Here is a 57325-nt window from a genome sequence, read left to right on the forward strand (position 1 = left end):
CCTCAATACATGAACCGCCACAGAAGTAGATACTCATGAGAGAACGGATGATTTCGCTGTACTGATAACCGAACGATCTACACCTTAGACCGAGGGTTGAGTCGATGACAGATGATAATGTGGAGTCAAATTGCTCCATGATTGAAAATAATCCCCCAAAAGGAGTGAGTCTCTCAGATTTAATTTGTATCTTCGCCATGTCTATCGTTGGATTCTCTTGTTTTTTTTTGCAACACTAAGATAAGTGAAAATTCTGACATGGCAAAATCCTGAGCAACTTTTTGTTGCTCAGGTACTTAAAAAGTTTAATTTATAATAGTGTTGCGGAATTAAGGTCTCACCTCGTCGCGGTCGTGGACTTTGATTTCGATGGAACCGTCGAAGATACCGTCGCCGCCGCTGATGGTGAGCTTCTGGATGTTGATGTCCAGCTTGTCGGATATGATTTTGGCCACGTCGGACAAGAGTCCCTTGCGGTCAATGCCCTTGATTTCGATGGTGGCATTGAAGAACAGCTGCTTGTGCATGTCCCATTTGGCGTCGAGGATGCGGTTGCCGAAGCTCGACTTCAGCCTGCCGGCAACGGGACAGACGCGCTTGTGGATTTCGATGCGGTTCTTGTTGTCGATATATCCCAGGATGTCGTCGCCCGGAATGGGGTGGCAGCAGCCGCGGAAGATGAACGAGTGGATGTTGTCTTCGGTGATGATGACGGGCTTCTTCTTGTTGAAATCCTTGTCGACGACGTAGTATTCCGCTTTCATCGGTTCGTTGTCGCGCTCTTTCTTCTTGTCTTTGCCAAGGAAAGGAACGTACTTGCGCCAGCCCATCGCCGTCTGTGAAGCGTTGCCGCCCTTGCCCTGCAGCTCGTCGAGGTCTTTCTCTCCCAGGATGATCGACTTCTTGCCCAGTGCGAAGAAGAAGCTCTCGTGCTTCTGCAGGTCGTGCAATTCGCATAGCTTGTCGAGCACGGCCGTGGTCATCTCGATGTCGTTCTTGCCCAGCCAGTCGTTGAGCACCTGCTCGCCCTGCTTCTGCACCTCGCGGTTGTCCCTGCGGAGGATGGCCTGTATCTTTGCTTTGGCCTTGGCCGTGTAGACAAAGTTGATCCACGACTCTTGCACATGCTGCGACTTGCTGGTGAGAATCTCGACCTGGTCTCCGCTCTGCAGCTTGTGGCTGAGGGGCACCAGCTTGTGGTTTACCTTGGCTCCAATGCAGTGGCTGCCGATGAACGTGTGGATTTGGAACGCGAAGTCGAGAGCCGTGCAGCCTGCGGGCATGGTCTTGATTTCGCCTTTGGGCGTGAAGACGAATATCTCGGAAGCGAAGAGGTTGAGCTTGATGGCGTCGAGAAAGTCCATGGCGTCGGGCTGCGGGTCGTCGAGAATCTCCTTGATTGTGCCGAGCCAGTCGTTCAATTCGGTCTCGTCCTCGGAGTATTCGCTGTTCTCTTTGTATTTCCAATGGGCCGCGAAGCCTTGTTCGGCCACCTCGTCCATGTGGTCGGAACGTATCTGCACTTCGATCCACTGCCCCTGTTTGCTCATCAAAGTCACGTGCAATGCCTGATAGCCGTTGGCCTTCGGATGGTTCAACCAGTCGCGCAGACGGTCGGGATGGCTCTTGTATATCTTGCTGATGGCCACGTAAATGTTGAAGCATTCATTGATTTCATCTTCACGTTTCTGGGGCGTGAAGATGATTCTGACGGCAAGAATGTCGTAGATTTCGTCAAAGGTGACGTGCTTGTTCTGCATCTTGCTCCAAATGGAATAAGGGCTTTTGACACGTGCCTTGATTTCGTATTGAATGCCCATGCGGTCCAATGAGGCACGGATGGGGCGGGTGAAATCGTCGAAGAGTTTGTCGCGTTCCTCCTTGGTGAACGACAACTTGTTTTTGATACTGGCGTATTCCTCGGGGTGTTCGTAGCTGAAGCTCAGGTCTTCAAGCTCCGTCTTGATTTTGTTGAGTCCCAGCCGGTTGGCCAGCGGCGCATAGATGTAGAGCGTTTCGCCGGCTATCTTGTATTGCTTGTTGGCCGGTTGTGAAGCCAAGGTGCGCATGTTGTGCAGGCGGTCGCATATCTTGATGAGGATGACCCGTATGTCGTCGCTCATCGTGAGGAGCAGTTTCTTGAAGTTCTCGGCCTGCGCCGAGGCGTGCTCGCCGAAGATTCCGCCACTGATCTTGGTCAGTCCGTCGACGATTTTGGCTATCTTCTGGCCGAAGATGTTCTCTATATCTTCGACCGTATAGTCGGTGTCTTCAACAACATCATGGAGCAATGCGGAACAGATACTGGTCGAACCGAGTCCCATCTCTTCGCAGGCAATCTGCGCCACCGCGATGGGGTGCATGATATAAGGCTCCCCCGAGAGGCGTCTCACGCCCTTGTGGGCCTGGCGCGCGAAGTTGAATGCCTTGGTGATGATGTCGACTTTCTTTCTATGTCGCGAGGCCAGATAGGTGTCGAGCAGGTGTTCGAAGGCGTCGTTGATGAGCTTCTCTTCGGTCTGCTCTTTGGTATTGTTCATGTCGGAATGATCCATAAGGTTGTTGCTGTTATTTCACTTTGATTTTCTTTCCTGCCCTGATGTTGCTGCCCGATATGCCGTTGAGGCGTTTCAACTTGCTGACGGTGGTGTGGTTGCGCTGCGCAATCTCCGAAAGCGTGTCGCCCTCACGGATGGTGACGCTCTTTCCACCAGCGGATTTCTTGCGCGACTTGTGCTTCTCACGCCGGCTTCGCTTGCTCTTGGACGCCGTGTAGGTGGAGCGCGAATAGCTTGTCTCGGCCCTGTCGTTGACCTCCACCTCGTCTCTCTTGGTGAGCATGTCGTCTATGTTGTAGGCGTAGATGTCGTCTTGGCGGTCGATGAAGTTGGTGACCATCATCGCCGGCAGGCGAAGTGCCGACGGACGGTTGTTGCCGTTGACGATGTTGCGGCGGTATTGCGGGTTCAATTCCTTCAATTGGTCAATGCCAATGCCGAGGACGCGGGCTATCTGTTCGAAATGGATGTCGCGGTCGACGAGTATCGTGTCGGTCTTGGCGGGGAGGTCGGTCACCATCGGGCAGATGTTGTGGTCGCAATAGTAGTTCATGATGTAGTTGGCCGCGATGAAAGCGGGCACATAACCGCGGGTCTCCTGGGGCAGGTAGGGGTAGATCTGCCAATAGTCAACCTTCTTGGAGCGGTGGATGGCCTTGTTGATCTTGTCCGGTCCGCAGTTGTAAGCTGCGATTACGAGGTTCCAGTCGCCGAAAATCTTATAGAGGTCGCTAAGGTAGTGGGCTGCCGCATAGGACGCCTTGACAGGGTCGCGACGCTCGTCGACCAACGTATTGACCTCCAGTCCGTAACGTTTGCCGGTCGTGAGCATGAACTGCCACAGGCCCGTTGCGCCCACACGGGATACGGCTTGGGGGTTCAACGCTGACTCGATGACGGGCAGGTACTTCAGTTCAAGCGGGAGACCATAGGCCTCAAGCGCCTCTTCAAAGATGGGCATATAGAAGTTTTGTGCCCCCAGCATGTAGCTGACGGAGCGGCGCAACCTTCCGCTATAGCGTTCGATGAACTTCTGAACCACATCGTTGTAAGGCATTTCGATGATGGTCGGGAGCCTTTTCAGCCTGTCCATATAAACATCTTTCTCATAGACCGGGTTGATGTCGGGCATGTTGCAGCCCGCGTCCGGTTTGAGATAAGTGCGGGCATTGTATTGATGGAGCAGACTGTCCAGCTCGTCTGTCATGGCTTCGGGCAATTCGATGTTTTCCTTTTGGCCCTTGTCGTTGGTGACAGTGATGACTTCCTGTGCCTTGTTGGTGTTCTGCGCATGAAGCAGACAGCTGCCGTTCAACATGAGTGCAGCGAGTATGAAATGGATCTTTCTCATTCTTTTATATCGATATTCTTTGTATTTTTGCTTAGAAAGTCAAGCTGCAGTTGACTCCAAATGAGCTTGATTTGACAGGATTGGGTGAAAATTTGTTGTTGAAGACCGTTGGTTGCACACGCAAACTGAGGTCGTTGGAGATGTCGAACTCCGACAGGGAAGCGTCGACGTAGGCATCGATGACGGAAAGCGCGTAGACACCGACGAGTACGAAGAAGCTCATGTCCCGCCAACGGCGGTATCGGTCTTTCCTGTTCTTGAAGAGCGTTTGATATTGTTTGATGTTGCTGGAGTCTATCTTAGCCCCCAAGTGCAGGAATTGATTGTAGCTTTGGGTGTTGGGGTCGTCGTCCATGATGTCCATGTAGGCCTGAGAATAGTCGTGAAACATTTGGTTGTTCCAGCTCATGGCATAGGCACAACCGACCATTCCGCCATAGACGATGGGGAGTTTCCAATATTTCCTATTGTAAATCTGGCCGGCACCGGGAAGCACCAGTGCGAGCCACAGCGCCCGTTTGGGGGAGGGGCGCCATGTAGTCCAGTCTCGTTTTGCCTTGGAAAGTGCGCCGTTGCCGTTGAGTTGTTTCACTTGCAGGCTGTCTTTCGGCGTCAACACAGGCCCTTTCGTGGTGTATGCACTGTCTGACAAAACATTTTTCTCAGGCGCATTGATGGTCGGTGTTTGCGAAAAAGAGGCCATGGGCCACAGGAAAACGAGAACCAAAGGAAATATAAAGGATGGAATCTTCACGTTCTTATTGTTCCTTCAATTTGTCGAAAACATTCATGATGCGCTCAAGTTCCTCCTCGTTGGCAAATGGAATGCTGATCTTTCCCTTGCCTTTCGGTGAGCAAGTCATCTGCACTTTGGTGTCCAGAAACTTGGAAAGACGGTTCTTCAGCAGCGTGAACTCTTCAGGGAGCGCATTGCGGCTGGCTATCTTCTTCTTTCCACTTTCTATGTTTTCACCGCTTTTGAGTTGCTGAACCATCTCCTCAACCTTGCGTACCGACCAGCTTTCCTTTTGTATTTCCTTGAACAATTTGATTTGTAGTGACGGACTGTCGATGGCCAACAATGTCCGGGCATGCCCCATGTCAATCTCCTTTTTTTGTAATGCCATCTGCACTTGGGCCGGCAGTTTGAGCAGGCGCAGATAGTTGGTGATGGCTGTACGGCTCTTGCCCACGCGTTCCGACACTTTCTCCTGCGTCATGCCGCTGGTTTCGAGCAGGTGTTCGTAGGCCAGCGCAATCTCGATGGCGTTGAGATCTTCGCGCTGGATGTTCTCCACGAGCGCCATTTCCATAACACTCTCGTCACTGATGGTGCGGATGTAGGCGGGAATCGCTTTGAGTCCGGCTATTTGCGAGGCACGCCATCGGCGTTCTCCGGCTATTATCTGGAAGCGGTTGTCGGCAACCTGCCGGAGCGTGATGGGCTGGATGATACCAATCTCACGAATGCTGGAGGCCAATTCCTGCAAGGCCGCTTCGTCGAACTCCCGGCGTGGCTGGTTGGGATTGGCCTCTATCTCTTCAATGGCAATCTCATTGATCGTGCTGCTGCCTTGCGTGCGCACCGTTTCGGTAGAGATCAGCGCGTCAAGTCCCCTTCCGAGGGCGTTGCTTTTCTGTGAACTGTTGTATTTCTTGTGTACAGCCATTGTGATTCCTGAAACAAAATAGGTGAGAATTATGAGTTCCTGTTGATGATTTCCTTGGCCAAGGCCAGGTGGTTCTTTGCCCCCGTAGAGTCGGCATCGTACAGAATGACGGGCAAACCATGGCTCGGACTCTCGCTGAGTTTGACGTTACGCTGTATGACGGTCTTGAAAACAAGCTCCTGGAAATGGCGTTTCACCTCGTCGTAGATTTGGTTGGCCAGACGAAGGCGGCTGTCGTACATGGTCAGCAGGAAGCCTTCTATTTCCAATTTGGGATTCAGTTTGCTCTTGATGATCTTGATGGTGTTCAACAGTTTGCTGATACCCTCCAGGGCAAAGTACTCACATTGCACGGGGATGATGACCGAATCGGCCGCCGTCAGCGAGTTGACGGTAATCAAACCGAGCGACGGGCTGCAGTCTATGAGTATGTAATCGTATTCCGAACGAATGGGATCCAGCAGCGTCTTGAGCACTTTCTCCCGACTCTGAAGGTTCAACATCTCTATTTCGGCACCCACTAAATCAATGTGGCTTGGTATGATGTCCAGGCCGTCGATGTCCGTGGTATAAATAGCGTCGCGCACATCGGCGTGGTCGATGATACATTCGTATAGCGAACAGTCCACTTCCTTGATGTCCACGCCCAATCCGCTGGAGGCATTGGCCTGCGGGTCAGCGTCTACAACGAGCACGGATTTTTCCAATGTAGCCAACGATGCAGCCAGATTGATGGTTGTCGTCGTTTTTCCCACGCCGCCTTTTTGGTTGGCGAGAGCTATTATTTTTCCCATTATCGTAGACTTTAGTATTTCTGTTAGATTGCAAAGTTACATATTTTGTGCGACAAACGGCGGCTTTCTTCCTTTTTTTAGTACTTTTGCAGTGAAATCAAAGGAAAAATAATGAATATTAATAGGCCGTTAATACTTATTTCAAATGACGACGGATATCATGCCAACGGTATCAAGTTTCTTGTATCTTTCCTAAAGGAAAAAGCCGATTTGATCGTCTGTGCACCGGAGTCGGCACGCTCCGGCTTCTCTTGTGCTTTTTCGGCGACAACGCCTTTGCGCTTGAAGCGTCGCCACAATATGGGCGAAGTCGAAGTATGGTCGTGCAACGGCACCCCTGTGGACTGCGTGAAGCTGGCTTTGAGCGAGCTGTGCGGCGACCGCAAGCCCGACTTGATACTTGGCGGTATCAATCATGGTGACAATTCAACCGTCAACAACCATTATTCCGGAACCATGGGAGTGGCCATGGAGGGTTGCATGAAGTACATTCCTTCCGTCGCTTTCTCCAGTTGCGACTATGATACCGAAGCCGACTACTCCTATCTTCGTGATGACGTCTGCAAGATTGTAGACCGAGTCTTGACCGAGGGACTGCCCAAGGGAATCTGCCTGAACGTCAATTTCCCGGCGCGCCCGCCGTTCAAGGGCGTGAAAGTCTGCCGAATGACGTTTGGACGTTGGGTCAATGAAGTCGTGAAAGAGCGTCATCCTCGTGGTTATGACTATTTCTGGATGTTGGGACACTTCCATAATGACGAGCCCGAGGCCACCGATTCCGACCAGTGGGCACTCAATCATGGGTATATAGCCATCACGCCTACCAAGATGGATGTCACCGCCTATGAGTTTATGGACCATCTGAACGACTGGAAACTGTAGCCTATGCGTTACTATCTGATTGTGGGGGAGGCCAGCGGCGACCTGCACGCGTCGCGCTTGATGCAGGCTTTAGCGTCGAAAGACCCCGCTGCCGAGTTCCGTTTCTTCGGCGGCGACTTGATGTCGGCTGTGGGTGGAACACGCGTGAAGCATTACAGTGAACTGGCATACATGGGTTTTGTCCCCGTATTGCTCCATCTGCCGACCATCCTCCGCAACATGTCGTCATGCAAGAAAGATATCGTTGCTTGGCAACCGGATGTCGTTATTCTGGTGGATTATCCAGGTTTCAACCTCGACATAGCCAAGTATGTCCATGCCCACACGGATATTCCCGTCTACTATTACATCTCTCCGAAGACATGGGCATGGAAGGAATGGCGCATCAAAAGTATCAAGCGGGATGTCGACGAGATGTTTTCCATCCTGCCGTTCGAGGTCTCTTTCTATGAACGGAAACACCAATACCCCATCCATTATGTAGGTAATCCCACGGTGGAAGAGGTTCAGCACTTCAAGAACGGTTATCATGAAAGCGTAAGCGACTTCTGCCTGCGCAATGGCTTGTCGATTGACAAGCCCATCATCGCTCTGTTGGCCGGTAGCCGGAAGCAGGAAATCAAGGACAACCTGCCCGCCATGATCGAGGCTTGCCGTCCCTTTGTCGACCGATATCAGCTGGTTTTAGCGGGCGCACCGGCCATTTCCGAGGCTTATTATTCCCAAGTCATGCGCCGTTGCGCAACCGATATTCTTGTGCGGCGGGTTGACAATGAAACCTATGCCCTGCTTTCCCATGCCGTCGCAGCCTTGGTGACGAGCGGAACGGCAACGTTGGAAACCGCCTTGTTCGATGTTCCGCAGGTTGTCTGCTACAAAACGCCCGTACCTCATCTCATCCGTTTCGCCTTCAACCACGTCATTCAGTGCCGATACATATCCTTGGTCAACCTGATTGCCGACCGCGAAATCGTGCCGGAACTTTTTGCCGACCGTTTCTCCGTGGCCCAGATACGTCGTGAATTGACTGCCATTCTGCCAAACGGGACGGCCCGTGAATCCATATTGGCAGACTATCGGGAAGTCCATCGTCGGCTTGGAGACGACATAGCTCCTGATAACGCGGCCGCATTGATGACCCGTCTGCTGGATAATGTGAAATGAGGAATGTGAAGTGTGAAATGAGGAATGGGCAATGAGGAATTAGTGATTTCCGTTCGTTGGTTCACCCTCCCTTTGGGAGGGCCGGGGTAGGTTGTTTACACCAAACTAATCGTATAAAGATAGATGACTGCGGCGGGCATAGCCATGAGGCTGGAGTCAAAGCGGTCGAGCATGCCACCATGACCAGGCAGGATGTTACCGCTGTCCTTCACGCCTATGGTGCGCTTGAAGAGGCTTTCCACCAGGTCGCCCCAGGTTCCGAAGACGACAACGACGAGCCCCAGTCCCATCCACTGCGGGATGGTGAGCGCGGTGACATGCTCCATCGAGTCGTGGAGGTTGAGGTAACCCACGGCCGCTGCTGCGGCGAGCACGAGCAGGCCACCACCAATGCTGCCCTCCCAACTCTTGCCCGGACTCACGCGAGGGAAGAGTTTGTGACGGCCCAAGAGCGAACCGCTGCAATAGGCGCCCGTGTCGTTGATCCATAGAAAGGCAAATATGCTCATCGGCAGCAGCCAATCGTAGGCAGGAGTCATCGTGCCGTCGCCATGAAAGCCCAGCAGGTTGATCATCGCCAGGGGCAGGGCGATGTACATTTGGCTGAACATCGTATAAGCCCAGTTGTGCAAGGGGTTCTTCTTCTTGAGATATAGTTCGCTGATGAAGAGGTAGACGATTGTGACCAGGTAGGGGATGAACACCGCAGAAGGCATCAGCCCGCTACAGAAGCCGGCCATCGCCAGGAAGAAATACACGCCCGCCACCGTCGTGATGAAGCGGTTGATGTCTACATCCTCCGTGGCGTTGACCAGTCCGCCGAACTCCCAGATGGCCATTCCCGTGATGAAGGCGAACAATCCCACCATCACGTCGCCTCGATAACAAATGCCAACAATCATGATGGCTACAAAAGCAATACCGGTGATGGTACGCGTTATCAGGTTCTTCATAAGCTTTTATTCTTTTGAACGGTTGTATTATCGGTTCTCTTCAGGGGTGGCGGTTTGCTGCTGTGCCATCTTGGCCTCATGTTCGGCCTGTGCCTGCTTCACTTCCTCGGGCATGTCTTCGAGCTTGGGCGCGTTCTTGGCGTTCTCCTCGATGATTTCCTCGGCACGACTCACCCACGGACGCTTGCCAAAGATGGCTTCCACGTCCTCGGCATAGATGACCTCGCGGCTCAAGAGCAGTTCGGCCAGCTGGTTGTGGCCTTCCTTGTGCTCTTCCAAAAGGCCCTTGGCACGGGCATACTGGTCGTTGATCATCTTCAACACTTCGTCGTCCATGATCTTCGCCGTGGTCTCGGAATACGGCCGGGTGAACTGATATTCCTGGTTGTTGTAGTAGCAGATGTTGGGCAATTTGTCGCTCATGCCGGCGTAGGCCACCATTCCGTAGGCACTCTTCGTGGCCCGTTCCAGGTCGTTCATGGCACCTGTGGAGATGTGGCCGATGAAGAGTTCCTCGGCCGCGCGGCCACCCAGCAGGGCGCACATCTCGTCGAGCATTTGCTCCTTGGTCGTTATCTGTCGCTCTTCGGGCAAGTACCAGGCGGCACCCAGGGCCTGACCACGCGGCACAATGCTCACCTTGACCAGCGGATTGGCATGCTCGCAGAACCAGCTCACCGTGGCGTGGCCGGCCTCATGCAGCGCGATGGCGCGCTTTTCGGCCGCCGTCATCACCTTGGTCTTCTTCTCCAGTCCTCCTACGATGCGGTCTACGGCGTCGAGGAAGTCCTGCTTCTCCACTTTCTTCTTGTTGCTGCGGGCCGCGATGAGGGCCGCCTCGTTGCACACGTTGGCGATGTCGGCACCCGAGAAGCCCGGCGTCTGGCGTGCCAGGAAGTCGATATCGAGGCTCTTGTCGGTCTTCAGCGGGCGCAGATGCACGTTGAAGATGGCCTTGCGTTCGGTCAGGTCGGGCAAGTCCACATTGATCTGGCGGTCGAAGCGGCCCGCACGGAGCAACGCCTTGTCGAGCATGTCGGCACGGTTGGTGGCCGCCAGCACGATGACACCGCTGTTGGTGCCGAAGCCGTCCATCTCGGTGAGCAGGGCGTTGAGCGTATTCTCTCGTTCGTCGTTGCCCCCCATGGCCGGATTCTTGCTGCGGGCACGGCCCACGGCGTCGATCTCGTCGATGAAGATGATGCAGGGCGCTTTCTCCTTGGCCAGGCGGAACGCGTCGCGCACACGGCTGGCGCCCACGCCGACGAACATCTCCACGAAGTCGGAACCGCTCATTGAGAAGAACGGAACGCCGGCCTCACCGGCCACGGCCTTGGCCAACAGCGTCTTGCCCGTGCCCGGAGGGCCCACGAGCAACGCTCCCTTGGGAATCTTTCCGCCCAGTTCGGTATATTTCTTCGGGTTCTTCAAGAACTCCACAATCTCCTGTACTTCCTGCTTGGCGCCTTCCTGGCCGGCCACATCCTTGAAGGTGACGCCCACTTCGTTGGCCTTTTCATACAGTCTGGCTTTGCTCTTGCCCACGCTGAAAATGCCACCGCCGCCACCGCCGTTGGCTCCACCGCCCATACGGCGCATCATCCACACCCAGAAAACCACGAGCAATGCCAGCGGCAGTATGCTGGAGAGGAACATGTTGAGCAGCGGGTTCGACTTGTCGTTCTCATAGCTGAACTCAGCTATCTTGCCCGCCTTCTGCTCGGCGGACAGATATGTGTCCACATTCTCCACCGAACCGAAGTCGACGCTCACGTAAGGATTCTGTCCCACTTGCTTGGCACTCATCCGGAACACGTCCTGGATGTTCTGTGGCTTGACATACATCTTCAGGTTTCTTTCACTTGAATTGACCACAACGTTCTTGGCGTAGCCTTTCTGCACGTATTCCTTGAACTTGGTGTATGTGGCTTCCTGGCTGGCGCCGCTGTTGCTGAGCAGTCTGCTGCCCGTGTTGGTGAAGAGCAACATGGCGGTTGCGACAATAACGAGGATGTATAGCCAGTTCATGTTGAACTTCGGCATTTTGGGGTCGTTATTGTTTTCAGGATTGAAGGGGTTGTTCTTGTTGTCCATAATCAATGAATGCTTGGTTATATATCGTTGGCGACCGACAAATAGCGTGCCAACATCAGTCCAAATCGGGCACTTGGGCCAAATTGGCGTCCTCCCACAGGTTCTCCAAGTCATAGAAGCTGCGTGGCTCGGGCTGGAAGATATGCACCATCACGTCGCTGTAGTCGATGGCCACCCATTGGTTGTTGCCCAGTCCGACGACGTTGCCGGGCTTCTCGTGGAGCTGCTCCCGCACCGTGTCGCCCACGCTTCCCGCAATGGCCTCCACCTGTGTGGGCGAATTTCCCTGGCAGATGATGAAGTAATTGGCTATGGCTCCGTCAATGCGGCTGAGGTCTACGATGGTGATGGCTTCTCCCTTTTTCTCCTGAATGCCCGCTACGATGGTGTCTACGAGGTTTTTTGTCTGATTCATCTATGATTTTTCGTTTATATATAATAATGTATTGGTTTGCAAAGATACGCCGAATATGCCGTTTGACAAAACAAATGGTAATGAAAGTGGCACGGAACGGGAGCGGGGGCGCCCATCTACCAGCGTTCTCTTGCCTCCAGCTTCACGTGTTTGGCCTTTCCGTCCAGCCCCCTGATGTCCAAGGTCTGGTGAGGAACATCGCCAATGTTCTCCTCTTCGTCCCACGTGAAATCCTTGGCTGGCTTTCCGTTCACGGCCACGATGGTGTCCCCTATCTCCATGCCGGCCCTTTTGGCGTCGCCATCTCTCACCAAGGAGGAGACGATCCAGCCGTCACAGATGTCGGTGCGGCTTCTGAAGCCATAGTCGTATTCGGCGGAAGGCCCCTTGTCTTTCTTGAAACGCTTGATGTAAACGCATCGGTGGGCGATGTCGAGCAGCAGGTTGTATTTCGACCAGATGGCGTTGCCGACGATTCCGAGATGTTCCCGACTGCCCATCGCACCCACACCTTCCGGCAGGTAGCTGACGACGCGCTTTCTTATCGTGTCCCCGCCGATGATGATGAGGTCGGATTGCATGTCGACATAATATTCCTGCTCCTTGCTCCCGATACCGAAATTGCTGATGTCCGTAATCTGTCTTTTTCTTGGAATGGAATCCAGCTTGTACTTCCTTGCAGCTTCACTCGTGAAATCGATGGTGCCGCCGCTTCCCGTGTCCATCAGATACAGTCCACGCATCACCGTGTCGCCTATCCGGACGGCCGCGTTGAACAATATCTTGTTGTTTTTGTAGACGATGGGAAGGCGCGTGTAGTCCGCTGTCTTGGCAGGGAGCGACGGGTGGCGGCGCATGTATCCGTGCTCGAAGTTGATCTCGAAGAACGTCGTGTTGATGTCCCTGTTTCCGATAATGCCGTCAGTATGGCAGTCTACGACGTCTCGCAACGAAAAAATGGGCACAATGTCATAGGTGCTCTCGACATCGCCGAGTTTGACTTTTGTAGTATCCGTGATGATGCGTATCCGTTTTGTTCCGGCCGCCCCCCTGGCTTTCGCTGCCGCGAAGCGGCTTGGTCTCCATTTGGATTGGGCCAGGAAAACGCTGTCGACGCCAAAAATGTCGGCACCACCGGTATCGAAAATGAGGTTGCAGCGGATGGAATCGTTGATAACCGTGGGGAAATAGATGTGCCCCGCATACTTGAATGGAATGCTGTCGTTCGGTCCTGCATGGGATGAGGCTGCGCACAGAATCGACAACAACCCCAGGATGATGTTCCGTTTGAGTGTTGGCATAACTGAATGTGTTGGAAACGAGAGGTATTTATTGTAGAGGTTGATTCCTTGCCGAAGTCATGTCGGCGTACAAGTCGACAGGCTCCAGGTGCCACAATTTCGTGTCCTCTTGCTCCAAGAGTTGGTAGGTCGAGGACGAATAGACCGCTTTGATGGCTTCTGTCAGGCTGATGTCGCGTTCTGTCTTCAGCATGGCTGTCAGCCAGCTGACCTTCGATGGCAGCAGCAGATACAGGTTGTCTTGCTTGATTTCACCTATCATGTCGTATCTCCTTTCGTCTGATATTGATAAAATCGTCGATGTCTTCAAGAATCCATAGCCGACTTTGGGTGTGGAGGGAGTCGAAGTTGGCTTCCAGATATTCGAGAACGCCATAGCTGTCGAGCAGCCGCATGGTCTCCGTTCCCTACAGTCCTTTCTCATGTTTGTACTGCTCGATGCAGAATGAAATGAAATATGTCTTGTCCAACACTTGTCTATCCATTTCGTTTCTCTCTTTTCGGTTCTATGATTTACCAATGCAAATTAATAAATAAATCCGCTAAATATCGCATGAAAACAGATATTTGTGTGTTTTTTACGGTCTTTTCCGATTTCATGCTGCATCAGCTCTGCCGCCGTCCGTCACAAACCGATTTTCAAAAGCGGCCCTTTGGGGCGGCAAAAGCTGCCCTTTGACAAGGTGAAAGCTGTGCTTTTGGCTTGTCAAAGGGCAGCTTTTCCAAAGCAATCGGGCCGCCGTCGTTTTGTCAATGGTCAGCGAAGCCTGCCACGAAGTTGGACGATGGCTCGCAGGAAGTCCTTTTATAGGGGGGCTTAGAACCAGAAATTGTTCGTCTCATGCTTGCTTTCGCCTTTCAGATTCCAGTAGAATTCGGCCAAAGCCGTGGTGAAATCCTTGATTCCGAAGGCCTCCATGAGCGAACGAACCGCAAGGCGATCGCTCTCGGGATAGGTGTTCTCGTCTTTGCTTAAATTGTCAAAGTCGTCCAAATTGGTCTTCAGTTCCTTTTCGCTCGCGTCCATATAAATGTTGATAGGGATGGTGATGGTTGGCAGCCAGCTCTCTTGGGTCGTCTGTCGGGCCGTCGGCGCGTAGAAAGGAGAGGCTTGGCCGTCGGTCATTTTCGATTGGTGGGCGCGCATCAGCTTGATTTCCATGTTGAATTTCTTGTGCGTGCGCTTGAAATAGAAGTAGCCTTTGAGTCCGATGGGATTCTTTTCGCCGATAAAGGGGGCCTTGTCAAAGTGGTTGGTCTTGTCCCATGGGTCTGTATCGCAGTAGAGATATTCAAAAAACTCTGTGCCGTTTTTGTCTGTGGCTTCCGCTTTGCCGCCATAAGCGGGCTTGATGTCGCTCACCTGGAAGAAATGCTGGTAGTGTAGGTCTTCGCCGTTGTCGACGATTTGGCCGGTGATTTCCTTGCCGTTCTTGTCGAAATAGTGGATGGCAAAGGCTGAAACGCGGTCCCATTTCTCGTTCTCGCAGCCTATCAAGGCTATGCGGCCGCCCTCCTCGGCCACCCATCGGCCCTTCTCCAGCCGGTAGGTGAGCTTGTAGTTGCGTCCCATGTACTTGTTTTGTTCGGGAACCGTGTTCTGGTGAAAGGCCCTCGTGCCGTGCAGGTGGCCTTCGTAGATGTCGATTTCCACCTTGGCCGGCTGAATCATGTCGGCGGGCGTCTCCTCGGGCGCGCCGTCTATCTCGACGGGCAGCTTCACCTGGAGGTCCCACTCGCCCGTGCTGACCAGCGACTTGGCCGGCAGATAGAACGGCGAAGGCTTGTTGTTCTCGTCAAACTTGCTGACGGCGGCATGGAGCAGGTCGACCGACAGCGTGAAGTTCTTGCCCGGCTTGACGAAGCGGATGAAGCCTTGGAAGCCCATCGGGTTGGTTTCGCCCACGAAACTGCCGTTCAGTTCGTCGGCATAGCGGTAGTCGTAGGCCAGTTCGGCCTTGTTGCTGACGCGCGCCGAACCCGTCGAACCGCCCACCGTCACCTGCTTGTACATCGAGAAGAAGTGCTGGTGAATCTTGTCCTGGTTCAGCGTGTAGAACTGGTCGTTCATCAATTTGCCGTCGGCGTTGTAGTATTCCATTTTCAGCAGATACACCACGTTGGGGTTGTCCTGGCTGTTCTTCACCTTGAAACGGTCGTTCCTACTCGTCACGTGCCAGCCTTCGGTGGGCGTGGTCTGCCATTCTATCACCTGGCTGGTCGAGCCGTTGGCCTTGAAATCGGCCATGCGGGGGCTGTTGTCGAACTTGTCGCTGCTGCTGAGGGTGCCCTCTTGCAGGATGAAGACGGCCCTGGCGGGGTCTTCATGCAGCTTGTTTTTCTTTTCGTTTTCCGGCTTTTCGGGGCTGCACGAAGCCATGCTGCCCGCCATCAGGAATCCTGCGGCCAGCAGTAGGATGGAGTTGAATGCTTTCATTTTCATCTTTGTCAACTATTAAATGATTATAAATTCGGGTTGAAACGGGTGCTTTAGAACGTCCATGTGACGATGCAGCGGATGTCGCGGCCCATGTCGTGGGCGTAGTATCGGCTGCGGTTGGTGTATTCCTTGTACTCTTTGTTGAGCAGATTGTCGCCCGCCAGCGTCAGCCGCAGTGTCTGCCGGGATGGCAGCCGCCAGTCGACATCGGCCTCGAATCCCAGCAGGTGGTAGGCCGGGGGGGTGAAGTCTACGAGGTCGGTGGCCGCGTTGAAGCGCGTCTGCTTGGCTACGTAGCGGTGGGTGAGGCTGGCGTGGGGCGTGAAGACGCCCTTGACCTGCGGCGTCCAGTTGAGCGAATGGGTCAGCCGCATGCTGGGAATGTAGGGCAGGTAGTTGTGGGTGGTGCGCTCGTTGGCCCAGATGAGGGCCGTCACGACGTGATAGTCGAGCTGCGGCACGGGTCGCAGGCGCAGGTCGAGGTCGACGCCGCGGAAGTAGGCGCGGGTCTGTCGGTACTGGAAAACAGGGTAGGCACCCGATATGACGATGATGTTGCGGCGCGTAGGCTGGTCGTAGATGTAGTTGTTGATCCACTGGAGATAGGCGTCGAGACGAACGTTCAGCACGGGATGGCTGTATTGCAGCGAGGCAATCCATTTGTAACTCTGCTCCGACCGCAGCGTGGAGTCGCCCTTGACGAACATGCCCGAGCTGAGTTCGTTGCCGTTGCTGTAGAGTTCATACACGTGGGGCGCGCGCCAAGCCACGCCGAAGTTGGTGGTCATCGTCCAATGGCGGTCGGGTCGGTAGTGGGCGCCCAGGCTGTAGGTCAGGTTGTAGAAGTTGCGTTTGCCCCCATAGCGCCGGCCCGTCCAGTCGTAGCCGTCGGCCTCGGTGCGCTGTAGGTCGCCCCGCAGGCCGGCCTCCACGCCCCAGGAGTCGTGCGTCAGCTTCTGAAGGAAGTAGGCGCCACCCGCCAACTCTGTGTAGTTGGGGATGATGGGCACCACGCCGGTGCCCCGTTCGCTGTGGTTCTCGGTGTAGATGAACTGCAGTCCGCCCTCGCTTTGCCACGCGTTGTAGGGCTTTTTCCACGTGAGCGTGTTCTGGAGCGACTGCAGGCGCAGGCTCACCGTGGGGATGTCGGAGTGGTTCATGCGGCGGATGCGGTTTTCGCGGCGGTCGTCTTTCTGGTAGGTGGTCTGCCAGATGAAGTCGCCCAGGGCCTCGCTGTTCAGCGAAATCTTGGCGAATGCCGTGTGGTGGTCTATCTTCTGGTGCGGATAACCGATCTTTCGGCTGAACGGCGTGAAGCTAACGGGTTGTCCGAGCCGCACGCGTTCCTGCAAAAGCTCCTCGCTGCCCATCTGCGCGCTTTGCATCACGCCCAGCTTCTGGCTGAAATAACTGTAGCCCAGTTCCGTGCGCCATTGGCCCCAGTCGTACCCCAGGTTGACAGCCGCGTCGTTTTCGCGCAGTCCGGTGTTGTTCAGCAGGTAGTGGGCGGTGCTCCGGTCGCCGCCATTCTCCCAGTTGGCATGGACGCGCCAGGCCAGTCGGCGGTTCCAGGGCATGGTTCCCTCGGCATAACCCGACAGCGAGAAGCGGCGGCCGTTGCTTCCGTAGTGTGTCGACACTTTGCCTTTCACTTCTTGTTGTCCGTAGGGTAGTGGGCTTTGGTTCATCAGAACGATACCGCCAAGGGCTTCCGATCCGTATTTCACGGACTCGGCGCCCTTCACCACCTCGATGTTGGCGTAGCCGTTCTTGTCCACTTCGGGCGCATGGTCTGAGCCCCACTGCTGTCCGGTGAGCCTGGCGCCATTGCTCATCAGCAGTATTCGGTTGCCGTACATGCCGTGGATGACGGGCTTGGCTACGATGGTGCCGGTTTGAATGGAGCTCATGCCACTGATGTTTTCGAGCAGTGAGGCCAGGGATTTGCCCATCGAGCGGGTGATGGCCGTGCTTCCGAGTTGCTGTTGCACATGGTTGGCGCCGAGGGTGGAGTGCTTTCCCGTGACGACAACCTCCTGAATGGTGAGTGAGTCGTGAATACTGTTTTCCCCGCTGAGCTTGTCTTGCGCTTGCGAGTGGCTGCCGCAAGCCGCAAGCAGGCATAATGCCGCCCACGACTTGCGCATGCTTGATTTGAAATTACGCATTATTTAAAGTGTAAAAAGGTGGATATGCCCGTGTGGAGGCACACATAAAACCATGATATGCGATGGCGGAAGCGGCGGCCCGCACAGCTGTAGCCGGCGTCCAATGGCTCGCCTGTCGTCAACTCGTCAACCGACAACTCGTCAATCCGTTGACTGGCAGTTCGTCAACTGACGACTTGTCAACTCGTTCACTTGTTGCTTGTCGACCCGTTCAGCGACAGCTGTCCGTATCGAATACGATAAAAGGGAAGTGGTTTTATGCCCGGCAAGGAGGCGAATGGCTGTTTATCGAGCCTACCGACCGATAAACGGTTTGCATGGAAACGAGGTATCTGTGCAGAAGTGTCACCTTGATGACCGGTACGAACGTAACGAATGCGGCCTCGGTAGCCTTGTGCATCGTGAATTCACAGATACCGCAAGACTGCTGAACCGAAGCGTGATGGCACGCTTCAGCCTCGTGTGACGCGTGACAGGATACGTAATGGTAGTGGGAACTCTTGAGCACGAAAGTCGATAAGAACACCAACAGCAGTGTCCAAGCATAGAATATTCTTATCGTCTTCTTCGTTTTCATTTGATAAAGAGGGGGCCATCTGACAAATGTCGAGGGCCTTTCGAATGTTTATCGGTGATAAAAGTACAGCGAAAAGCGGACATGTACAAATGAAGAAACGTGCAGATAAGTTTTTTTAACGGCAGCAGTCGGATTATAAGTTTTTTTCAAGGAAAGCTTGGTTTGCCGACGCTTGCCGCCATAAACGGCATGAAGGCTACCTTCACAGGTAACCTTCACATCTATAATACAAAGACATTTTGAAATCTATGCTACTTAAGCAAGATCGTTATATTTTGAGTTTACAAAATCGTTTGCACTGGCCGCAGATGTCATAGCCCAGCAACGCGCCCAGAATGAAGTCCTCCTCGGGACTCAACTGATGGAGCGGTTGGTTGATGAACGTGCGCACGACATCCATACATTCGCGGCGACCGAAGAACAAATTGATACGCTTGTTGCCTATGGGTTGCACCAGATAATCTATCTTCTGTCGTTCCAACTTGTCGATGGCTTGCTGCTGGTATCGGTCAGGGAACGTGTAGAGCACCATGTTGCGCACTCCTTTTTTGTATTGATAGATTTGCTCTGACAGGACACGCATGTCTGTCGGAACGGCTTCTGCGGTCATCATAGGCAGTGGGCGTTACAGTTTCGGAGCAATCTCGCCGACCCAGGCGTCGATTCTTTCATCGGTCTTGTTGTCCTCGTTCACTTCGTCGAGGGCCAGGCCGACAAACTTTCCGTCGACAACGGCTTCGGAATCATCGAACGTGTAGCCGTCGGTGGAAACGCTGCCGATGACATTGGCGCCGGCTTCCTTGGCCGCGTTGTAGAGTTCCGCCATACCGCCGCAGAAGGTGTCGCTGTAGCCTTCGGAGTCGCCGCAGCCGAAGATGGCCACAGTCTTGCCGCTGAGATTGCTCTTCTTGATGACGGCAACACCATCATACCAGTCGTCCTGCAGTTCACCGGCACCCCAGGTAGAGGTTCCCAAGATGAGATTCTGATAGCCGTCGAGCTGTTCGGACGAGATGGAAGCTGCTTCCAAAACGTCAGATGAGTCAACTCCGAGTTTGCCGGCGATACGTGAAGCGAGTTCTTCGCAGGTTCCTGTTGATGAACCGTAGATGATGCAAGTCTTATTCATAATGTTCTTTTTCCTTACGATTGTTTATTAAATGAATCTATTTTTGTCACTGTTGCAAAGGTATGGGCATTTCCATGAACGGACAATACCTAAAAACGATGAAAAGACAGGGCTGCTTTCGTCATCATTTTTAGGTATCGAACGGGTGTTGCCGACTGGTGTCGGGCTGTTCGCGGCAGCTTAGTGGTTGCACATTTTGCTCATGTCGGCCGTGAAAGCGTTGTCTCCGGCAGGCATGAACTTGCCCCGTGCCTCCAGAAAGTCTACGAGTTCAGCGGCCGTCATGCCCTCCGCGTGGCAGGTGCGGAAGCGTTCTTCCGCGCCAAAGCGGCTGATGATGGCCTCCACCAGGCTCTCCTTGGTTGCGTAGGTCTGTCCTTCCATCATGTGGAGGACGTCGTGTCCGTGTGTCATAATTCGATGTCGATATGGAAAAAGGCCGGGATTACCATCGGTAAGCCCAGCCTTTATGGTTTATGAAATAGTTGTGGTCAATGGCTTATTTCAGTTTCTTGTAGCCATACTGGGCCGAGCAGCAGAGTTCTTCCTCGATGCGGATGAGCTGATTGTACTTGGCCATGCGGTCGGTACGGCTCATCGAACCGGTCTTGATCTGTCCGGAGTTGGTGGCTACGGCGATGTCGGCAATCGTAGTGTCCTCGGTCTCGCCCGAACGGTGGCTCGTCACGGTGGTGTAACCATGACGGTGAGCCATCTCGATGGCCTCCAGCGTCTCGGTGAGAGAGCCGATTTGGTTGACCTTGATCAAGATACTGTTGGCAGCTCCCATCTTGATTCCCTTCTCCAAGAACTTCACGTTGGTCACGAAAAGGTCGTCGCCCACCAGCTGGCAGCGGTCGCCGATCTTGGCGGTGAGCTTCACCCAGTTCTCCCAGTCGTTCTCGTCGAGGCCGTCCTCAATCGAATCGATCGGATATTTGGTGATGAGTTCTTCGAGATAGGCAATCTGTTCTTCGGCCGTCAGCTTCTTTCCGTTGGGATCCTTCGGCATGCCGTTCTTCAACTGACGATAGTCGTAGAACCATTCGCCGTTCTCCTGAACCGCAAACTCTGAGGCAGCGCAGTCCATGGCAATCTTAACGTCCTTGCCGGGCTCGTATCCTGCGTCCTTGATAGCTTGGATAATGGAGTCGAGTGCGTCCTCAATGCCGTCGAACTTTGGGGCGAAACCACCCTCGTCACCTACGGCAGTAGAGAGTCCACGCTTCTTCAAGTTCTTGGCCAAAGCATGGAATACCTCGGCACCCATGCGGATAGCTTCCTTCTCAGAGGGAGCGCCTACGGGGCGAATCATGAATTCCTGGAACGCGATGGGGGCGTCGCTGTGGGCACCACCATTGATGATGTTCATCATGGGAACGGGCAACACGTAGGTGTTGGCACCGCCGATATAGCGATAGAGAGGGATGTTGAGCGCCTTGGCAGCCGTCTGTGCAACAGCCAGGCTCACGCCCAGGATGGCGTTGGCGCCGAGCTTGCTCTTCGTCGGAGTGCCGTCGAGTTCCAGCATCTTGTAGTCGATCTTGCGCTGTTCCAGCACGCAGAAGCCTTTCAGGGCGGGAGCGATGACGTTGTTGACATTCTCGACAGCCTTCAGGACACCCTTGCCGAGGAAGCGGCTCTTGTCGCCATCGCGGAGTTCGAGGGCCTCGTTTTCGCCGGTGGATGCACCGGATGGAACGCTGGCACGACCCATGACGCCGTTTTCGAGCGTCACTTCAACCTCAACTGTGGGATTACCTCTTGAATCAAGAATCTCTCTTGCGTGAATTTTTTCAATTTTCATCTTGTTGTCCTTTTATTATAATGTGATAATTGATGATGCAAAGTTAGGCCATTGCCGAGAGAACGGCAATACCTACAAATGGTTATTAATAGTTCTGGGCGTCGATTTCGAAGAAACTTTGCGGATGCTTGCAGGTGGGGCACACCTTGGGAGCCTTCGGACCGATGACGATATGGCCGCAGTTGCGGCACTTCCAGATACGGTCGCCGTCGCGGCTGAACACAATGCCGTCCTTGATGTTCTGCAACAGCTTCAAGTAGCGCTCCTCGTGGTGCTTCTCGATGGCGGCCACCAGGTCGAAACGGGCGGCAATCTCCGTGAAACCTTCCTCGCGTGCCTCCTTGGCCATGTTGGCATACATGTCCGTCCACTCGTAGTTCTCGCCGTCGGCAGCGTCCTGAAGGTTGGTCATGGTGTCGGCAATCTCGCCTCCGTGCAGATACTTGAACCACAGTTTGGCGTGTTCTTTCTCGTTTTGTGCAGTCTCTTCAAACAGCGCGGCTATCTGCTCGTAGCCGTCTTTCCTGGCCTTGGAGGCGTAGAAGGAGTATTTGTTACGTGCCTGGCTCTCGCCGGCGAATGCGATTTGAAGATTCTTCTCTGTCTTTGTACCTTTTAAATCTTTCATTGTAAACTGATTTTGGGATGTAAACTAAAAATATTCCGTATGGCCTGCAAGCAGCTGTCGCAAGTCATGATGTCTTTCAAAATAGGCTTGGGCGAACGAGCAGACGGGTTCCACCGCCACTTGTTGCCGTCGGGCCTCCGCCACGGCCGCCTCTACGAGCGCCTTGCCCACGCCCTTTCCTTCATGTCCCTTGAAGGTGTAGGTGTGCAGGATGCGCATCCTTCCCCCTTCAATTTCGTATTCCAGCTTTCCCAAAGCTGTGTCGCCGTCCAGCGCGTCCACGCGTCCCCGGCAGTTGTCGTTGTTGATGATTGTCTTCATATTATCGTTTTTATCGACGGAAATGACGCTTGGGTCGTTTCTTGGTCGATAAAATACAAAATTCATGCCGCCTCGTCCGCTCGTCAAAGGGCAGGAACGAGGTGGGCGCATTCGTTATAAGTGGAGCAGCGAGATGTCGACCAGCTTGTTGACGATGGCATAGATGGTGAGTCCCGCCACGGAATGGATCTGCAGTTTGCGGGCGATGTTGCGGCGATGGGTGATCACCGTGTTGAGCGAAATGAAGAGACTGTTGGCTATTTCCTTGTTGCTCATGCCCTGAACGAGGCACACCAGGATTTCCTTTTCGCGGTCGCTGAGCTGTTCCTCATTGTCGTTTGTCGTGCCGATCATCTTCTTGATGTTCAGTGTCACGTCCTTTTGTGTGAGCCGTTTCTCCAGCAGTCGGATGGTGGGGATGAATATCTGCTCTTCCACCATGGCGTGCTGACTCAGCCATTCCTCGTTGTTGTACAGCCCATAGAGCGTGGCCGTGAGCAGGTTGTTGCGCAGGTCGTCCGAAGGCAGATACTTGATGATGATGTTCTTGAGCTCCCGCAGCTTGTCCTCCACTTGGTCGTGGTGCTTGGAAAAGGTGCTGATGTCGAAGTTTTCGGGCACGTTTCCCTGTAGCAACTGCTCCACATAGGGGAACACCGTCTTCTCTTCGTAGCGCATGTGCTTGACGATGTCCTGCGCGTATTCGTCATACAGTTGCAGGATGAGCTGCGCCAGGTTGTCGTGCTCGTCGAGTGCGTCACAGAGTTCCTTGCGGATGAAGGGCAGTTGGAAGTCTATGTAGTAGGCGTGGGAGGCCTTCAGGTATTTCAGCAGGGTGCTTACGGATATGCGGTCGGAGTCGTGGCTGTTGTAATAGCCGTTGATGGTGAAGTTGACGATGGTCAGGAAGGTGTAGGTATCTACGTTCTGACTCTCGCAAACTTCGGCCACGGTCTTGTTGCCGAAGCCCAGATTGATACCGAAACTTCCCAGACTTTGAAGGATGTTGCTGTTGTCTCGGATGATGTTGATCATCTGGTCGTCAGCTTCATAGGTTTTCTGCTGTTTCATAATGCTGTCGTGGGTGTCGGTGCAAATATACTTCTTTGTTTCGACATTTGCAAAGAATGAAAATAAAAATTACAGATTGCGGGCCGTCTTTGGTCATATTTCAGGACATGTACGGGCCGGTGGGCGTGTCGGAGCGGCTTTGCAAAAGTCTTCCGCGGGCTTTGTCGCCTGAAGACGGATGGCCGTCGGACGACAACTCGGCGGTTTCGAGCGTGTTCGCAACGGCTTGCAAATCAGTTGTTTGCATGCGTGTGGCGGCTTGTCATGCGGTTTCCTTTGCCCGTTTTCTGCCTTTTGGAACGCTTTTCATGGCCTTTCAGGCCCGTGAAAGTAGCCCTTTGACGATGCAAAAGCAGCCCTTTGACAACGTCAAAAAGCAGCAATCAGAAGTCCAAAGGACAGCTATTTGAAAAGAAAAGGATGAAGGCAAAAAAATAAATATAATATTTATCTAATAACTTGAGCGTGTAAAGTAAACCGTGTCAGGTCGGTTCATGGGAGCATGGCCATGGTGCACTGCGCACTACCGCCTTGGCGGTTGGTCTTTTTGCAGGGGAGGGGTTGCGAGCGAAGCGAGCTACCCTGCCTAGACTTTGGTGGTGGGGAGCTAGGCCGAAGGTCTTGGTCTTTTTACATTTGAACCATCGCTTTTTGCGGGAAAGTCCGTTTATAATCAATACACATGCCGTCATATCGCCCTTGTCGCATGTGTCCCTCATGCTTCAAAAACAATTGACAATTCCGGCGGGTCACCCATCAAGCCCAACAACAGCCACCACAAACGTAAAAAAGACCAAGACCTTCGGCCTAGGTGTCTCTGTCATTGGCCAGGCAGGGTAGCTCGCTTCGCTCGCAACCCCCTGCCCTCTAAAAAGACCAACCGCCAAGGCGGTAGTGCGCAGTGCACCATGGCCATGCTCCCATGAACCGACCTGACACAGTTTACTTTACACTCGTCAAAGGCCAGCTTTAGGTCTCTAAAAAGACTGCTTTTACACCGTAAAAGGGCGGCTTCGACCGCTTGAAAGTTTGACAACGGCCTTCCGAAAGCTGGATGTCCATTTTCGGAAGGCCGTTTTTTCGGTCAAGCAACTTGACGAAGCGCAGGCGCGTTGTGCGGCCGTGCCCCTGTGGAAAAGGTCTACTTGTAAATCCGTTGCAGTATTTCCCGGCCCAGACTACGGCGGTAATGCACGGGGTCGTAGAAGCCGTGGTGGTCGTGGAGCGACATGTCGGCGGAGAAGTCGTAGACCACCGAGTCGCCGAAGAGCGTGCGCAGGGCCGCCAGGTCGCGGGCGTTGAACTGTTCGAGACCGAAGTCCGGACTGACGACCAGCTTGAGGCGGGTGTGGTGCCGGCGGCAGAAGTCGCGTATCTCGGCCAACCGTGTCATCTGTTCCGGCCCGATGACGGGGGCATGCTGATGGACGGTCTGTGGTTTGCCGAGGGCCTTTCGCCATTGGGGTGTCCGCCAGTAGTCTTCGCCCATGCGGCTGATGTCTTCTTCCTGTCGCAGGACGTCGTCGTTGGTGTAGCGTGTGCGGGTTCTCTCGTCGCCTTCTATCACGTTGGCCATGGAGTCGTCGTAGTGTCCCGTCCACTTGTATTTCAGGTAAGGCAGCAGGAACTTGGGGAAGAAAAAGCCCTGCAGGTAGGCTGCCTGATAGCTGAAGAAGCTCTTGCCGGTCACATCGGGCGGCATGATGTGCATCACGCCGGGCTGCGGGTGGGCCTTTTCATAGAAGGCGCGCTCGGTGATGAGGAGCAGGTTTCTCACCTGTTGGCCCGGCAGTTTGTCGAGGGCCTGCAGCTTGAGGCACACGTCTCCCAGGCCCTCGGCGTTGCCGAAGAAGCGGAACGGACGGCCGTTGACGTAGCGGTTCCAGTCGCCGCAGTTGAAAGCCTTGGTGCACGAGGCGCCCATGATGAACGAGTCATATTGCCGTTGCTTGCGAAACATCTTGATTTTCTTCCATCCGATGTCGCCTTCGCTCAGCTCCACATGGCTGTGGTCGTAGTCGTTGTAGGAGCGGATGACCATGAAGGGGTCTTCATAGCAGTAGACGCTCATGAGCAGAAGGAAGGGAAGGCTGAGTGCCAGGCACTTGATATAGAATGTGTAGAGTGGCTTTTTGGGTCTCATATCTCAGAATTGGATGTAAATGAAGTTTTCCACGCCGAACGCGCCGTACCAGAAGATGACGCCCACCGTGATGAGATAGATCGCCCAGCGCAGGGGCGTGGACAGGCGGCAGCTGCGTTCGCCCAGTTGGAAACGACTGTGGAGCCATTCCAAGACGAACATCAACACGGCTGCAATGCCGACGACGATCCACTCCTGGTCGGAGAGTCCGAGACGCAATTCCTTGGCCGATGTCTGCATGCCGTCGAACAGATGGGCGTAGGTGTAGAACACGTCGCCGACACTCGTCAGGCGGAAGAAGAGCAGCGACAGGGCGAAGAGCAGGTAGGTGCGCACCATCATCAGGGCCTTTGCGGCGTGGCGGCCCAACAGGCCGTACAGTCGCTCGCGGCGGTCGCCCAGCAACGTCTCGCCGATGACGACGAGTCCTTGGAACAATCCGTAGGCGGCAAAGGTCCAGCCGGCCCCGTGCCACACGCCGATGGCCACGAAAGTGATGAGCAGCGAGGCATGGACGCCCCATCGCTTCCACGACCGCAGCGACGCGCTGAGCGGCATGAAGATGTAGTCGCGCACCCAGAACGAGAGGCTCATGTGCCACCGCCGCCAGAGTTCGCTGGTGGATGTCGACGTGAAGGGGCGGTCGAAGTTGGGCTGCAGCTTGAAGCCGAGCATGCGCCCCAGGCCCAGTGCCATGCAGGTGTAGCCCGCGAAGTCGGCATAAAGCTGGATGGGATAGAGCAGGGTGGCCGTGAGCAGCTGCATGCCCGTGGCTCCGCGCACGTTGTCGAGCACGATGTCGAGGGCCGGCCCTATGCGGTCGGCGATGACGAGCTTCAAGAAGCAGCCCCAAGCCACCGTCTTCAGTCCGTCGGTCACCTGTCGATAGTCGAAGGCGTGGGCCTTCTTGAGCTGCGGCAACAGGCTTTCGGCCCGCTCGATGGGGCCGGATAGAAACTTCATGAAGAGCAGCATGTAGAGCGAAAAGTCGATGAAGTCGTCTTCAGGTTCCTCTTCCCAGTAGATTTCGATGAGATAGGAGATGGCCTGGAACGTGTAGAAAGAGATTCCGAGCGGGAAGAGCGGCGACCAATAGCGGGCTGCCAGCCAGAAGCCCGCAAGGCTGCCAATGCCCAGCCACAGCCACCGGGTGGCCCGTGGCGTGTTGACGGCGGCGTGGATGCGGCGGCCCAGAAGGAAGGTGGTGGCGGTGATGGCGGTCGCGACGGCGAGATAAGCCAGATGGTAGTAGCCTATGAAGACGCCGCTGGCCAGCAACAGGAGGACATGCTGCTGACGACGGCGCCGCAGGGCGTAGTAGAGAACGAATGTGACGCCCATCAACGCCACAAACGGGATTGAAAGAAATTCCATGAGAAAGCGGTGGGTTGCTGCCGGTTGATTACTGTTGGCTTCTTGAAATGATGACGTCGATCATGTCGCCGATGTTCTTCATGCGGATGATGTCGCGCAGCTTGAAGTGCACCGACCACAGTCTTTCAATCTCGCTGATGATCGTCATGTTGGTCAGCGAGTCCCAGTTGTCGATGTCATCGGTCGACATTGCTTCGTTCAATTGAAGGTTTTCCTTGTTCAGCACGACCGAAAAGATTCCGTTCAGTGCTGTCAATACTTCATTTCTTTCCATTGCTGTATCTTTATTTGATGAGTTCTTTAATTCTTTTGCGGTCGATTTTGTTGCTCATGTTCTGTGGAAACGACGGCATGAAGACGATTTTCGACGGAATCATGTAGGCCGGAAGATAAGTCCGGAGATGTGCTTCCAGTCCGTCACGGCTACCGTCGTCAGGTCCTTCCACGGCCAGGTGGATGGATTCCTGTCCCGTAGAACCGGCCACGACGGCCACGACGGCCGTCTTCCGGGCATAGAACCGGCGGGCCACTTGCTCTATTTCGCTCAGCTCGACGCGGTAGCCTTGAATCTTCACCTGCGAGTCCTTGCGGCCGATATACATGATGTCGCCGTCCGCGTCGGCCATGCAGAGGTCGCCGGTGAGGTACCATCGGCGGCCGCCGAGGTCGAAGAAGGCCGCCTGGTTCTTCTCTCCGTTCTGCCAATAGCCGGGCGTCAGTTGCTCGCCTGTCAGGCAGAGTTCGCCCACAACGCCTTCGCCCACTGGCTTGCGGGCCTCGTCCACGATTATGCTTTGCGCGTGCTTGACGGTTTTGCCAATGCTGATGATGTTGTTGTGCTGCTTCACCTGGCGGTTGGGCAGGCGGTAGGCCGTGCAGTAGATGGTGTCTTCGGTCGGTCCGTAGACGTTCCATATCTCGGCCTGGGGCACCGTCTGCTGCCACGGAAGCGTGTCGTCGGCCGTCAACGCCTCACCCGCGAAGAGCGAATAGCGCAGTTGCGGCGCCTCGATTTCGTCCAGATAGGGGCGCAGGTAGTGGATGACCGACGGCACCATGAACGTTGCCGTGAGCTTGTACTCATCCAAAAGGCGGAACGATTCCTCCCATTTGATGCTGCCGGGGCGCACCGTGAAGACGCACGCGCCGGCCAGAAGGGGTTGCAGGTAGCTGTCGACGGAGAGGTCGAAAGTGAGGTCGAACATCTGCAGACAGCGGTCGTCGGCGCGCAACCGAATGCCCAGCGCGTCGACGGATTGCAGGAACGCGCTCACGTTGCCATAGCTGATGGGCACGCCTTTGGGTGTTCCGGTGCTGCCGGAGGTGAACAGAATGTAGGCCGGAGCCTGTGGATTGAAGTTTTGGAGCGGTGTTTGTTTTTCATCGGTTGCCGCCAGTGAGCCGGTGTGCACTACGTAGCGGTCGGCATGGCGCGTCGTTTCGCCCGAGTCGAGAATGACCTCTATACCCACCTGCTCTATGATATTGGCGCATCGGGCGACAGGTTGGAGGGGATGAAGGGGGATGTAGCATTTGCCTTCCATCCAAATGGCGAGGATTGATGCGTAAGTGGCGAGGTCGTCATTGGCCACCAGACCGATGTAGGTGTCGTTGACACGATGGAGCGATTGGCGGATGGCGGCGACCTTGGAGGCCAGTTGCCGGTAGCTGAAAAATGTATCCTGAATGCAGAAAGCGGGTCGGTCGGCGTGTTGCCGCAGGCTTTCGGCCAGCTGAGCCGGGAAGTTTGAGTGATGAATCTCGTTCATTGTTTTCACAAATATACTGTTTTTGGGACATGTTCGCGCAGTGCTCTAACTGCGTCGGTCGCATGTCTGGTCCATAATCTTTTATGTCTTAGACGCTGTCGGGTGTCGAAACCCCTATTGATGGAATGCTTTTTTTCTTGAAATCTTGCTTCCGTCCTGCCAAAAAATGATGTGGAAAGGAATAATTTGCTGCTTTTTGGCGAAATGATGGTTTTATGATTACCTTTGTAAATCTATGAAACATCTTGTCATTGTCTGTGTTTGCCTGTTGTTCTTAGGGCTTTGCGGGCATGCCCAAAAACCAAGGCAGGTGGGTCGCGTGGCTGCTCCTGTCTTTCAATCCATGCCTGTTCCCGACACGGTGTTTGCACGGATGCTGGGGCGTTCCTATCCCGAAGGCTGTCCGGTGAAGCGTTCCGAACTGCGCTATCTGCGTGTTTCGCATTGCGACTTGGCCGGAAACACGCGCGTGGGGGAACTTGTATGCAACGTGAAGATAGCCTGTGAACTGCTGACCATCTTCAAACAGCTGTTTGAAATGCGTTATCCCATCGCCAGCTTGCGGCTCATCGACGACTTCAACGCTGACGACGAACAGTCCATGCAGGCCAACAACAGCAGTTGCTTTTGCTACCGCAAGGTGAAAGGAAACGGCAAGTTGTCGGCCCATGCCCGTGGCATGGCCGTGGACTTGAATCCCTTGTACAATCCGTATTGCCGCCGATTGAAAGGCGGAAAGACTGTCGTCCAGCCCGCGAATGCCCGCAGATATTGTGACAGAATACAGGATTTTCCTTGCAAGATCACGTCGGAGGATATTGCTTGCAGGCTCTTCAAGGCGCACGGTTTCAAATGGGGAGGCGACTGGAAGAGCGTGAAGGACTACCAGCACTTTGAAAAATGAACGAAGGGGCTTGTCCGTTGCGGACAAGCCCCTTCGCTCGTTCATCCTCATCGCCGTGTTCGACCATGGCGGCAAGGCGTGGAATGTTTCTCTCAAGCCTGGTTTTCAGCGTCGATAGCCTTGATTTTTTGCTTCACCAGCTCCATGTCGTCCTTGAGTTTCTGCACCTTCCGGTTCATTTCGTCAATCAGGCTGTTGCCTTTCTTGCTGGAGGCGTTGAGGAATCCCAGGTTGTTTTCGTAGGTGTTGATTTCCTGTTTCAAGCTCTCATAGCGGTGCATGAGCCGTCCGCGCTCGTTGTCGAGGGCGTCTTCGCCCCGCTTCGCGAAGTTCTTCAGGCTGTTCTTGAAGTTGTCGAGCCGCTTGCGGGCGGTCGTGATGTTGAGGTCTTTATAGAGTTTGTCGAGCACTTCGTGGTATTCGCTGTACAGTTTGTCCTTCTCCTTGTAGGGCACATGGCCTATTTGTCCGTAGGAATAGACAAGCTCCTGCACCTTTTCCTGCACGTCTTCGGCCTTCTCTTCCAACAATGTCTTGAGCTTGCCGATGATGTCGCGCTTCTTTTCGAGGTTCTCATGTTCCTCTCCACGAGTGCCGGCGTTGGCCGCGTTGCGTGCCTCGAAGAACTTGTTGCAGGCCGAAAGGAAGTCGTTCCACAACTGGTCGCCCAACTTCTTGGGCACCATGCCTATGGTCTTCCACTCCTTTTGCAGCGCGATGAGCTTGTCGCTGGTCGACTTCCACTCGGTGCTGTCTTGCAGGGCACGAGCCTTTTCTACGAGCACTCTCTTCTTGGCGGCGTTCTCCGCGAAGGTGTCCTTGAGCTGCTTGAAGTACAATGCCTTCTTGCTGAAGAAGTTGTCGCAGGCCGCACGGAAGCGCTCGAATATCTTGACGTTCATCTTTTGTGGCGCAAAACCGATGGTCTTCCACTCCGCCTGGATGGCGATGATGGCTTTGGTGTGCTTTTCCCAGTCGGCGGCGTTCTTGTTGTCGATGGCCGCGATGGCCTCCACTTGCTCGCAGAGAGCCGTCTTTTTGGTGAGATTGTCCTCTTCCTGTGAGCGGAGTTGCTCGAAATGTTGCTGGTGTTTCTTGTTGATAATGGTGGAAGCGGCCTTGAAGCGTGCCCATATCTGCTCGCGAAGTTCCTTCGCCACCGGCCCTATTTCACGATATTGCTGGTGCAATTCCTGCAATTGGTGGAAGGCACGGATGACATCTTCCTCCTGGTCGAGCTTCTCGGCAGCCTCGCAAAGGGCAGTTTTCAACTTCAAGTTCTTCTTGAAATCATACTCCCGAGCTTCGCTGTTGAGCTTGAGCAGGTCATAGAATTGCTCCACATAGAGTTGGTAGTTGCGCCACAATTCGTTGGCCTTGTCGGCCGGAACGGCTTTGATTTCCTTCCATTGCTGTTGCAGTTCCTTGAATTTAGGGTACGACTTGTTGGCTTCTTCCGGTGAAGTGGCCATGGATTTGACCGCTTCGATGATTTCAAGTTTCTTCTTCAGGTTCTCTTGTTTCTCCTCCTCTTGCTGCAAAAAGAACTTCTGGCGCTTTTCTTTGATGAGACTCATCTCGGCCTTGAACACTTCTTCTTCCTCATCGGGGACCACCACGTACCGCTCGGGATCGCCTCCTGCTTCCAAATATTCCTTTTGCTTGGCTTCTCGCTCGGCAATATGAATCTTGTAGAAAGCTGTTTTCAGAAGGTCAATCTCATCTTTCTTCGGGTTTTCGTCAGCAGAAGCAATCTCTTTCAGACGTTCGATGATTTCCGATTTTGACTTGTAGACCTTGGGTACGGGCGTTTCTTCAACTCCTGGGGTAGTGTTTTCCGATACTACATTCTCTTCTTGTTTTCCTGGGTTCAGGGCATTTTCTTGAGAGTCCATCATTTAAACAATTTAAGTTTATGATTCGGTTATTCCATGATTCATTTAAGAATCAACTTAATGCTTGCTGATTGCAAACTTAAATAAAATAATTGTAAACTCCTAATTTAAGTTCATTTTTTTTTGTTTTTATTAGTCTTTGGGAAGTCGTTGGTTGGTAGAGAGTTGGGAGGTTTGGGGCGGAAGGAAACGCAAAAGAAAGGGCTTGTGTCGCCTCTTCACCTCAAATCGTCCCTCAAGAGGATGGTGTGCGGGCTGACATAGCCGAGTGCCATTGTCCGTTCAGCCCGAGTGGACAATGCCGAAATGGCAGAAGAAAGGGAGATGGCCAAGTCGTTGCAGGGTGGAAGAATCCTCCTCCTTCTTTAAGAAAAACAACATTTCTTTATTATATAGGGCTTGATAGTCGATAAAAAGCCATATATTTGCAAGTGAAAGGGCTGCCGTCAGGGTATGAAAGGTGCTCTTTGTCGCATTAATTGTCAAGCAATATGAAATATCCCATCGGAATACAAGACTTCAAGAAGGTCAGAGAGGACGGTTATGTCTATGTGGACAAGACCGCGCTCATCCATGATTTGGCAACGAACGGAACGATTTATTTCCTCAGTCGCCCACGCCGGTTCGGCAAGTCGCTGCTCGTCTCCACGCTGAAATATTACTTTCTGGGTGAAAAGGAACTGTTCAAGGGGCTTGCCATCGACGCCCTGGAGAAGGAATGGAAGCACCATCCCGTGTTCCATCTCGACTTCAACGGCAGCAACTTCACTCAGGAGGATTCGTTGGAGAATACGATAGCGGCGCAGTTGTCGCTTTGGGAGGAGCAGTATGGCAAGCATCCGTACAGCAACGAGTTGGGCGACCGCTTCCGTTGGATACTCAACAAGGCCCACGAGAAGACGGGCCTGCGCTGCGTCGTGCTCATCGACGAGTACGACAAGCCGCTTCTCGACGTGCTGGACATCCCCGACACCATCCGCAAGAACAATGTGGACAAGACGCTTGAGGAATACAACCGTGAGGTTCTGAAAGGCTTCTACTCGGTCTTCAAGGCGGCCGACCAGGACCTTCAGTTCGTGCTTCTCACGGGCGTTACGAAGTTCTCTCAGGTCAGCGTGTTCAGCGGTTTCAACCAACCCAACGACATCAGCATGGCCCCGAAGTACGACGCTCTCTGCGGCGTGACCACCGAGGAACTGCACACGGTCTTCACCGAGGGCATAAGTGAGCTGGCCGGGAGCCTTGGGACGACGGCGGAGGACATGAAGCGGCAGCTGAAACGGCAGTACGACGGCTATCATTTCAGTGAGCGCATGACCGACATCTACAATCCGTTCAGCCTTCTCAAGGCCTTCGACAACCTGGCCATCCGCGACTTCTGGTTCCAGACGGGCACGCCTTCCTACCTTCTCCGGCTGCTGGATCACTGCGAGGAGAACGTCAACGAGCTGGTGGGGAGGTACTATGACGCTCAGGAGTTCGTCGACTACAAGGCCGACGTGGAGAAGCCGCTGCCCATGATCTACCAGAGCGGCTACCTGACTATCAAGGGGTATGACCCCGATGTGCGCCAGTTCCTGCTCGATTTCCCCAACGCCGAGGTCACCAAGGGCTTCATCTCCTTGCTTTCGGCGGACTATTTCAAGTCCAAGGAAAGCGCCTCTTCGGCCGTGGCGCAGATGGTTTTGGCGTTGAAACGGGGCGACACAGACCTTTATCGCGAACTGCTCACTTCTTTCCTGGCCAGCATTCCCTACTCGGCGCGGCGCCACGAGAACGAGCGGGAGCAGGAACGCAACTTCCAATACACCGTCTATCTCCTGATGCGGTTGATGAGTGTCTACACCGTCTACCACGAGAAGCAGACCAGTCAGGGGCGCGCCGACTTCATCATAGAGACGCCCAAGTACGTCTACATCTTTGAATACAAGCTCAACCGCCCCGCCGCTGAGGCCATCGAGCAGATAGAAAGGAAGGGCTACGCCCGTGAATACGCGCACGACAGCCGCCCCGTCTACCGCATCGGCTGCACGTTCAGCACCGAGACGGGCACCGTGAGCGACTGGGTGTGTGAAAGTTGACAGGAGATTTGGCTCCAAGAAGCCCGTCAGAGCAACCGCTTGTGCCGCAGGATGAACCAGCTGAGACCGCTGACCACCACCGATATGATGATGGCGATGACGAATCCCCACTTGCTCGCTTCCATTCCGTTGACGAGGTTCATGCCGAAGAGGCTGGCGATGAGTGTGGGAAACATCATGATGATACTGACCGAGGTGAGCGTACGCATCACGGTGTTCATGTTGTTGTTGATGATACTGGAGTAGGTGTCCATCGTCGACTCCAGAATGTCGGAGTAGATGTTGGTCGTTTCACGTGCCTGTGTCATCTCGATGTTGACGTCTTCGATGAGGTCGGCGTCGAGTTCGTCCACCTGGAGCTTGAACTTCAGCTTCTGCAACAGGTTTTCATTGCCGCGGATGGAGGTGATGAAGTAGGTGAGCGAGTCTTGCAGGCGGCTCAATCCGATAAGACTCTCGTTGTTGACGCCCTGGTCCAGGTTGTGCTTGGCCTTCTCTATGAGCGTGTTGATTTGCTTCAGACGCTTCAGATACCACACGGCCGACGACAGGAAGAGGCGGAAGATGAGGTCCACGTAGTCGGTGAAGCCCACGCCCCGCTTCTGTTGGAAGCTCACGAAGTCGAGCATCATGTTGGTTTCGTAGTAGCAAACGGTGATGGTCACGTCGCGTTTGTGGATGATACCCAGCGGCACGGTGGTGTAGGGGGTGCGCGAGCGAATCTCCTTGACGTAGGGAATGCGGAGAATGATGAGCATCCAGCCGTCGTCGTATTCGTAACGGGCACGCTCATCGGTATCACTGATGTCGCTCATGAAATAGTCGGGAATTTGGAATTTCTCCTCCAGAAACTCCTGGTCTTCGTCCGTCGGGCAGGTCACTTGAATCCAACAATTGGGCTGCCACTCCTTCAGCAGGCTCAATTTTTCATTAATGTTCCAGTATGTTCTCATTTAGCTAATCTCCATGATGGGTTGATGGTGGGGATTGAGCTTCATACCGTGCTAATCCTCACACCAGAAATAAAACGTTTCCGCGTGATAATCGTCCATAATTTAATGAATAATTGTTATTGGTTGCAAAAGTAATAAATTAATTCAAAAGCCTTTGCATTTTGTCGTTTCGCGTCGACGGTTTTTTACTTTTTTAATTGTTTCGCGATGAAAGGATTGCTTTTGTCGTGTAAAAGTATAGCGATGAAAAGGTCAAAGCGCAACTTTTAGAATGTGGAAGGGCAGCAATGAGGATGTAAAAGCTTGACTTTTCAAATGCAGAAGGGCCACGAATGCGGCCCAATCGTGCAACTTTTACTTCGTCATAAGGCCACCGTTTCAAGGTGTTCGCCAACACGTTGAAACAGTGGACGATAGCCGTAAGGTTGTCAAAAGTGCAGCCGCAAGTCGACACCGCACTGGAATGGGTTGCCCAACTGCCCAAAATACAGCGTCTTTCCGGTGGCGGCACTGCTCACGGCGAAGGTGTTGTACTTCGTATTGGTGAGGTTGCGGCCCCACAAGTCCACCGTCAGCAAGCCGAAGTCGGCCATGGCATGCGCGCCGGCCACGGCATGGAACGCCTGGCTGTAGCTGTTGGCTTCGTCCCAGTAGGTCTTGCCTTGGGCGCTCACATTGGCCCCAATGACGACGGCCTTGAGGCGGCCGGCGAGCGGAAGACGGTAGTCGGCCGAGGCGGAGAGCGTGTGCGTCGGGATGAAAGGCACCTTCTTGTTCTTGTAGTCGACGGCCGTCAGACTGCCTTGGGCACTCACGCTGTCGATGTATTCCTTGAAAACGGCGTGTGTGAGGCCGTAGTTGACCGTCCATGAGAGGCGGTCGTTGAAGGCTTGGCCACGCAAACCGGCCTCAATACCGCAGCTGCTGCTCCGGCCGGCGTTGGTCATCATGCGCCCGAAGCCGTAGCTGCCGGCCATGACGGACAGCTGTTGGTGGCGCACCTGCATGTAGAAGGTGGCCAGGTCGAGCAGCACCTTGCGGCCGAAGAGGTTCAGGTGGGCGCCCGCCTCATAGTTCCAGCTGGTCTCGGGGGCGTAGGCGATGGTGCTCTCGATGGCTTTGTAGGCCTTGGCGTCGTGCTCCACGGTGTAGTCGCCGCGCTGTGAGCTGTTCGCCCGCAGTTCTGTGGACAGAATGTCGGAGAACATCTGGATGTTGTAGCCGCCCGCCCGGTAGCCTTTGCTCACCACGGCGTAGACGTTGCCGCCCATGCGGTCGATGTCGAAGCTCACGCCCAGCTTCGGAAGCAGCTGGTTGAAGTCGTCATGGGCCTTGTTTTGCAGGGTCGACATGATGTTGATGTTGGCCTGTCGGCCCATGACGCTGGCTACGGAAGCCATTTTTGCGCTGGTCAGATAGTCTATCGACAGGTGGCTGTAGTCATAGCGCAGGCCGAGCGTCATCTTGAGGCGGTCGGTGAGGCGCAGTGTCGACTCGTGGAAGAGGCCCAGGTTGTAGGTGGGCGTGCGGAAAAGACCGGGTATCGTGCCAAGGGTTACATTCAGCTTGACGCCTCCCGCGCGCTCGATCATGGCCTTGGCCTGCTGCCGTGCCTGCTCGGCGGTGACGCCGGGGCGCATGAACCGCGCCGCCATCGCGCTCACCATCGCGTCGTACATGGCGTTGCGGATGTTGTCACTCATGAACTTGTCCATGTCCGAACCGAAGCGGACGGGCGCGTCGGTCTTGAGCCACTGGGCCGAAAAGAAGGCCCCTGTCGTCCACCGCCACGTGCGGTTGCGGTTGCTTTTCACGACAAGCTCCTGCGTGAAGGCGTTCTGCAGCTGCCTTTCTTCCAGCTGCATGAAGTCGGCCGGCAGGTAGTCGATGTCCATCCGCATGAAATCTTTCAAATATTGGTAGCTCGTGGTGGAGTTGAAATCGAAGCCGTCGCCCTTGAAGTCCACGCTGAGTGCGCTGTTGACGAGGTTCCGTCGGTACTTGGCCTGGTGGTTTGCGGCCGGATTGGCGGTGGTCTTGTGCTCCAAATCCATCAGTCCGTAGGGGAAACCGTTCTGGTCGGTGTATTCATAATGGGCACCCAGACTGACGTTCCATCGTGCGTCGGGACGCCAGACGAGGCGCGCCTTGCCGCCGGTCTCCTTGTATTTGTCGGCCCGCCGGCCGCTGAAGTCGTTTCTGAAGAAGCCCCGCTGGCCGCTGTAGAAGCCGCCCAGCATGAGTCCCAGCTTGCCGTTGAGTTTCCGGTAGGTGGCGGCTTCGAGGAGTTGGTGGCCGTGCGAGCCTGTTCCAAGCCTGACATCAGTCCCTTGATGGTTCATGGGGTTCTTCGTATAGACGCGGATCAGGCCGCCCTCGCTGTTCATTCCGTAGAGCGTTCCCTGCGGACCGCGCAGCACGTCGACGCGCGCCACGTCGAAATGGTGGTGGTTGAAGGCGCTCTTGCTCATCAGCGGCGCACCGTCCACATAGATACCTACGGCCGGCGAGTTGACACGCGACCCGATACCACGCACATATATGGAGGAGGTGTAGCGCGAACCATAGCAGGGCATGGTGAAGTTGGGCACGAAAGAGGACAGCTCCCGCAGGTCGCGAACGCCGAGATTCGTCATTTGTCCGGCCCCGTAGACATTGCTGCTGAGAGGCTGGCGGCGGAGAAGAAATTGCTCCTTGGGTTGCGAGATGACGACAACTTCGTCGATCTCGCGCACTTTCGATGTGTCATCTATGGCCTCGTCGGCCAAAGATGGAATGGCTGCGACTAACGCTAAAGCCGCAGCCATCATCTTTCTTTTATTCATATCAATCTATGTGGTTTGGTATTGTGAATTTGAAAAATCCTATTCACTCATAGGATGATGCAAAAGTATGAAGAAAAGGAGTTTCAAACAATCCTTATATGTAAGGATTTTAGCGTTGAAAGATGGCGTTTGTGTACAAAAAAGCCTGACAATCGTTCAGACTGTCAGGCTTTTTCGCAAAATATGGAGGCTGCTTCATTGCGCGAGCTTGTCGGCGATGGCCTTCTTGATGAGGCCTTCCAACTCTTCGCAAAGCTCGGGATTGTCCTTCAGCAGGTTCTTGCTGGCGTCGCGGCCCTGGGCCAGTTTGCTGCCGTTGTAGCTGTACCAGCTGCCACTTTTCTGCACAATGCCGTATTCAACGCCAAGGTCTATGATCTCACCAATCTTGCTGATACCTTCTCCAAACGTGATTTCGAACTCGGCTTTGCGGAACGGTGGCGCCACTTTGTTCTTCACTACTTTCACGCGCACTTGGTTTCCGATGACCTGGTCGCCGTCCTTAATGCCGGTGACGCGGCGGATGTCGAGGCGCACGCTGGCGTAGAACTTCAGCGCGTTGCCGCCGGTCGTGGTCTCGGGACTGCCGAACATGACGCCAATCTTCTCACGCAGCTGGTTGATGAAGATGCAGGTGGTGTTGGTTTTGGCGATGGTGGCGGTGAGCTTGCGCAGCGCCTGGCTCATCAGACGGGCCTGGAGACCGACGCGGTTGTCGCCCATGTCGCCCTCGATTTCGGCCTTCGGGGTCAATGCGGCCACGGAGTCGATGACCAGAATGTCGATGGCGCTGGAGCTGATGAGCTGGTCGGCTATCTGCAAAGCTTGCTCGCCGTTGTCGGGTTGGCTGACCCAGAGGTTGTCGATGTCCACCCCCAGCTTGGCCGCATAGAAGCGGTCGAAGGCATGTTCGGCGTCGATGAAGGCCGCAATGCCGCCCGCTTTCTGGGCTTCGGCGATGGCGTGGATGGCGAGCGTGGTCTTGCCGGAGCTTTCGGGGCCGTAGATTTCGATGATGCGGCCCTTCGGATAGCCGCCGACGCCCAATGCCGCGTCGAGACCGATACTGCCCGTGGGAATCACTTCCACGTTTTCGATATGTTCATCACCCATCCGCATGATGGAACCCTTGCCGAAATCCTTCTCTATTTTCGACATGGCCATCTGCAGGGCCTTGAGCTTTTCGCTCTGAACGTTGTTTTCTTCTTTTGCCATGTGTTATGCTCCAACCACTCGTTAGGGGCAAGTGGGCCTGATGATTTCATGGAGTTGCATCAGTGGTTGTTAGTAAATGTGATGTTGAAATTATAGTTCGAGGTCGCCGTCGAACACTTCGTGCCAAGGCAGACCTTGCTTGTTGAGCTGTTCCATGAACGGATCCGGGTCGAATTCTTCCACGTTCCACACGCCCGGCTTGCGCCAAAGACCCTTGCAGAACATCATGGCGCCGATCATCGCGGGCACGCCCGTGGTGTAGCTGACGCCCTGCATGCCCGTCTCTTCAAAGGCTTCCTGGTGCTTGCAATTGTTATATATATAATAGGTGTGCTCCTTTCCGTCCTTCAAACCACGGATGCGGCAGCCTATACTGGTCTCTCCGTCGTAGTTCTCGCCCAGGTCTTGCGGGTTGGGAAGCACGGCCTTGAGGAATTGCAGCGGCACAATCTTCACCTTCACCTTCTGCTCCGGCTTGTCGGCGAGCGGCGCTTCGTATTCGATTTCGTCGATGCGGCTCATGCCGAGGTTCTCTATGCAGTCCAGATAGGTGAGGTATTGCTGTCCGAAAGTCATCCAGAAACGGCCCCGTTTGATGGTGGGATAGTTCTTGACGAGGCTTTCCAGCTCCTCGTGGTGCATCAGATAGCTCTCGCGGCCGCCTATGTTGGGGTAGCTGAGGGTCTTGTGAATGGCCAGCGGCTCCGTTTCAAGCCATTTGCCGTCTTCATAATAAAGTCCCTTTTGCGTGATTTCGCGAATGTTTATCTCAGGATTGAAGTTGGTGGCAAAGGCCTTATGATGGTTGCCCGCGTTGCAGTCGACGATGTCGAGATAATGAATCTCGTCAAAATGATGCTTGGCGGCGTATGCGGTGTAGGCCTGCGACACGCCCGGATCAAAGCCGCAGCCGAGAATAGCTGTCAAACCGGCCTGCTCGAACTTCTCTTTGTAAGCCCACTGCCAGCTGTATTCAAAGTGCGCCTCGTCCTTCGGCTCGTAGTTTGCCGTGTCCAGATAGTTGCATCCGCACGCCAGACAGGCGTCCATGATGGTCAAGTCCTGGTAGGGCAGGGCCAGATTGACGACCAACTCAGGCTTGAAGTCGTTGAAGAGGGCCTTCAGTTGCTCCACATCGTCGGCGTCTACCTGTGCCGTTTTGATGTCGTAGTTGTATCCTTTATCGTGAATTGACTTTACGAGTTGGTCACATTTGGCCTTGCGGCGTGAAGCAATCATAAACTCGGTGAACACGTCTGCATTCTGAACAATCTTGAATGCCGCGACCGTAGCTACGCCGCCGGCGCCAATCATTAGTACTTTGCTCATTCTTGGTCTTGATTTAAATGAATTGGTATGTAGGGATAAGTTGTTTAAAGTGTGGCGGGAAGGCTGCCGAGGCCGTGCGATGAAGCTCAATCCCTGAACTCGTCGGCCCTTACGCCCATGGCGTTTGTGAGCGAATAGCCCAATATCTCTTGCCGGAAATGGCCGCCCCGTGTGGGTTGCATGGTGAAGAGCGTGACGTGCTTGTCGTCGTCCACGTCTTTCAGCATGCGTCTGAGGCCTTCCAAAACCTGCTCGTTCTCGGCGTCGGGAATGAGCATGACGCGCCTCACGTCCTTGTGGTTGCAAATCGTCCGGGCCATGTCTTCAAGGAAATCATGCTTGGTCACCATCTCTTCCGTGGGATAAGCGGTGAACGTGAACTCACCGAACTGTTCGTCGTTGAACGCCCGGTTGTTGAGTTCCGTTTGCAGATTGGAAGGAAGAAAGTTGTTGAGTTGCTTTGTATTCTTGTCGTGAATGAGAATGATACCGGTCGTTTGCCGGCCCGGTTTCATTCCTCCGTCGAGTCCGACGTTGATTGCCCATTGCGCCATGTCGGCCTTCGGAATCTTCCGTCCCAGCATTCGCTCGTAGTTGACGATGAGGTCGAAGGCCACGTTGTCGATGTATTCCGCGTCCGCAATGATGATGTTCTCTTGGAGTTTGATGTCGTTCGCTTCTAAAGAGTTCATAGTTGCAAAGATAACGCAAAGCGACGAATTATCAAAGAATTTATTTTGTTATTTTGAAAAATGGCTTATCTTTGCAAATCATTGTGTTTTAAGTGAAATATTACAATAATCTAATCGAAAAGTAGTAATGAGTTTGTTGACAATTTCCATTATTGCAGTGTTTGTAGTAGGTTACCTTTTCATCGCATTGGAGAGCGTGACAAAGGTAAACAAGGCGGCAGTCGCCCTGCTGATGTTCGTTTTTTGCTGGACTTTATTCATGCTGGATCCGGGTAGTTACATTTCTTCCGCGGTGGGCGGGCATGTCGCCCAGGCCGTCAGCGACGTCATGGAGAAGCACCTGGGCAGCACCAGCACCACGTTGTTCTTCCTCATGGGGGCCATGACCATCGTGGAAATCGTGGACCAGAACGGCGGTTTCAACTTCGTCCGCAGGGTGATGAAGACGAAAAGCAAGCGTGCCCTGCTGTGGCGCATCGCCTTCATGACCTTCATTCTGTCAGCCATTCTGGACAATCTGACCACCAGTATCGTGATGATCATGATTCTCCGCAAGCTCGTTCAGGACCATAAAGACCGCATCATCTACGCTTCGCTCGTCATCATCGCGGCCAATTCGGGCGGCGCCTTCTCTCCGATAGGCGACGTGACGACCATCATGCTGTGGAACAAGGGCGTAATTACGGCCATGGGGGTCATCGAGGAGGTGCTCATTCCGTCCATCGTGTCGATGGTCATCCCTGCTTTCATCCTCCAATACATGCTGAAAGGCGACTTGGTGATGGCTTCCGAAGCCAAGCAGAGTGGCGAGTCTGCGGCGTTGGACTTCAGCGACCTTCAGCGCAAGGTCATCTTTGCGTTGGGTGTCGGAGGCCTCGTGTTCGTTCCCATCTTCAAGAGTATCACCCATCTGCCGCCGTTCGTGGGCATTCTTCTGGTTCTCGGACTGCTCTGGACCACGACGGAAGTGTTCTATCGCGACCTTCATCGCGGGAAAGACAGTGAGGGAACGATGAAGCGCGTTACTAATCTGCTGCGTCATATCGACATGAGTACCATCTTGTTCTTCCTTGGAATCTTGATGGCTGTGGCCTGTTTGGAAACCATTGGCGTACTGACGCAGTTGGGACAGTCGCTCAACGTGGCGTTCGACGGCAACCACTATGCCGTCACGGGCATTATCGGCGTGCTCTCAAGCATTGTCGACAACGTGCCGCTGGTGGCCGGTTGCATGGGCATGTACCCTGTGGCGCCGACCGGCGACATGGCCGTCGACGGCATATTCTGGCAGCTTTTGGCCTACTGCGCGGGCGTGGGTGGCAGCATGCTGATCATCGGCAGTGCCGCCGGCGTGGTCGTCATGGGCCTCGAAAAGATTACTTTCGGATGGTATATGAAGTATATCAGCTGGATAGCCTTTGTCGGTTACGCGGCCGGAATCCTGAGTTATTGGCTCGTCCGCACCTTCCTTTGGGTGGCATAAAGCCTCTGTTTCGACATGAAGAAATTGCCCCGGCTCGCGTGTTGGTGAGCCGGGGCAATTTTTATAGCCTGCCGTCGACCTTCGGCCGATAGCCTTTTATGTGTTTGAAGTTGCGGTAGAAAGTGCTGGAAGAAGAGAAGCCTGACCGCCGAATCAAGTCTTCCATCGTGATGTCCGGCTCCTTCTTGAGCAAATCCTCCGCGTAATCTACGCGCAGTTGATTGATATAGTCGCTGAAATTGACGTTCATTTCCACATTCAGCGCTTCCTGAATGTAGCGTGAGTTGGTGTTCAGGCGCGTGGCGATGTCACCCACTTTCAAGTTGTGGGTCAAGTAAATCCGTTCCTTTTCCATCAGTTTGCGAATGTCATCGCTCAATCCGTTGCCGATGTAGGCAGGCGCTTCCGTCTCCACCTGTTCGATGTCTTCAAATGAAAACACCTGTCGATAGCCTGCATAGCTGAGCGCAAACAGGAGCACGGAGAAGATGAGGAAGGTCGGCCCCAGCATCCAGTTGGAGTCTACGAACACATGTTTTCCGATGGCGTTGGCGACAAATGAGATGCAACTCATGAGCACCAGCAGCAGGAGAAGGGTGCCGATGCTGTGCAACCGCTTGTCTTCGGTGTCAGCATAGATGGACTCCACCAGCCTGTTGTAGCGCCGAATCTTGCGAAGGCCCATTGTGAGCGTCGTGCAGACACCAATCGCAAAGACCACCTTGGCCGTCTGATGCACTACAGCCTGCAGCCGGGCGAGGCCTTCGAGGCTGTCGAATGAATTGTGATAAAGATAATGATGGACAAACGATTGCGTGTCTTTCTCGCTCATCAGAAGGTAGAGCAGCGCCACGACAAGCCCGAACGCTACGGGAGGCAGGGCCACGCCCCAGTTCATCCATGTACCCACCCGTCCTTCGGTGAGCTTGGTGAGATAGCGCAGATAGAGGGGGAATACGCTCAGGTTGCAGGCCACATAGAGCGCGTCGAAGAAGGGGAGGGCGCTGAAGTCCTTGTTGAAGAAAGCGCAGTGGCCCATATATAATAAGGTGGCGGCCAGCGACCAGGCAAGCAGTTGCTTGTGGGCGCCGCGGTCGCCATGCTCTTTCAGGTCGACAAGGAGCACAAATGTCCAAAATAAGCACACCAGCATGGGCGTTACGGTGATTACTGATTGCAACATGGCGCAAAGATAAGCATTTTTCCGAATATGGGAATTGATTTTCCGAATATGAGACAGAACATTCCGTTTTATGGCTTATTTTTGTACCATTGTTTCACAGTACTTACCAAACGCCCCGGCCTTTGAAAGGCGTTGTCCCACCAAGGGATTCATGGAAGGCACCTGACAACATGAAAAATAATAACTTTTTCGCCAGCGCGGCAGGCAAGTTGCTTGCCCTGGCAGCACTCTTGACGATGGCTTTCACCTTTACGGCATGTTCAGATGACGACGAACCGACGCCGCCGGAGGCTCCTTTCGTAGGAACGGTTACGATTGACGGCGTGAAAATGCCCGTCAAGTCCTGCTTTTACGACTACTTTGAAGATTATTTTGTGTTGTATCTCTATCTGTCTGATGACCAAAAGAAAGTCTTGAAGATTAATGGAAGCTTCATGAAACATGTAGGCAAGGATGTCAATCTGACCGTCTATGAACCAAAAATTAATGGCACTTGGACTTGGCTAATAAGCGTGGAGGAGGCAAAACAGCACTTGTTTGTAGGTTGTGGCTACGAGTCTGAAGAGCTGAGTCTCTTTACGACGGGCAAACTGCGTATCGACGGGAAGATCGACGGTGGGAGTGTGAACATCAAGTTGACTGACGGCAAGATTACCGATGGCAAGCATGGTGATGGAAAAGAACACACGGTAAACTTGGAATTCACTGGGAAAATGTTTCCGAAATACAAGGCCATCATGCTTGATGGCATTCTGAAGAGCGTTGTTTCGGCAGAGTACACGCTTGAAAAGAACAATGATTTCCAATGCTCGTTCTATCTTTCTCAAGATAAAAAAGAAAGGATAATCGTTCGGGGAAGCCTTGATGGATCCAAAGAAGAATGGTCTTGGAAACTGGATAGAAAACAACAAGCACAGACAGGACACCGCTATTGGTCGATAGAATACTATCAAGGTGATGTCAGCCTATTCAAACTGGATGGTGATCCCGCAAATGGAATCACTGAAACCGTGGCCTCTGAAGGTAGTTTGACTATGCGCGGCAAGACGCTGGATGAGCTTGTATTTCTTGTAGATTTTGTTGTGACAGACCATAAGACCGGTGATGGCAGGAGACATGAAGGGCTGATTATGTACAGTCCATACACAATTGATTGAAACGACAGCTTTCAACAACCGGTATGTCATTTCTTTTTTGCTTCCGAAGCGAAGCGGTCACAGGATTGAAACCTAAAAACGGAGGGCCTCTGGCGAGGCTCTCCGTTTTGTAGTTCTATGCCGCCATCGTCCCGAAACGCGGCGGCGGTCCTCGGGAAGCTTGCCGTGGTGCTTACAACGGATACTCCTCGAAGGCGTAGAGCACGGTGCTCAGATAGCGTTCGCCCGTGTCGGGCAGCAGCGTCACAATCCTCTTGCCCCGGTTTTCGGGCCTCCTGGCCAGCTGGGTGGCGGCAAATACGGCGGCACCCGACGAGATTCCGACGAGCAATCCCTCAGTCTGTGCCAGTTCGCGGCCCGTGCGGATGGCGTCGTCGTTGTCCACGCCGACCACCTCGTCGATGATGTCCTTGGCGTAGTTCGTGGGCACGAAGCCGGCGCCAATGCCCTGTATCTTGTGCGGGCCGGCCGTCCCTCCCGCCAGCACGGGCGACGACGACGGCTCGACGGCCACGATTCTCACCTGCGGGTTCTGCTCTTTCAGCCGGCGGCCGATACCCGACACGGTGCCTCCCGTGCCCACGCCGGCCACGAAGATGTCCACTTGGCCGTCGGTGTCGTCCCATATCTCCACGCCCGTCGTCTCGTAATGGCGTTGCGGATTGGCTGGATTCTCAAACTGCTCGGCAATGAACGAGCCTGGAATGGCCTTGTGCAGTTCCTCGGCCGCCTTGATGGCGCCTTTCATTCCGGCCTGTCCGTCGGTCAGTTTGACCTGCGCGCCGTAGGCTTTCACCAGATTGCGGCGTTCCACGCTCATGGTTTCGGGCATGGTCAGAATGAGTTTGTAACCCTTCACGGCGGCGACCAGCGCAAGCCCCACGCCCGTATTGCCGCTCGTGGGTTCGATGATGGTGGCCCCCGGCTTGATGAGTCCGCGCCGTTCGGCGTCCTCTATCATGGCCAGGGCTATGCGGTCTTTCACGCTGCCGCCCGGATTGAAGAACTCCACTTTTGCGATGATGGGCGTGTGCAGCCCTTTTTGGGCCGAATATCTGCCCAGTTCCACCAGCGGCGTATGGCCGACGAGTTCTGTGATGTTGTGATGAATCTTGCTCATATATTGAATGTTAAGTGTGAAACGTTAAGTGTGAAATGTTTACTTGTGGGCGCGTTGTTTTCAAAGGCTATTCTTTCGTTTTTCAAAAGCAGCCCTTTCAGCCGCTGAAAGGGCTGCTTTTGCACGCTGAAAGGGCTGCTTTTACACGCTGAAAGGACTGCTTTCAGCCGCTGAAAAGGCTGCTTTTACACGCTCAAAGGGCAGCTTCGGGAAACGCGTTGGCGCACATGGCTTTTGCCGGGGGCGCGCAGACCGAAGCGGTCGGCCGCGTGTTGCACGTCGTGGAACACGTAACTGGCGGTCTGGTAGATGGGTACGGCACGGGCGTTGGTGGCCGGATCGGCCTGTTCCTGGCCTGCGTGCAGTTGCAAAGTCTCGAAGTGAAGTTTCGTTTTTTGTGCTCATAATGATTTCCTTTCTCCTTTGTTGTGGATGAATTCCTGTTTGATGTTTGCAAAGGTAGGGCGCTTTCACCGGTCATGCAATCGCACGAACATGGCATTTTGCCTACCATGTTCGTGGTAGAAAAGGCCTTGACGTGTCGATTTTCAACTATTTTCAGCCTTATTTGGCCCCTTTCGGCCACATTGTCGATATTTTTATATACATTTGCTATATAGTTTATCCACGGGAAATATGCAGAAGTACGCAGTTTATATCAAGCAAATCGAAATCGATTCCCTTTGGAGTGGCGTGAAGCACGTCGTGTGGAATCTCGATCCGAAGGTCAACATTCTGAGTGGAGTGAACGGCGTTGGCAAGAGCACGATCATCAACAAGGTGGTCAGAGGCCTGGGGGGTGGGGGCGAGTTCACCAGCCACATGCTCAAGGGGGTGCACTTGCAGGTGGAACCCGCCGACGCCTGTCACATCCGTTTCGACGTCATCCGCTCGTTCGACCGCCCGCTCATGAACTCGGACACCATCTCCAAGATGGACATGAGCCTGGCCACGGAGCTGGACTGGCAGCTCTTCCAGCTGCAACGCAAGTATCTCGACTATCAGGTGAACATCGGCAACCGCATCATCCAGGTGCTGCAGAGCGGCCGGCCCGACGCCGCCGAACAGGCGCAGGCCATCTCTCGGCCCAAGAAGTTGTTTCAGGACATGATCGACGACCTGTTCAAGGACACGGGGAAGACCATCGTGCGCTCCGAAAACGAAATCCGTTTCTCGCAGATCGGCGAGACGCTGGTGCCCTATCAGCTGTCGAGCGGCGAGAAGCAAATGCTCTGCATCCTGCTGACGGTGCTCGTCGAGGACAATCTGCCTCATGTCCTGTTCATGGACGAGCCGGAAGTGTCGCTCCATTTCGAATGGCAGAAGCGGCTCATCGACCTGGTGTTGCAGCTCAATCCCAAGATTCAGCTCATCATGACGACCCACAGTCCGGCCGTCATCATGAACGGATGGGGCGACCATGTGACTGAAGTGACCGACATCACGCTGGAGTAATCAAACGCAGAAGGGCCATGAGACATCTGAAGGAAAACATCAACTCGCAATACTTCGAGGCCTACAACCAGATGACTTCCAAGCGGGCCAGGCGCAAGATAGTGGCCTATGTGGAGAGCTATGACGACGTTTATTTCTGGCGGACGGTGCTGGCGGCCTTTGAAAACGAGCAGCGTTACTTCGAAATCATGCTGCCTTCGCGGGCCAACCACCTGGGACGGGGCAAGAAAGCGGCCCTGGGTTCCTTGCTCGAAGGGGTGGGAAGGGATATGATCGCTTGTGTCGACGCCGACTACGACTATCTGGTGCAGGGGCGGACGGAGACCTCGCAGACGCTTATCTCCAATCCCTACGTGTTTCACACCTACGCTTATGCCATCGAAAACCTGCAATGCTACGCGCCGTCGCTCCACAGCGTGTGCGTGGCCGTCACGCTCAACGACCACGCCATCTTCGATTTCGTCAGCTTCTTTGCCGAGTTTTCCGAAATCATCTATCCGCTTTTCGTCTGGAACATCTGGCATTATCGTTCTCCATCATACGCCCGTTTCACGATGACCGACTTCAATCGGGTGATTGAACTGGGCCATGTGGATTTGTCGCGCTGCGAGGATTTGTTCCACAGACTGCGTCGGAAGGTGGGCCGGAAGGTGCAGGAGTTGCAGCAGGCGAACCCCGACGCGCGCGCGTCCTACCAGGAAGTGAAGGAGAGTTTGCGGGCTTTGGGGGTCACGCCGCAGACCACCTATTTATATATACAGGGCCATCACCTGTTCAACAAGCTGGTGGCGCCGCTGCTGGAGAAGGTCTGCTACAGGCTGTATCGCGAGCAGGAGGAGGCGATCAGGCAAGAGGCACTCCACACGGTGCAGCGTCAGACCGAACTGTCGTGCTACAACAACAGTGTGGAAGAGGTCGTCCCCATGCTCAAGAAGAACGTGGCCTTCACGCAGGCAGAGCCTTTCAAGCGGCTGCTGGCTGACTTGTGTATCGTCTTTCCCAATCGTAACAGCATGTGTCAAGATGCAAATTCTTGTTAATTATTTGGTGGTTTCAAAAGAACTCTCTATCTTTGCCGCCGGATTTAATAGATTCAAATAGACTTGATTAGACTTAATTGGACTTAATTAGACTTGATTTTAATATTGGCTAATCGCTAATCATTAGTATTTGTTAGTTCTTCGTTCCCTTTTCTTCGCATTTCGAAAAGTAAAAAGTAAAGCAAGATAGAGTTTATTCATTCACAATAAATATAAATCATGGATCAAAAACAGAAGGAAAGACGGCTCTATCAGAAGCCACAGGTTCAAGTAATCGGTGTTGAGCCGTATTGTAGTCTGTTGGCGGGTTCGAATTTGGGTGGCCACAACAGTGCCGGAGACGACGGCAATGACCTCAACGCCAAACGCGGATGGTTTGACGAAGAATGACTTGAAAACTAAAAAACAATCACAATGAACAAGCAACTATTCTTAGGAGCGGCCCTACTGCTATTTGTTGTAGCCTGCACCAATGACGACGTGGCTCAGGACAGAAACACGCCCGACAAGAAAGGCAATGAGAATCTCACGGCTTTCGTAATCGAAGAAAACAATCCGGTAACAAAAGCAGCTCAGACCCGCACCACCGGACAATACTCCGGCTCAGGAATCGATTTTTACTGGACGGCTGGCGATCCCTTGTGGGTGAACAAAGCGGCGACAGGCGAACCTGATCTGCAGCAAAGCACGGGAAGCGACATCGCTGAGCACTTGGAAAACAGTACGATTACGGGCGGAGTGAAACGAGCTACCAGTGCTTCGTTCTACTTCGATGGCACCTTCACCGCACAGCAATACAAGGTGCGCTACACAGGAAAGAACGGAACGAAAGATAAGGTGACCATCAAGAATGTACAAACACAGACCGTGGTCAACGACGCAAGCCATATCGGCGAAAGCGGCGACTGTGGTACGGCCGTAGCACAAAGGCAGTCGAACAACCGCTACACTTTCATGCTTGACCACAAAGCCGCCTACATGGTGTTCCTGCCCTTCAATACGCCCGGAGCCATCTCAGGAGCCAAGCTCACCCAAGTCAAGGTGACGGCCGACAAGGCGATTTCGGGCCAATTCAATTTCACCGACAGCGGCATCGACCTCGATTCACGTCCTGCATCGTCGACAACCAACAAGAGCATCGCGCTCAAGTTGACTGGCAATTTTATTGTACCCAAAGTGGCTGACAAAGGTGCCAACGCAGCAATCATGGTCATCGCACCCGGTACATACAGCACATTCACCGTAGAATACACGCTCTACGATTCGCACACACATGTCACAGGCACCATCACTAAAACCTACACCAACGTGACCCTTACTGCCGGCAAAAATAAGAAAGTCAGTATGAATCTGGATATTCCCATTTTTGGCACCGACAATTATTACATGTGGGACGCTGTAGTGGGGCAGCATTACTGGAAAGGCTTCGAGAGTTATCAGCCTACCACGAACAATGGTTCCGACAGTCATTATCCCAAAAACTCTTCCGACCAGCGGTGGTTCAACACCCAAAAATTGTCATCAGCGCAACCTTCACTCGCCGCAAGTCGTAGCTGTGTCAACGCGCCCAACATTAATGAATCCCTTTGGTATATAATGAAGGGTGCGCCCCATTGGGACAACACCTACCTCTGGGCCATGAACGGGCATTTGTATACTAACGGAATGTGGTTTAAAAAGCTCAGTGTTATTGCGAAGGAGAATGGGAAGCCCAACGCTACCGCCCTCAAGACTGACTATGATGGCAAAGATTGGCGTAGCATCTCTTACGGGGTAAATATGCTCGATAATAAGAATATTGGGAGAGGGAAGCCTGCCAATGTCGGAGACTACTTCTTCCTACCCGCTATGGGCTACTTTTCCAATGGAAAACTCTTGGATTTCCGCACTGCTGGCTTATACTGGACGAGTACGGCTGATCGCTATATCTCTTCCCGTGCGCACAATCTGTATTTCACATCAAGTAGTGCGATATTGAGCAATATCAGAGACCGACAGATAGGCTGCTATCTTTGGAAGGTGCAATAAAGCAGACATTCATAAGCGACACGTATAGTTATTTCCGGGATTCGACTTGCTCGAATCCCGGAAATTTGTATTTCTCTATGTTGGGAAACGCAGGAAAGGAATGTTTTATACGTAGGTTTCGAGGAATTTTATCGTCCCTTCTACCTTTAACGATAGCGTCGTGGCGGGTATCAGGATGGTTTCGCCCGCCTTGAGGCTGGTCTCGTTGCCTTCATTGTCGGTGATGCGGCCTTCCCCTTTCATGCCGATGAGGATGACGAAGCTGTCCAGTTCGCTGTAGTCCAGCGTCATGGGTTCGTCCAAATCATACACGGCCGTGTTGAAATAGGGGCAGTTGACGAGGTTCACCCCTTCGTTCTTCTTGGGCAAATACTCCGTGCGGTAGTTCTTTTCGACGTTGTAGTTGATGCACTCCGCAGCCTCGCGGGTGTGCAGTTGGCGGCAGTTGCCGTCCTTGTCCTTGCGTCCGTAGTCGTAGATGCGGTAGGTGACGTCGCTCGTCTGCTGGATTTCGGCCAGGAAGCAGCCCGTGCCGATGGCGTGGATGCGGCCTGCCGGCAGGAAGAAACAGTCGCCTTCCTTCACCGTATATTGTGCCAGGACGTCGCAGATGGTGTCGTTCTCGACCATCTCCTTGTACTGTTCGGGCGTGATTTGCGTCTTCAGACCGCTGAAGAGCTTGGCCCCCTCGTCCGAATTCATGATGTACCACATCTCTGTTTTGCCACGTTCCTTACCCTGTTTCTTGGCGATTTCGTCGGTGGGATGCACCTGAATGGAGAGATCCTGACGTGCGTCGATGAACTTGATGAGCAGCGGGAACTCGTCGCCGAAGCGTTTGTAGTTGGCCGCGCCCACGAGTTTGTCCTTCAGCGTGGCCACCATGTCGTTGAGTTTCCGACCTTTGAAAGGCCCGTCGCTGACGATGGTCTCGTTGTCGGGCACGCCGGAGATTTCCCAGCTCTCGCCGACGTTCTCCTGTTTGCTGTCCAGTTTCTTGAAAGGAATGATCTTGTCACCCCCCCAGATGGTTGATTTGAGTAACGGATTGAATTTGATGGGTTGCATGTCGTATATGTTTTTATTTGTTGATGCAGTCTTTGAACGAATCGTTCGGCCCGTTCCGATTCATCGTTCTTTCCAGAATGTGGGCGTGAAAATCACGAGAACGGAGAATATTTCCAGACGTCCGATGAGCATGAGGAACGAGCACAGCCACTTGATATAGTCGGGAAGTTCCGACCAACTCATCGTCGGACCGATCTCAAGTCCCAGCGTCGGCCCCACGTTGCCGATGCAGCTGAGGATGATCGTGATGGCGTTGGTGTTGTCAATGCCCGAGGCGATGAGCAGAAACGACGCTGCCAGACATATCGTCAGGTAGACCGTGAGGAATGCCAGCAGTGTGACGCGCTGCTGTTGCGGCACGTTGTTGCCGTCGATCTTCATCGACAGGACGGCGTTGGGGTGCAGCAGCTGGGTGAACTCGTTCTTGATGACCTTCAAGAGCATGACGCCGCGAATGCTCTTGAAGCCTCCGCTCGTGCTGCCCGAGCAGCCGCCGAAGAACATGCAGGCCGCCAGCACCACCCAAGTGACGTGCGGCCACTTGCCGGCGTCGTCGTTGAAGAGCCCCGTCGTGGTCATGAACGACACCACCTCGAAGCTGGCACTGCGAAACGCCTTCTCCAGGTCGTAGCCGTTGTGCAGCATCAGCTCGAACATGATGAAGAGCGTGAAGCCTACCGCCATGGTCAGATAGAACTTGAACTCCGTGTTCTTCCAGAGCGACGTGGGCTTCAGCTTCACGAAAGAAGTGTAGAGAAGCGTGAAGTTGATACCGGAGAGGAAACAGAAGAGCGTCCCCAGGTATTCGATGAGGGGCGAATGGAAGAATTCCATGCTGGCGTTGTGGGTGGAGAAGCCGCCCGTGGCCGTCGTTCCCATGGCGTAGTTCACGCTGTCGAACAGGCTCATGCCCGCTCCCCAGAAAGAAAGGATGCAGCCGACGGTCAGTATCAGATAGATGCTCCATATCCACTTGGCGTTCGTCGACAGCCTCGGGTGCAGCCGGGTCTTGATGGGGCCGGTGGCTTCGGCGGCAAACACGCGCACCGAACCGCCCACGAACGAGGGCAGGATGGCGATGGTGAAGAACACAATGCCCAGTCCGCCGATCCATTGGGTCATCGACCGCCAGAACAACAGCCCGTGGGGGAGCGCCTCCACGTCGTCGATGATGGTGGCGCCGGTGGTCGTGAAGCCCGACATCGTCTCGAAAAAGGCGGACGCGATGTTTGTGATATAGCCGCTGATGAGGAAGGGGAGCGTGCCGAAAGCACTGAACGTGATCCATGAAAGCGTCACGACGAGATAGGCGTCGCGCCTCGACATGTAGTTGTCGGCGTCTCTTCCGAGCTGCTGGAGGGTGAAGGCGGCCGTCATGGTCATGATGACCGTGATGGCGAAAGCCAGCGTGTCGTCCTCTCCGTAATAGAAAGCCATCGCGGCGCAACACATCATCAGCAACGCCTCTATCATCAGAAGAGAGCCCAAAACCCTGTATATCGTTTTCAGATTTATCATCAGTTGAACAGATTTTCAATCTTCTTCATGTTGATGTTGTGGCAGAACACCATGACCGAATCGCCCGCTTCAATCTGCGTGTTGCCCGAAACGAGCGCGCCTTCGCCCTTCCTCACCAGTCCGCCGATGGTCACCCCATAGGGCAATCCCAGGTCTTTCACGGGCTTGCGGGTGATCTTCGAGCCTTCGGAAGGGATGAATTCGGCTACGTCGGCATTGGCGCTCATGAGAAAACGCACGTTCTGCACGTTGGCGTCGAGCATCATTTGGTAGATATGGCTGGCCGCAATGGCCTTCTTGTTGATGATGGTGCCGATGTCGAGGCTCTCCGCCATGCTCACGTAGTCCATGTTCTCGACCATGGCCACGGTCTTCCTGACGCCCAGCCGCTTGGCCGTGAGGCAGGCCAGGATGTTCGTTTCGGCATTGCCCGTCAAGGCGACGAAGGCCTGTGTGTTCTTGATTCCCTCCTCCATGAGCAGCGATATGTCGCGGCCGTCGCCGTTGATGACCATGGCCTGCTGCTCTTCGAGCACGTTGTTGAGGTACTCGCAGCGGCGGTCGCTCTGCTCTATGAGCTTCACGTCCATGTATTCGGGCATGGTCTTCACCGCTCTTACGGCGGTGCGGCCGCCTCCCATGATCATGACATTCTTCACATCGACATAGTGTTCCTTGCCGACGATCTTGCGGATGTAGGGTATATACTGGCGCGTCGTCATGAAATAGGCCAGGTCGTAGAGCTTCAGTTCGTCGTTGCCGTTGGGGATGATGGTGTCGCTTCCACGCTTGATGGCCACCACGTGATAGGGGTCGTTGGGGCCGCTGATGTTCTTGAGCGGCTCGTTCAGTATCTCGCAACTCTCGCGGAGCTTGATTCCGAGCATGACCAAGGCTCCGTCGTGGACGTCCCAACGCTGGCGCACCCAGCTCATCTTCAGTCCGTTGTTGATGTCTTTGGCGGCCAGCATTTCGGGATAGATGAGCGACGTGACGCCCAACTGCCTGAAAAACTGTTCCAGTTCGGGCTGCATGTACTCGTAGTTGTCTATCCTCGACACCGTCTTTCTGGCCCCGAGGGCTTTGGCCAGGGTGCAACTTGTCATGTTGCGGCTCTCGTCGGGCGTGACGGCGATGTACAAATCGGCCTTCTCCACGCCCGCGTCCTTGAGCGAACGGATACTTGTACACGAGGCGCACATGGTCATCAGGTCGAAGTTGGCCCCCAGCTGTTCCAGCTTCTCCGCGTCGTCATCTATCAGAATGATGTCGTGATGGTTGCGGGAGAGCAGCTTTGCCAAGTATGTTCCGATGGCACAGGCCCCAGCTATAATGATTTTCATTTCAGAATTTGTTTGATACTGTCGTTGTCATAGCCACAGATACGCTTCTGTTCCTCGATGGTGCCGTGTTCCACAAAGGCGTCGGGCATGCCCAGTCGGGTCACTTGCGGCGTGAAGCCGTGGTCGTTCATCCATTCCAGCACAGCCGTTCCGAAGCCACCGTTCCTCACGCCGTCCTCTATCGTCACGATTCGCTTGAACTTCCGGCCCACCTCTTCGAGCAACTGCTCGTCGAGTGGCTTCAGAAAACGCATGTCGTAGTGGGCGATTCGGGGTGCCGGGCGTCGGTCGTCGGGTGTCGAGGAAGCGTCTTCGGCTTGCAGTTCGTCGATGATTTTCTCCACTTCCACGCCTACGGGGCCTATCGTCAGCACGGCCACGTCACTGCCGTCGCGCAGCTTGCGGCCCGTCCCCACGGCGATTTCCTCCAGCGGACACTGCCAGTCGACCAGCGAACCGCGGCCGCGCGGATAGCGGATGACGAACGGGCCGTGACCCGGCAGCTGCGCCGTGTACATCAGTTTGCGCAGTTCGTGCTCGTCCATGGGGCTGGCGAAGGTCAAGTTGGGAATGATTCGCAGCGCCGCCATGTCGAAAGCGCCGTGGTGTGTCGGGCCGTCGGGCCCCACCAGGCCGCCCCGGTCGATGCAGATGACGACCGGAAGGGCAGAGATGGCGACGTCGTGGATGATGTTGTCATAGGCGCGTTGTGCGAAAGCACTGTAGATGTTGCAGAAAGGAATGAGCCCGTCCTTGGCCATTCCGGCCGAGAACGTGACGGCATGGCCCTCGGCTATGCCCACGTCGAAGACGCGTTCGGGCATGGACTTCATCATGATGTTCATGGAACAGCCCGTAGGCATGGCCGGCGTGACGCCCACAATGCTGGGGTTTTGCCGCGCCAACTCAAGCAAAGTGTTGCCGAAGACGTCCTGGAACTTCTGCGGCAGATGGGCGGTGTCCTCCGACTTGCGCAGTCCTGTCACGGGATCGAACATGCCGGGGGCGTGCCAGACGGTGGCTTGCTGCTCGGCCGGCTTGTATCCTTTGCCCTTGGTGGTGTGCAGATGCAGCAGCTTGGGCCCCTTCATGTCCTTCAACTGGTTGAGCAGGCGCACGACGTTTTTCACGTCGTGGCCGTCGAAAGGCCCGAAATAGCGGATGTTGAGGCCCTCGAATATGTTCTGCTGGTGGCTCAACGCGCTCTTCAGCGCATTGTTGAAGCGGATGATTCCCTTGCGCCGGTCGTCGTTGAGATAGCCCTTGCTGTGGAGCCAACGGCTGGCCTTGAAGCGCAGTTTGTTGTAAGTGGCGTTGGTGTCGAGGTTCAACAGATACTGTTCCATGCCCCCCACGGCCCTGTCGATGGATATGTCGTTGTCGTTGAGGATGATGAGCAGGTTGTTGGGGGTGCTCGACGCGTTGTTCAAACCTTCGAAAGCCAGGCCTCCACTCATGGCTCCGTCGCCGATGACAGCCACCACATGCCGCTCTGCGGCCGTCTTTCCGTCGGCATTCCGCCGCTCCGCCGCCACCGCCATGCCCAGCGCGGCCGAGATGGAGTTGCTGGCATGGCCGCAGGTGAAGGTGTCGTATTCGCTTTCCTCGGGGCAGGGGAAGGGGCGGATGCCGTGCAGTTTGCGGTTGGTGTTGAAGCGTTCGCGCCGCCCCGTCAATATCTTGTGGCCGTAGGCCTGGTGACCCACGTCCCAGACGATGCGGTCGGACGGCGTGTCGAACACATAGTGCAGGGCCACCGTCAGCTCGACGACGCCCAAAGACGACGCGAAGTGCCCGGGATTGACGCACACCTCCTGTATGATGTCTTGCCGCAGCTCGTCGCAAAGCTCCGGCAGTTGCTCTACCGGCAGCTTCCGCAAGTCGGACGGGTACTTTATCTTGTTGAGTAGCTTAAATTCCTTGGAATCCATCAATGTATTCTTCTTACCGGTTCAACGCCTTGCGGCCAAGCAACAATGGGCCGACGTTGAACTCCCTATTATGTTGCAAAGATACTAAAAAAGCAGGAATGGCAAAAGATATGCCTGCGAAATGTGAAACGGGGGCATGGAATGATGCGTGTGAAAATATATAGATATGTTTTTTCACGATACCTTTCATAAAAATAGAATTGGCAAAAGGAATATTTCCTACAGCAGAAATAAATTTATTAAGATCAGTTATGGGACCCTTGTTTATGCCGGGTTGTGTATATAAATGATATCCGGTTCATCTTTGTTCGTTGAAATAAATACATTTTCATGGGGATATATACAAGTAAAAACTACATTTTTTCGATGATACGAATGGCGTTTTGTCACACTTTTCTTGAGATATCGGTCTGCGTTTAAGGACTTGCGAGGTCAAGGCGGTGGGCTGTGAATTTATTTGACAAAGTCTTCTGAATGGCTGCGATATTTTCAAATAAGTTGGAATCGGCTGCAAATAACGCCGTTTTTTGCCATTTTGTAATTTCCTGTCAATCAGTGGTTTCACGTTTTCCATTGCCCATTTAGCATGTAAGAAGCCCATTTTCAGGCCCCGAAAAGGCTGTTTTTTGCGCGTCAAAGCTGCGTTTTAGTCGTCCAAAAGGACAGCTTTGGACCGTCGAAAGGGCAGTGGCTGTCCCGCAAAAGTTGTGTTTTGGGCCGGCAGAAGTGCCGAAAACGGAACTTGAAAGGTTGTCCGGGGACTTTCAGAAGCGTAGATGGAGTATTTCAAACGACCATTTTTTTGGATAAGAAACTTTACAAAATGCACTTTCAAAACACGGCGGAAGTCGCGCCGTCGGTGTCTTCGAACAGTGTGAATGTAAAACTTTGATGGTAATTCGATGGAAAATGATTATCTTTGAAACCGATATGACGAGATAGATAGTCCATTATATGGAATGTATCTATCAATGAGAAAAATCGCTTCAATTCTTCTCTTGACCGCCACGATGCACGTCGTGGCTCCGGAAATGAAAGACACGGTGGCGGAAAGCGCATCACGGCCGAGGAGGCGGCCAAGGGATTGAAACCGTTTGTGAGGGAATGAACGACAAAAAGGGCCGTCTTGCAACTTACTTTCGGGCCGAATGGCGGTTTTTCGCATATTTTTGGTATTTTTGCAGCAATCTAATTTAAATCCAATCTCAATGCGTAAAATTTTTATTCTTAGTCTGTTCATGGCCGCGTCCATGAGCCTGTCGGCCCAGACCCGGGGCGGAATATCGGCCGACATGTTGCAGAAGATTCAACAGGCACAGCCTTCTTCCGTGGCCGAAAAGGCCTTGGCCAACGCCATCGCGTCCAATTCCATCGACGACTTGGCCAAGAACGGCAGGGCCTTGGTAGGCCTCGACGACCATTTCTCGGTGACGACGCCGGCTCAAAGCATTCATAACCAGAAGAGTTCGGGCCGTTGCTGGATGTTCAGCGGGCTG

Annotated in this window: 50 protein-coding genes and 2 pseudogenes (1 of these 52 cut by a window edge); 13 read left to right on the forward strand and 39 right to left on the reverse strand. The window is 54.0% G+C overall.

The window, feature by feature from the left end:
* The 6 genes and pseudogenes from K334_RS14430 to K334_RS0107140 all read right to left on the reverse strand — a co-directional run.
* Positions 1-199: pseudogene (locus K334_RS14430) on the reverse strand (IS1380 family transposase); the annotation flags it as partial.
* Between the two features lie 130 nt (positions 200-329).
* Positions 330-2555 (reverse strand): RelA/SpoT family protein, encoded by a 2226-nt coding sequence (locus tag K334_RS13660; RefSeq protein WP_051218689.1) that lies wholly within the window; start codon positions 2553-2555, stop codon positions 330-332.
* Positions 2556-2568: 13 nt separating this feature from the next.
* A complete protein-coding gene (locus tag K334_RS0107125; protein ID WP_025879997.1) occupies positions 2569-3909 on the reverse strand; it encodes a lytic transglycosylase domain-containing protein in 1341 nt (446 codons plus the stop codon).
* 31 nt (positions 3910-3940) lie between these two features.
* On the reverse strand, positions 3941-4612 hold the full coding sequence (locus tag K334_RS0107130; protein WP_051218690.1) for a DUF5683 domain-containing protein: 672 nt from the start codon (positions 4610-4612) through the stop codon (positions 3941-3943).
* Between the two features lie 55 nt (positions 4613-4667).
* Positions 4668-5579 carry a ParB/RepB/Spo0J family partition protein gene (locus K334_RS0107135; RefSeq protein ID WP_027444744.1) on the reverse strand — a complete coding sequence of 304 codons (912 nt, stop codon included), beginning with the start codon at positions 5577-5579 and terminating at the stop codon, positions 4668-4670.
* Between the two features lie 29 nt (positions 5580-5608).
* Positions 5609-6373 (reverse strand): ParA family protein, encoded by a 765-nt coding sequence (locus K334_RS0107140; protein ID WP_021590040.1) that lies wholly within the window; start codon positions 6371-6373, stop codon positions 5609-5611.
* 111 nt (positions 6374-6484) lie between these two features.
* Between K334_RS0107140 and surE the strand changes: the two genes are divergently transcribed.
* Both surE and lpxB read left to right on the forward strand, forming a co-directional pair.
* Positions 6485-7255: a 5'/3'-nucleotidase SurE gene (surE, locus tag K334_RS0107145; RefSeq protein WP_025879999.1), complete on the forward strand. Its 771-nt coding sequence runs from the start codon at positions 6485-6487 to the stop codon at positions 7253-7255.
* Between the two features lie 3 nt (positions 7256-7258).
* Complete coding sequence (gene lpxB / locus K334_RS0107150) at positions 7259-8419, forward strand: lipid-A-disaccharide synthase (RefSeq protein ID WP_025880000.1); 1161 nt, start codon at positions 7259-7261, stop codon at positions 8417-8419.
* Between the two features lie 95 nt (positions 8420-8514).
* On the opposite strand, the gene K334_RS0107155 is transcribed toward lpxB, so the two are convergent.
* From K334_RS0107155 to K334_RS15255, 6 genes are all read right to left on the reverse strand, one after another.
* Positions 8515-9372 (reverse strand): phosphatidate cytidylyltransferase, encoded by an 858-nt coding sequence (locus K334_RS0107155; protein ID WP_025880001.1) that lies wholly within the window; start codon positions 9370-9372, stop codon positions 8515-8517.
* Between the two features lie 27 nt (positions 9373-9399).
* Complete coding sequence (gene ftsH / locus K334_RS0107160) at positions 9400-11466, reverse strand: ATP-dependent zinc metalloprotease FtsH (RefSeq protein WP_027444745.1); 2067 nt, start codon at positions 11464-11466, stop codon at positions 9400-9402.
* A 55-nt stretch (positions 11467-11521) separates the two neighbouring features.
* The gene (gene rsfS / locus K334_RS0107165) at positions 11522-11881 is read right to left on the reverse strand and encodes a ribosome silencing factor (protein WP_025880002.1); all 360 of its coding nucleotides are present in this window, start codon (positions 11879-11881) and stop codon (positions 11522-11524) included.
* Between the two features lie 116 nt (positions 11882-11997).
* Complete coding sequence (locus K334_RS0107170; protein ID WP_025880003.1) at positions 11998-13182, reverse strand: PDZ domain-containing protein; 1185 nt, start codon at positions 13180-13182, stop codon at positions 11998-12000.
* A 28-nt stretch (positions 13183-13210) separates the two neighbouring features.
* The gene (locus K334_RS0107175; protein ID WP_025880004.1) at positions 13211-13444 is read right to left on the reverse strand and encodes a hypothetical protein; all 234 of its coding nucleotides are present in this window, start codon (positions 13442-13444) and stop codon (positions 13211-13213) included.
* Positions 13434-13577 carry a DUF3791 domain-containing protein gene (locus K334_RS15255; RefSeq protein WP_021590109.1) on the reverse strand — a complete coding sequence of 48 codons (144 nt, stop codon included), beginning with the start codon at positions 13575-13577 and terminating at the stop codon, positions 13434-13436. Before K334_RS15255 ends, K334_RS0107175 begins: the two co-directional genes overlap by 11 nt.
* Positions 13578-13735: 158 nt before the next feature.
* Here K334_RS15255 and K334_RS15385 point away from each other — a divergent pair, with 158 nt between their 5' ends.
* A complete protein-coding gene (locus K334_RS15385) occupies positions 13736-13861 on the forward strand; it encodes a hypothetical protein (protein ID WP_262499365.1) in 126 nt (41 codons plus the stop codon).
* A gap of 138 nt (positions 13862-13999) precedes the next feature.
* Here K334_RS15385 and K334_RS0107190 read toward each other — a convergent pair whose 3' ends face one another.
* From K334_RS0107190 to K334_RS0107230, 10 genes are all read right to left on the reverse strand, one after another.
* Positions 14000-15625, reverse strand: coding sequence for a hypothetical protein (locus K334_RS0107190; protein WP_025880005.1), 1626 nt, complete (start codon positions 15623-15625; stop codon positions 14000-14002).
* Between the two features lie 47 nt (positions 15626-15672).
* Positions 15673-17790 (reverse strand): TonB-dependent receptor, encoded by a 2118-nt coding sequence (locus K334_RS0107195; RefSeq protein ID WP_154655570.1) that lies wholly within the window; start codon positions 17788-17790, stop codon positions 15673-15675.
* Positions 17791-18046: 256 nt separating this feature from the next.
* Positions 18047-18367, reverse strand: a complete 321-nt coding sequence (locus tag K334_RS14440) for a hypothetical protein (protein WP_081658056.1) — start codon at positions 18365-18367, stop codon at positions 18047-18049.
* Between the two features lie 268 nt (positions 18368-18635).
* Complete coding sequence (locus K334_RS0107200) at positions 18636-18980, reverse strand: DUF2023 family protein (RefSeq protein ID WP_021589985.1); 345 nt, start codon at positions 18978-18980, stop codon at positions 18636-18638.
* Between the two features lie 12 nt (positions 18981-18992).
* Positions 18993-19496 (reverse strand): flavodoxin FldA, encoded by a 504-nt coding sequence (fldA, locus tag K334_RS0107205; RefSeq protein WP_025880008.1) that lies wholly within the window; start codon positions 19494-19496, stop codon positions 18993-18995.
* Positions 19497-19676: 180 nt separating this feature from the next.
* Positions 19677-19910 carry a YecH family metal-binding protein gene (locus K334_RS0107210; protein WP_021590052.1) on the reverse strand — a complete coding sequence of 78 codons (234 nt, stop codon included), beginning with the start codon at positions 19908-19910 and terminating at the stop codon, positions 19677-19679.
* Positions 19911-19995: 85 nt separating this feature from the next.
* Positions 19996-21303 (reverse strand): phosphopyruvate hydratase, encoded by a 1308-nt coding sequence (gene eno, locus K334_RS0107215; RefSeq protein WP_027444746.1) that lies wholly within the window; start codon positions 21301-21303, stop codon positions 19996-19998.
* 85 nt (positions 21304-21388) lie between these two features.
* The gene (gene rbr / locus K334_RS0107220) at positions 21389-21931 is read right to left on the reverse strand and encodes a rubrerythrin (protein ID WP_021590131.1); all 543 of its coding nucleotides are present in this window, start codon (positions 21929-21931) and stop codon (positions 21389-21391) included.
* Between the two features lie 24 nt (positions 21932-21955).
* Positions 21956-22252 carry a GNAT family N-acetyltransferase gene (locus K334_RS0107225; protein ID WP_021590030.1) on the reverse strand — a complete coding sequence of 99 codons (297 nt, stop codon included), beginning with the start codon at positions 22250-22252 and terminating at the stop codon, positions 21956-21958.
* Positions 22253-22366: 114 nt separating this feature from the next.
* A complete protein-coding gene (locus K334_RS0107230; RefSeq protein ID WP_021589976.1) occupies positions 22367-23323 on the reverse strand; it encodes a helix-turn-helix transcriptional regulator in 957 nt (318 codons plus the stop codon).
* Positions 23324-23379: 56 nt separating this feature from the next.
* On the opposite strand from K334_RS0107230, the gene K334_RS14795 reads away from it, so the two are divergent.
* Entirely contained in the window at positions 23380-23733 is a 354-nt protein-coding gene (locus tag K334_RS14795; protein WP_154655571.1) for a hypothetical protein, read from the forward strand.
* A 731-nt stretch (positions 23734-24464) separates the two neighbouring features.
* Here the strand turns inward: K334_RS14795 and K334_RS0107240 are convergent.
* Genes K334_RS0107240 through K334_RS0107255 form a run of 4 tightly spaced genes read right to left on the reverse strand, consistent with a single transcriptional unit; the run spans position 24465 to position 28609 of the window.
* Positions 24465-25466: a hypothetical protein gene (locus K334_RS0107240; RefSeq protein WP_027444748.1), complete on the reverse strand. Its 1002-nt coding sequence runs from the start codon at positions 25464-25466 to the stop codon at positions 24465-24467.
* Between the two features lie 3 nt (positions 25467-25469).
* The gene (locus K334_RS0107245; RefSeq protein ID WP_025880010.1) at positions 25470-26840 is read right to left on the reverse strand and encodes an MBOAT family O-acyltransferase; all 1371 of its coding nucleotides are present in this window, start codon (positions 26838-26840) and stop codon (positions 25470-25472) included.
* A 28-nt stretch (positions 26841-26868) separates the two neighbouring features.
* On the reverse strand, positions 26869-27114 hold the full coding sequence (locus K334_RS0107250; protein WP_021589974.1) for an acyl carrier protein: 246 nt from the start codon (positions 27112-27114) through the stop codon (positions 26869-26871).
* A 10-nt stretch (positions 27115-27124) separates the two neighbouring features.
* Positions 27125-28609: an amino acid adenylation domain-containing protein gene (locus K334_RS0107255; protein ID WP_027444749.1), complete on the reverse strand. Its 1485-nt coding sequence runs from the start codon at positions 28607-28609 to the stop codon at positions 27125-27127.
* 235 nt (positions 28610-28844) lie between these two features.
* Between K334_RS0107255 and K334_RS13665 the strand changes: the two genes are divergently transcribed.
* The gene (locus tag K334_RS13665; protein ID WP_248623509.1) at positions 28845-29513 is read left to right on the forward strand and encodes a M15 family metallopeptidase; all 669 of its coding nucleotides are present in this window, start codon (positions 28845-28847) and stop codon (positions 29511-29513) included.
* A gap of 92 nt (positions 29514-29605) precedes the next feature.
* Here K334_RS13665 and K334_RS0107265 read toward each other — a convergent pair whose 3' ends face one another.
* Entirely contained in the window at positions 29606-31411 is a 1806-nt protein-coding gene (locus tag K334_RS0107265; protein ID WP_025880014.1) for a DUF349 domain-containing protein, read from the reverse strand.
* Positions 31412-31899: 488 nt separating this feature from the next.
* Between K334_RS0107265 and K334_RS0107275 the strand changes: the two genes are divergently transcribed.
* Positions 31900-33489, forward strand: coding sequence for a PD-(D/E)XK nuclease domain-containing ATP-binding protein (locus tag K334_RS0107275; protein WP_027444750.1), 1590 nt, complete (start codon positions 31900-31902; stop codon positions 33487-33489).
* A gap of 26 nt (positions 33490-33515) precedes the next feature.
* Here K334_RS0107275 and K334_RS0107280 read toward each other — a convergent pair whose 3' ends face one another.
* The 5 genes from K334_RS0107280 to K334_RS0107300 form a co-directional block, all read right to left on the reverse strand.
* Positions 33516-34442: a magnesium transporter CorA family protein gene (locus tag K334_RS0107280; protein WP_025880016.1), complete on the reverse strand. Its 927-nt coding sequence runs from the start codon at positions 34440-34442 to the stop codon at positions 33516-33518.
* 428 nt (positions 34443-34870) lie between these two features.
* A complete protein-coding gene (locus tag K334_RS0107285) occupies positions 34871-37267 on the reverse strand; it encodes a TonB-dependent receptor (protein ID WP_025880017.1) in 2397 nt (798 codons plus the stop codon).
* 195 nt (positions 37268-37462) lie between these two features.
* On the reverse strand, positions 37463-38482 hold the full coding sequence (gene recA / locus K334_RS0107290) for a recombinase RecA (protein WP_021590068.1): 1020 nt from the start codon (positions 38480-38482) through the stop codon (positions 37463-37465).
* A 90-nt stretch (positions 38483-38572) separates the two neighbouring features.
* Positions 38573-39811 carry a saccharopine dehydrogenase family protein gene (locus tag K334_RS0107295; RefSeq protein WP_027444751.1) on the reverse strand — a complete coding sequence of 413 codons (1239 nt, stop codon included), beginning with the start codon at positions 39809-39811 and terminating at the stop codon, positions 38573-38575.
* A gap of 86 nt (positions 39812-39897) precedes the next feature.
* On the reverse strand, positions 39898-40503 hold the full coding sequence (locus K334_RS0107300) for a DUF6621 family protein (protein WP_021590015.1): 606 nt from the start codon (positions 40501-40503) through the stop codon (positions 39898-39900).
* Positions 40504-40630: 127 nt separating this feature from the next.
* Between K334_RS0107300 and nhaD the strand changes: the two genes are divergently transcribed.
* Positions 40631-41986, forward strand: coding sequence for a sodium:proton antiporter NhaD (gene nhaD, locus K334_RS0107305; protein ID WP_025880021.1), 1356 nt, complete (start codon positions 40631-40633; stop codon positions 41984-41986).
* Between the two features lie 61 nt (positions 41987-42047).
* Here the strand turns inward: nhaD and K334_RS0107310 are convergent, their stop codons facing one another.
* Entirely contained in the window at positions 42048-43169 is a 1122-nt protein-coding gene (locus tag K334_RS0107310; RefSeq protein WP_025880022.1) for a helix-turn-helix domain-containing protein, read from the reverse strand.
* Between the two features lie 170 nt (positions 43170-43339).
* On the opposite strand from K334_RS0107310, the gene K334_RS14200 reads away from it, so the two are divergent.
* Entirely contained in the window at positions 43340-44326 is a 987-nt protein-coding gene (locus K334_RS14200) for a hypothetical protein (protein WP_051218691.1), read from the forward strand.
* Between the two features lie 172 nt (positions 44327-44498).
* On the opposite strand, the gene cysK is transcribed toward K334_RS14200, so the two are convergent.
* Together cysK and K334_RS0107325 are read right to left on the reverse strand one after the other, a co-directional pair.
* Positions 44499-45446 carry a cysteine synthase A gene (gene cysK, locus K334_RS0107320; protein WP_027444752.1) on the reverse strand — a complete coding sequence of 316 codons (948 nt, stop codon included), beginning with the start codon at positions 45444-45446 and terminating at the stop codon, positions 44499-44501.
* Between the two features lie 221 nt (positions 45447-45667).
* Positions 45668-45817, reverse strand: a pseudogene (locus tag K334_RS0107325) (bifunctional O-acetylhomoserine aminocarboxypropyltransferase/cysteine synthase); the annotation flags it as partial.
* A gap of 265 nt (positions 45818-46082) precedes the next feature.
* Between K334_RS0107325 and K334_RS0107330 the strand changes: the two are divergent.
* The 4 genes from K334_RS0107330 (at position 46083) to K334_RS0107345 (ending at position 49969) form a co-directional block, all read left to right on the forward strand.
* Entirely contained in the window at positions 46083-46901 is an 819-nt protein-coding gene (locus K334_RS0107330) for an AAA family ATPase (protein WP_025880027.1), read from the forward strand.
* A gap of 17 nt (positions 46902-46918) precedes the next feature.
* Positions 46919-47941, forward strand: a complete 1023-nt coding sequence (locus tag K334_RS13675) for a DUF4435 domain-containing protein (RefSeq protein ID WP_036890117.1) — start codon at positions 46919-46921, stop codon at positions 47939-47941.
* A gap of 219 nt (positions 47942-48160) precedes the next feature.
* A complete protein-coding gene (locus K334_RS15075; protein WP_169712451.1) occupies positions 48161-48331 on the forward strand; it encodes a hypothetical protein in 171 nt (56 codons plus the stop codon).
* Positions 48332-48355: 24 nt separating this feature from the next.
* Entirely contained in the window at positions 48356-49969 is a 1614-nt protein-coding gene (locus K334_RS0107345) for a hypothetical protein (RefSeq protein ID WP_027444753.1), read from the forward strand.
* A gap of 105 nt (positions 49970-50074) precedes the next feature.
* Here K334_RS0107345 and K334_RS0107350 read toward each other — a convergent pair whose 3' ends face one another.
* Genes K334_RS0107350 through dxs form a run of 4 tightly spaced genes read right to left on the reverse strand, consistent with a single transcriptional unit; the run spans position 50075 to position 55829 of the window.
* Entirely contained in the window at positions 50075-51037 is a 963-nt protein-coding gene (locus K334_RS0107350; RefSeq protein WP_025880028.1) for a type I phosphomannose isomerase catalytic subunit, read from the reverse strand.
* 60 nt (positions 51038-51097) lie between these two features.
* On the reverse strand, positions 51098-52555 hold the full coding sequence (locus K334_RS0107355; RefSeq protein WP_021589981.1) for a TrkH family potassium uptake protein: 1458 nt from the start codon (positions 52553-52555) through the stop codon (positions 51098-51100).
* Complete coding sequence (gene trkA / locus K334_RS0107360) at positions 52555-53898, reverse strand: Trk system potassium transporter TrkA (protein WP_021590055.1); 1344 nt, start codon at positions 53896-53898, stop codon at positions 52555-52557. Before trkA ends, K334_RS0107355 begins: the two co-directional genes overlap by 1 nt.
* The gene (gene dxs / locus K334_RS0107365; protein ID WP_025880031.1) at positions 53895-55829 is read right to left on the reverse strand and encodes a 1-deoxy-D-xylulose-5-phosphate synthase; all 1935 of its coding nucleotides are present in this window, start codon (positions 55827-55829) and stop codon (positions 53895-53897) included. The genes trkA and dxs overlap by 4 nt, the downstream gene beginning before the upstream one ends.
* Before the next feature lie 1208 nt (positions 55830-57037).
* Here dxs and K334_RS0107370 point away from each other — a divergent pair.
* Positions 57038-57325, forward strand: the start of a protein-coding gene (locus K334_RS0107370; protein ID WP_025880033.1) for a C1 family peptidase. 1113 nt of this gene lie beyond the right edge of the window; only the first 288 of its 1401 coding nucleotides appear in the window; it begins with the start codon at positions 57038-57040; its stop codon lies off the right edge, out of view.

This window comes from Segatella baroniae DSM 16972 = JCM 13447 (genome assembly GCF_000426585.1).
Taxonomy (GTDB): Bacteria; Bacteroidota; Bacteroidia; order Bacteroidales; family Bacteroidaceae; genus Prevotella; species Prevotella baroniae.

What these genes read in the sequence shown, in the direction of transcription:
- K334_RS13660 (WP_051218689.1), bottom strand. Translation starts at nt 2,555, where the DNA reads ATGGATCATTCCGACATGAACAATACCAAAGAGCAGACCGAAGAGAAG.
- K334_RS0107125 (WP_025879997.1), bottom strand. Translation starts at nt 3,909, where the DNA reads ATGAGAAAGATCCATTTCATACTCGCTGCACTCATGTTGAACGGCAGC.
- K334_RS0107130 (WP_051218690.1), bottom strand. Translation starts at nt 4,612, where the DNA reads ATGGCCTCTTTTTCGCAAACACCGACCATCAATGCGCCTGAGAAAAAT.
- K334_RS0107135 (WP_027444744.1), bottom strand. Translation starts at nt 5,579, where the DNA reads ATGGCTGTACACAAGAAATACAACAGTTCACAGAAAAGCAACGCCCTC.
- K334_RS0107140 (WP_021590040.1), bottom strand. Translation starts at nt 6,373, where the DNA reads ATGGGAAAAATAATAGCTCTCGCCAACCAAAAAGGCGGCGTGGGAAAA.
- surE (WP_025879999.1), top strand. Translation starts at nt 6,485, where the DNA reads ATGAATATTAATAGGCCGTTAATACTTATTTCAAATGACGACGGATAT.
- lpxB (WP_025880000.1), top strand. Translation starts at nt 7,259, where the DNA reads ATGCGTTACTATCTGATTGTGGGGGAGGCCAGCGGCGACCTGCACGCG.
- K334_RS0107155 (WP_025880001.1), bottom strand. Translation starts at nt 9,372, where the DNA reads ATGAAGAACCTGATAACGCGTACCATCACCGGTATTGCTTTTGTAGCC.
- ftsH (WP_027444745.1), bottom strand. Translation starts at nt 11,466, where the DNA reads ATGGACAACAAGAACAACCCCTTCAATCCTGAAAACAATAACGACCCC.
- rsfS (WP_025880002.1), bottom strand. Translation starts at nt 11,881, where the DNA reads ATGAATCAGACAAAAAACCTCGTAGACACCATCGTAGCGGGCATTCAG.
- K334_RS0107170 (WP_025880003.1), bottom strand. Translation starts at nt 13,182, where the DNA reads ATGCCAACACTCAAACGGAACATCATCCTGGGGTTGTTGTCGATTCTG.
- K334_RS0107175 (WP_025880004.1), bottom strand. Translation starts at nt 13,444, where the DNA reads ATGATAGGTGAAATCAAGCAAGACAACCTGTATCTGCTGCTGCCATCG.
- K334_RS15255 (WP_021590109.1), bottom strand. Translation starts at nt 13,577, where the DNA reads ATGCGGCTGCTCGACAGCTATGGCGTTCTCGAATATCTGGAAGCCAAC.
- K334_RS15385 (WP_262499365.1), top strand. Translation starts at nt 13,736, where the DNA reads ATGAAAACAGATATTTGTGTGTTTTTTACGGTCTTTTCCGATTTCATG.
- K334_RS0107190 (WP_025880005.1), bottom strand. Translation starts at nt 15,625, where the DNA reads ATGAAAATGAAAGCATTCAACTCCATCCTACTGCTGGCCGCAGGATTC.
- K334_RS0107195 (WP_154655570.1), bottom strand. Translation starts at nt 17,790, where the DNA reads ATGCGTAATTTCAAATCAAGCATGCGCAAGTCGTGGGCGGCATTATGC.
- K334_RS14440 (WP_081658056.1), bottom strand. Translation starts at nt 18,367, where the DNA reads ATGAAAACGAAGAAGACGATAAGAATATTCTATGCTTGGACACTGCTG.
- K334_RS0107200 (WP_021589985.1), bottom strand. Translation starts at nt 18,980, where the DNA reads ATGATGACCGCAGAAGCCGTTCCGACAGACATGCGTGTCCTGTCAGAG.
- fldA (WP_025880008.1), bottom strand. Translation starts at nt 19,496, where the DNA reads ATGAATAAGACTTGCATCATCTACGGTTCATCAACAGGAACCTGCGAA.
- K334_RS0107210 (WP_021590052.1), bottom strand. Translation starts at nt 19,910, where the DNA reads ATGACACACGGACACGACGTCCTCCACATGATGGAAGGACAGACCTAC.
- eno (WP_027444746.1), bottom strand. Translation starts at nt 21,303, where the DNA reads ATGAAAATTGAAAAAATTCACGCAAGAGAGATTCTTGATTCAAGAGGT.
- rbr (WP_021590131.1), bottom strand. Translation starts at nt 21,931, where the DNA reads ATGAAAGATTTAAAAGGTACAAAGACAGAGAAGAATCTTCAAATCGCA.
- K334_RS0107225 (WP_021590030.1), bottom strand. Translation starts at nt 22,252, where the DNA reads ATGAAGACAATCATCAACAACGACAACTGCCGGGGACGCGTGGACGCG.
- K334_RS0107230 (WP_021589976.1), bottom strand. Translation starts at nt 23,323, where the DNA reads ATGAAACAGCAGAAAACCTATGAAGCTGACGACCAGATGATCAACATC.
- K334_RS14795 (WP_154655571.1), top strand. Translation starts at nt 23,380, where the DNA reads ATGAAAATAAAAATTACAGATTGCGGGCCGTCTTTGGTCATATTTCAG.
- K334_RS0107240 (WP_027444748.1), bottom strand. Translation starts at nt 25,466, where the DNA reads ATGAGACCCAAAAAGCCACTCTACACATTCTATATCAAGTGCCTGGCA.
- K334_RS0107245 (WP_025880010.1), bottom strand. Translation starts at nt 26,840, where the DNA reads ATGGAATTTCTTTCAATCCCGTTTGTGGCGTTGATGGGCGTCACATTC.
- K334_RS0107250 (WP_021589974.1), bottom strand. Translation starts at nt 27,114, where the DNA reads ATGGAAAGAAATGAAGTATTGACAGCACTGAACGGAATCTTTTCGGTC.
- K334_RS0107255 (WP_027444749.1), bottom strand. Translation starts at nt 28,609, where the DNA reads ATGAACGAGATTCATCACTCAAACTTCCCGGCTCAGCTGGCCGAAAGC.
- K334_RS13665 (WP_248623509.1), top strand. Translation starts at nt 28,845, where the DNA reads ATGAAACATCTTGTCATTGTCTGTGTTTGCCTGTTGTTCTTAGGGCTT.
- K334_RS0107265 (WP_025880014.1), bottom strand. Translation starts at nt 31,411, where the DNA reads ATGATGGACTCTCAAGAAAATGCCCTGAACCCAGGAAAACAAGAAGAG.
- K334_RS0107275 (WP_027444750.1), top strand. Translation starts at nt 31,900, where the DNA reads ATGAAATATCCCATCGGAATACAAGACTTCAAGAAGGTCAGAGAGGAC.
- K334_RS0107280 (WP_025880016.1), bottom strand. Translation starts at nt 34,442, where the DNA reads ATGAGAACATACTGGAACATTAATGAAAAATTGAGCCTGCTGAAGGAG.
- K334_RS0107285 (WP_025880017.1), bottom strand. Translation starts at nt 37,267, where the DNA reads ATGAATAAAAGAAAGATGATGGCTGCGGCTTTAGCGTTAGTCGCAGCC.
- recA (WP_021590068.1), bottom strand. Translation starts at nt 38,482, where the DNA reads ATGGCAAAAGAAGAAAACAACGTTCAGAGCGAAAAGCTCAAGGCCCTG.
- K334_RS0107295 (WP_027444751.1), bottom strand. Translation starts at nt 39,811, where the DNA reads ATGAGCAAAGTACTAATGATTGGCGCCGGCGGCGTAGCTACGGTCGCG.
- K334_RS0107300 (WP_021590015.1), bottom strand. Translation starts at nt 40,503, where the DNA reads ATGAACTCTTTAGAAGCGAACGACATCAAACTCCAAGAGAACATCATC.
- nhaD (WP_025880021.1), top strand. Translation starts at nt 40,631, where the DNA reads ATGAGTTTGTTGACAATTTCCATTATTGCAGTGTTTGTAGTAGGTTAC.
- K334_RS0107310 (WP_025880022.1), bottom strand. Translation starts at nt 43,169, where the DNA reads ATGTTGCAATCAGTAATCACCGTAACGCCCATGCTGGTGTGCTTATTT.
- K334_RS14200 (WP_051218691.1), top strand. Translation starts at nt 43,340, where the DNA reads ATGAAAAATAATAACTTTTTCGCCAGCGCGGCAGGCAAGTTGCTTGCC.
- cysK (WP_027444752.1), bottom strand. Translation starts at nt 45,446, where the DNA reads ATGAGCAAGATTCATCACAACATCACAGAACTCGTCGGCCATACGCCG.
- K334_RS0107330 (WP_025880027.1), top strand. Translation starts at nt 46,083, where the DNA reads ATGCAGAAGTACGCAGTTTATATCAAGCAAATCGAAATCGATTCCCTT.
- K334_RS13675 (WP_036890117.1), top strand. Translation starts at nt 46,919, where the DNA reads ATGAGACATCTGAAGGAAAACATCAACTCGCAATACTTCGAGGCCTAC.
- K334_RS15075 (WP_169712451.1), top strand. Translation starts at nt 48,161, where the DNA reads ATGGATCAAAAACAGAAGGAAAGACGGCTCTATCAGAAGCCACAGGTT.
- K334_RS0107345 (WP_027444753.1), top strand. Translation starts at nt 48,356, where the DNA reads ATGAACAAGCAACTATTCTTAGGAGCGGCCCTACTGCTATTTGTTGTA.
- K334_RS0107350 (WP_025880028.1), bottom strand. Translation starts at nt 51,037, where the DNA reads ATGCAACCCATCAAATTCAATCCGTTACTCAAATCAACCATCTGGGGG.
- K334_RS0107355 (WP_021589981.1), bottom strand. Translation starts at nt 52,555, where the DNA reads ATGATAAATCTGAAAACGATATACAGGGTTTTGGGCTCTCTTCTGATG.
- trkA (WP_021590055.1), bottom strand. Translation starts at nt 53,898, where the DNA reads ATGAAAATCATTATAGCTGGGGCCTGTGCCATCGGAACATACTTGGCA.
- dxs (WP_025880031.1), bottom strand. Translation starts at nt 55,829, where the DNA reads ATGGATTCCAAGGAATTTAAGCTACTCAACAAGATAAAGTACCCGTCC.